Source organism: Streptomyces sp. NPDC090022, from assembly GCF_044748145.1.
GTDB lineage: Bacteria > Actinomycetota > Actinomycetes > Streptomycetales > Streptomycetaceae > Streptomyces.
Map to the genome: position 1 here is coordinate 27,014 of NZ_JBIVFN010000032.1, position 56,173 is coordinate 83,186.

Below are 56,173 nucleotides of genomic sequence, written 5' to 3' on the forward strand. Positions count from 1 at the left end.
CACGGTCACCACGGTCACGGTTGAAACCGCCACCACGGTTGTCGTCACGGCGGAAGCCACCACGGTCACCGCGGTCGTCGCGGCGCTCGAAGCCACGGTCGCGGTTGAAGCCGCCGCCACGGTTGTCGTCGCGACGCTCGAAGCCACGGTCACCACGGTCACGGTTGAAACCGCCACCACGGTTGTCGTCACGGCGCTCGAAGCCACGGTCACCACGGTCACGGTTGAAACCGCCACCACGGTTGTCGTCACGGCGGAAGCCACCACGGTCACCGCGGTCGTCGCGGCGCTCGAAGCCACGCTCGCCCCGGCGGTCGCGGCGCTCGAAGTTGCCCCGCTCGTCACGGCGCTCGTACGCCGGGCGCTCCTCGACGACCACCGCGGCGGCCGCGATCTCGGCGGCGACCTCGGCCTCGGCGGCCTCCGCGGCCTCGGCCACGGCGGTCTCCGGGTCCTCGCCACGCTCCCGGGCGGCACGGGCGACCAGGCGCTCGGCCTCCTCGCGCAGCTCGACGGCCCGGCGCTGGACGCGCTCCAGCTGCTTGGTCAGGTCGGCGACCTCACGCTCGGCCTGCTTGGCGGCGTTGTTCGCGGAGTCGGCCTGCACCTCGGTCAGGGACCGGGCGCCGGTGATCTCGGCGACCTCGGGGTCGAAGGCGCCGGCGCCGCCGACGATGTGGCGCGAGGCCTCGACGCCCGCGTCCTCCATCAGGCGGAAGATCTGGCGGCGCTGGTGCGGGAGTGCCAGCGAGACGACCACGCCGGAGCGGCCGGCACGGGCGGTGCGGCCCGAGCGGTGCAGGTAGTCCTTGTGGTCACCGGCCGGGTCCACGTTCAGGACCAGGTCGATGCCGTCGACGTGGATACCGCGGGCGGCGACGTCGGTGGCGACCAGGACGTTGACGTAGCCCTCCTTGAAGTCGGCCAGGGTCCGGGTACGGGCGCCCTGGGTCATGCCGCCGTGCAGCGCGTCCGCCTTCACACCGGACTCGCGCAGCTGCTCGGCCACGCGGTCGGCGCCCAGCTGGGTGCGGACGAAGATGATGGTGCGGCCCTTGCGGGCGGCGATGGCGGAGGTGACCGGAGCCTTGTCCTTCGGCTTCACGACCAGCACGTGGTGGGTCATGGTGGTGACCGCGCCGGCCGACGGGTCGACCTCGTGCGTGACCGGGTTCACCAGGTAGCGCTTGACCAGGCTGTCGATCTCGTTCTCCAGGGTGGCGGAGAACAGCAGGCGCTGGCCGCCGGCCGGAACCTGGTCGAGCAGCTCGGTGACCTCGGGCAGGAAGCCCAGGTCGGCCATCTGGTCAGCCTCGTCGAGGACGGCGACCTGGACCTGCTCCAGGGAGCAGGCGCCACGGTTGATGATGTCGCGCAGGCGGCCCGGGGTGGCGACGAGGATGTCGACGCCGCGCTCCAGGGCGTAGATCTGGTTGCCCATCGACGTACCGCCGCAGACGACCTTCATCTTCAGGCCGAGCACGTCGCCGTACGGCTGGAGGGCGTCCGCGACCTGCATCGCGAGCTCACGGGTCGGGGTGAGGATGACGCCGCGGGGCTTCTTCTTCTCGGTGTGGCCGCCGGCCAGGGTGGCGAGCAGCGGCAGGCCGAAGGAGAGGGTCTTGCCGGAGCCGGTGCGGCCGCGGCCCAGGATGTCCTTGCCGGCCAGGGCGTCCGGGATGGTCGCGGCCTGGATCGGGAAGGGGGTGGTGACGCCGTTCTGGGCGAGCTTGCGCACGACGCCCTCGGGCAGACCGAGGTCGCCGAAGGTGATGGTGGGCTCGGCGTCGGTCTCGACGTCGTCGGTCTGGTCGGCCGTCACGTCGGCCACATCAGCCTCGAAGGCCTCGAGAGTCTCGTCGACCACAAGGGTGTCGACGGCCTCGATCGAGTCGTTCTCGGGCATGACGGCACGGTCAGAACTGGAAATGGACATGCGAATGCGAAAACCTTCCGGAGTCTCGGCACGCGCCCAAACTCCGTGAATCGCAAATTCGACCGCCTCAATGCGGTCAGCCACGGCAAGGGAGAGTACGCGCCACGCGGCGCTCTTCGGGTTCGGCGCCGGGCAATGGGATCAAACGATCTATAACCATACGCACCCTTCCCCACCCATGGCAAGTCGACCCCCCTCACACTCCTCTGACCTGCGGCGATAGCGGAGAGGCGGGCCGGGGGTGCGGATGCCGGGGTGCGGATTCCGGCGCGCGGCGCGGCCCCGCTACGGCTGGGGGTCGGGCGCCGTCGTCGGCTGCGGCTCGCTCGGCGGGGTCGGCGTGGGCTCCGTCACGGGCGGCGGCGGTGTCGGCGACTGCACGGGCGGCGTCGGGACGGAACCACCGCCCCCGGAGCCGGACCCGCCACCTCCGGGCGCCGGCGGCTGCGGCCCCTGACCGCCGCCGGACCCGCCCCCTCCCGGACCGCCCGCGCCGCCGGAACCGCCGGGTCCGCCCGGCGCGGGCGAGGGCGGGCCGGCCGGGGCGCCGGCGCTCGGGCTCGCGCCCGGCTGCGTCCTGCCGTCCGACGCCTTGACGTCCTTGCCCTCGGCGCCGGCCTTCTTGCCGTGCCCGCCCCCCTGGCCGTGCGCGCCCCGGACGGAACCGCCGGCGCCGCCCCCCGCGGCGGCCGCGCCGTGCGGGCCCGCCGATGCGGAGGGGCCGGGCTTGGCGGAGTCGTCGCTGACGCTCATGCAGCCCGCGGTCGCCGCGACCGCGAGCGCGGTGACGGCCAGTCTGACGGGGGCGGGAATCTGGCGCACGGGAGGCCTCCGGGCGTGAGCAACGGTCCGCATGAGCGGGTCAATGTGCCCAACTCCCTTTACCCCGTAAGGGACACGCCTCTTGAAGAGACCTCTGCCCGCTCACCCCGCACAGCCCCGTACCCAGGAGCAGCCCCAGCCGGGCCGGGACCGCCCCGGCGAGCAGCGCCCCGGTCAGCGCGCCCAGCAGCACGCAGCCCACCGTGTTCACGGCGAACGTCCCCCACGGGAACAGCGAATCGTGGCGCAGCTGCACCGCACGGTCCGTCAGATACCGCAGCGGCGCGCCCAGGGCCCCGCCGACGATCACCAGCAGCCAGTTCACCCGCGCCCCCGTACGGCCCGCCGGGTCACCGCGGCCCCCAGCCACACCGCCGCCGACGCCCCGGCGAGCGTGAGGACGGCGTACCCGACGGCGCTTCGTCACCGCAGTGGCCCTCCTGACCGCCGAATCCCGACCGAACGCTCATCGCGTTCAAGGCCCGGGACGAGCGGCCCCTCTGAGGGGGAGAGCAGCCCGGAAGTTCCCGTGTGTGCCCGCCGGCGATCCCGGCCCCAGCTCGTAGGGCGTGCCCCGGGTGTGGCTCCGCTTTTTGGGCCCCGGGTGCTGTCCGACCTGGGAAAACCTCTCCCGCACCTGCTGAGAAAGTGGTCGTATGGTGTGGTTTGAAACCCCCTCAGCTTCACCAAAGCCCCCGATGGCCACCCGTACGGGGGCATCTGGGGCTTTCGAGTTTGCCAACTCTCCCTGCGGCCTCGAATCAGCAGGGTCCCCATGCGCTGACTTCCTACAGGCGGTGGGATCACATCCACGGAGACGTCCACGTATCCGTGCTCCATCGGGCCCCCGTGGGATGCAGGACGCCTGACAGCCGTAGCAACCCTCCACGGCGGGCCGCTGGGACATGGCGAACACTCCGCCGGGCTTCGATGTCGGGCCAGCGCTCACGGGCCTTGGCCAACTGCGCCGGCGACAGGTCGATGCCCACGGCTTCCATGCCGAGAGTGGCGAGATGAGCGACGTTGCCACCGGAACCGCACCCCAGGTCCAGCACCCTGCCTCCGGACGGCAGGGACAGCACTTCGGCCCCCGGTCCGTGGTCGGGGTGTTGGGTCCAGTTGAACCAGGTGGTCTCACCCTTGGCGTTGGTCTGCCGGCGCTGGGGCTTGCTCTGCGAGTAGGTGTCCCAGGCAGCGCTACGAATGTCGGTCACGGCGTCCGTCCCATGTCATGGCGACAGCCGCCCGGCGTGGGGACCGGGCGGCCGACGCGCTGAGGCGTGCTGCTTGTTGGCCGGGAAGTGGGTCGGCTTCGGCAAAGACTTCGCCGTGAACACCGGGCCGTGGGAGCTGCGGCTGGTGGACCGGTCCACCAGCAAGGCCGCTCTGGAGCGGTACGGCCAAGCGCCGGAGTGACCGTCCGGAGGCATCTCGCGCCTCTCCTCCGTGGAAGTGATGTCGCTCACGGAGAATGGCCGTGTGCTGGAGATGACGCGAGAAGCCTTCGAAGAGCTGGTGTCCGACGCCCTGGACACGATCCCGCCTGAGCTGACACGGATCATGGACAACGTCGCCGTGTTCGTGGAGGACGAGCCGCCGGCGGACGATCCGGAGCTTCTGGGGCTCTACGAGGGGACCCCACTGACCGATCGCGGCGAGTGGTACGCCGGGGTGCTGCCGGACCGCATCTCGATCTACATGGGGCCGACGCTGCGGATGTGCGAGACCCCGGCAGACGTGGTGGACGAAGTTGCCGTGACCGTCGTCCATGAGATCGCCCACCACTTCGGCATCGACGACGAGCGGCTTCACGAACTGGGCTGGGGTTGATCCAGGGCGGTCCGGTCAGGCCGCGATCAAGCCGCGAGACTCACCTGAACAGGGGATTCCTCACCCGAAGAGGTGTACGACGGGATATCGTGCACGACGGTGATCTCGGTCTCCTCGATCACGTCCTCGCGGGACTCGCAGATGCGAAGGGGGGGTTCCGGTAGATCGTGATCCGGTCGGGGAGCACCCCGGCGTACCCCTCGCCGCGATCGGTCAGCGGGGTCCCCTCGTAGAGGCGACGTTGTCCATCAGCCGCGTGAGCTCCGGCGGAATCCGGTCGAGGGACTCTGCGACGAGCTCCGAACTCCTCGCGCGTCATCTCCAGCACCCGGCCATTCTCCCTCCGGAGCAAACCGTTTTGGCGATAGCTCCCCGCATCCCATATGCTTCTCACGTCCCCGACGCGCTGCGAAGCGCCCAGGCGGGCCCTTAGCCCTCATCGTCTAGTGGCCCAGGACGCCGCCCTTTCAAGGCGGTAGCACGGGTTCGAATCCCGTTGGGGGCACGCACAACCCTGTGCGAGACTTGTCTCGCACACACATGGTCCTGTGGAGCAGTTGGTTAGCTCGCCACCCTGTCAAGGTGGAGGTCGCGGGTTCAAGTCCCGTCAGGATCGCTGAGGCTCGAAAGAGCTTCGTGGCTGGGTAGCTCAGTTGGTACGAGCGATCGCCTGAAAAGCGATAGGTCGCCGGTTCGACCCCGGCCCCAGCCACAACGGAAGGCCCCGTCCCTCGGACGGGGCCTTCGTCGTTCCCTCGTTACTCCTCCACGGTGTCCTGGCCGCGGGCGGCCCTGCGCCGCCACTGGACGGCGCCCACCGCGAGCGCGCCGACGGCGACCGCCCCCAGCAGTGCCCAGTCCGGCACCCCGTCGGCCGCCGACCGCACCCACTGCTCCACGGCGAACGAGTCGTCCACGTCCAGCAGCCCGGGCAGGGCGCTCGCCCCGTCGTACGCGAGGAAGAGCGCGCCCAGCGCGATGAAGAAGCCGCCCGACAGCAGCGAGGTGGTGTGCAGCCGGAGGCGGCCGAGCGTGAGGGCCCGCCCGCGCAGCCAGCGCCGCCGGCCCAGCTCGAACCGCTCCCACAGCAGGGCCAGGACGAAGAGCGGTACGGCCATGCCCAGCGCGTACACCGCCAGCAGCAGCCCGCCGTAGACCGGGTTGCCGCTCAGCCCGGCCACCGTCAGCACGCTGCCCAGGATCGGGCCCGCGCAGAAGCCGGCCAGCCCGTAGACGGCGCCCAGCGCGTACACCGACAGCGCGGTCGTCGGCCGGATCCGGCCCGACAGCTCCGCCAGCCGCTTCGAGGCGAAGCCCAGGCCGAGGATCTGTACGACGCCCAGCGCGATGATCAGCCAGCCGCCGGCCAGGACGAGCTCCTCGCGGTGGCCGTGGAAGAACCGCCCTGCGGTGGAGGAGGCCGCCCCCAGCGGCACCAGGGTGGTGGCCAGGCCGGCGTAGAAGATGCCGGTCCGCGCCAGCAGCCGGGAGGCGGAGTCGATCGAGTACGCGAAGAACGCCGGGAGCAGCAGGGCGCTGCACGGACTGAGCAGCGCGAGGAGGCCGCCCAGCAGGGCGGCCAGGTATCCGATCTCCATCACTTCGCCGCCTTCGCCCGCTCCACGGCCGCGGTGAAGGCGGACAGCGGCTGGGCGCCGGCGATCGGCTGCCCGTTGACCAGGAAGGACGGGGTGGAGCTGACGCCGATGCGGTAGCCCTCCTCCTGGTCCCTGCGGACGGCGGCGGCGGCCTGCTCGCCGGCCATGTCGGCCTTGAAGCGCTCCAGGTCGGGCACGCCGGCCTGCCCGGCCAGCTCCAGCAGCCGGTCGGCGCCGAAGCCCTTCTCCTTGGCGCCCTGGGCGTACGCGGCGGCGTGGAACTGCGCGAAGCGGTCCTGCTGGCCGGCGGCCCAGGCGGCCTTGGCGGCGGCCTCGGACCCGGCGCCGAAGATCGGGAAGTTGCGCCATTCGATGCGCAGGGTGCCGTCCTCGACGTACTTCTTGATCAGGGCGGGCTCGGTGTCCCGGGCGAACTTGCCGCAGTACCCGCACGTGAAGTCGGAGTACTCGATCAGGACGACGGGCGCGTCCGCGCGCCCGGTGGCCAGCTTGTCGCCGGCGTCGCGGCGGGCGAGCGCGAGCAGCTCGGCCATGGCGCCGGAATCGGCTCCGGTGGTCCCGGGGGCGGTCTTCGGGGCGGTCGGGGCGCCCGCCGGGCGCGCGCCGCGCTCCTCGGGGGCGGTGGCCTGCCAGGAGACGAGGCCGAGGGTGACGGCGGCGAGCGCGACGCCGGCCGAGATGAGCAGGGGCTTCTTCGCGGAGGACTTCGCGGGCGTCTTCGAGGAGGACGAGGGGGACATGGTGCTCCAGTGCTACGGGTGACGGGTGGACCTGCGCGGACGCGGGCCCTCCTAGACCCGCATCACGGACAGCTCCACCGGCCCGGGCGCCGGCTCGTCCGGTCCCCGTACGAGGGCCCGCGCCGGCGCGGTCCACGGCTCCCGGGCCCGCTCGGCCGCCGCCCGGCCCGCCGGGAGCGGGGCGTGGGCGTGCTCGCCCGCGCCGCGCGGCGGTACGGCGGGCGGCTGCCCGAGGTCGGCGGTGCCGGGGGCGCAGGAGGGTCCGGGCACGCCCGCGCCCGCGAAGGCGGCCGGCGCGGACGGCCCCGCCACCACGGACGGCACGGCCACCCCGGACGGCACGGACGCCACCCGCGGGGCGGACGCGGAACCGGAAGGCGGGGCAGAGGCCGCGCCGGGCCCCGGCGCCGCCGCGGCCGGGACCGCCGTCCCCAGGAGCACGGCCAGCACGGCGGCCAGCAGGCACCACACGGCGCGGCGCGGGCCGATGCGCATACGTGGGGCCTCTCACTGGTGGCGGACGGGGGACTCGTCCCGAAATGGTACGGCCCGCGCTCCGAAATGGGTTCGCCACCCGGAGGGCCCAGGTGAGATCCTCAATCAGGTATGTCTACTTCCTTCGCCGCCCTGCAGACGCTGCTCGGTGAGATCTCGCTCCGCGACGCTCACCGCCTCGGCCGACGCCTCGAAGGCGCCCGCCGCATCCGCAAGCCCGAGGCCAAGCAGGCCGTGCTCGACGAGATCGCCGCGGAGGCCGCGAAGGCCGCCGAGCGGCTGGCCGGGCGTGCCGCGCGCCGGCCCGAGGTCACGTATCCGGAATCCCTGCCGGTCAGCCAGAAGAAGGACGAGATCGCCGAGGCGATACGCGACCACCAGGTCGTGATCGTCGCGGGCGAGACCGGCTCCGGCAAGACCACCCAGATCCCCAAGATCTGCATGGAGCTGGGCCGCGGGGTCCGGGGCATGATCGGGCACACCCAGCCCCGCCGGATCGCCGCCCGGACCGTCGCCGAGCGGATCGCGGAGGAGCTGAAGTCCGAGATCGGGCAGACGGTCGGCTGGAAGGTCCGCTTCACCGACCAGGTGGACCAGGACGCGACCTTCGTGAAGCTGATGACGGACGGCATCCTGCTCGCCGAGATCCAGACGGACCGCGAGCTGCGCGCGTACGACACGATCATCATCGACGAGGCCCACGAGCGGAGCCTCAACATCGACTTCCTGCTCGGCTACCTGGCCCAGCTGCTGCCCAAGCGCCCCGACCTCAAGGTCGTCATCACCTCGGCGACCATCGACCCCGAACGCTTCTCCCGCCACTTCGGCGACGCGCCGATCGTCGAGGTCAGCGGCCGGACGTATCCGGTGGAAGTCCGGTACCGCCCCCTCCTGGAAGAGGATTCCGAGGACGCGGACCGGGACCAGATCACGGCCATCTGCGAGGCCGTCGACGAGCTCCAGTCCGAGGGCCCCGGCGACATCCTGGTCTTCCTCTCCGGCGAGCGCGAGATCCGCGACACCGCGGACGCCCTCAACAAGCGCAACCTGCGCTTCACCGAGGTCCTGCCCCTGTACGCGCGCCTGTCGCACGCCGAGCAGCACCGGGTCTTCCAGCAGCACACCGGGCGCCGGATCGTGCTGGCGACCAACGTCGCCGAGACCTCCCTGACCGTCCCGGGCATCAAGTACGTGATCGACCCGGGCACCGCCCGGATCTCCCGCTACAGCCACCGCACCAAGGTGCAGCGGCTGCCCATCGAGCGGATCAGCCAGGCCAGCGCCAACCAGCGCAAGGGCCGCTGCGGCCGTACCAGCGACGGCATCTGCATCCGGCTGTACTCCGAGGACGACTTCCTCACCCGGCCGGAGTTCACCGACGCCGAGATCCTCCGGACGAACCTGGCCTCCGTCATCCTCCAGATGACCGCCGCCGGCCTCGGCGAGATCGAGAAGTTCCCCTTCATCGACCCGCCGGACCACCGCAACATCCGCGACGGCGTCCAGCTCCTCCAGGAGCTCGGCGCGCTGGACCCGGCCGAGAAGGATCCCCGCAAGCGGCTGACGCCGATGGGACGACAGCTCTCCCAGCTGCCCGTCGACCCGCGCCTGGCCCGCATGGTCGTGGAGGCGGACAAGAACAACTGTGTCCGCGAGGTCATGGTCATCGCGGCGGCCCTGTCGATCCAGGACCCGCGCGAGCGGCCCTCGGACAAGCAGACCCAGGCCGACCAGCAGCACGCCCGCTTCAAGGACGAGACCTCCGACTTCCTCGCGTACCTGAACCTGTGGCGGTACGTGCGCGAGCAGCAGCGCGAGCGCGGCTCGTCCTCCTTCCGCCGGATGTGCAAGCAGGAGTACCTGAACTTCCTGCGGATCCGGGAGTGGCAGGACATCTACTCCCAGCTGCGCACGGTCGCCAAGACCATGGGCATCCACCTCAGCGACGCGGACGCGCCCGAGCAGCACATCCACGTCTCGCTGCTGGCGGGCCTGCTCTCGCACATCGGGCTGAAGGACACCGACAAGAACGAGTACCTCGGCGCCCGGTCCGCCAAGTTCGCGGTCTTCCCCGGCTCGGCGCTGTTCAAGAAGCAGCCGAGGTTCGTGATGTCGGCGGAGCTGGTGGAGACCTCGCGGCTGTGGGCCCGGGTCAACGCCAAGGTGGAGCCGGAGTGGGTCGAGCCGCTGGCCCAGCACCTGATCAAGCGCACGTACAGCGAGCCGCACTGGGAGAAGGACCAGGCGGCCGTGATGGCGTACGAGAAGGTCACGCTGTACGGCGTCCCGATCGTCGCCCAGCGGAAGATCAACTACGGCCGGATCGACCCCGAGGTCTCGCGCGAGCTGTTCATCCGCAACGCGCTGGTGGAGGGCGACTGGCGCACGCACCACAAGTTCTACGCCGACAACCGCAAGCTGCTCACCGAGGTCGAGGAGCTGGAGCACCGGGCCCGGCGCCGGGACATCGTCGTCGACGACGAGACCCTCTTCGACTTCTACGACCAGCGGATCCCCGAGCACGTCGTCTCCGGGGCGCACTTCGACTCGTGGTGGAAGCACAAGCGCCGCGACGAGCCGGAACTGCTCGACTTCGAGCGCGAGATGCTGCTCACCGAGAAGGCCAAGGGCGTCACGAAGGACGACTACCCGGACTCCTGGCGGCAGGGTCCGCTGAAGTTCCGGGTGACCTACCAGTTCGAGCCGGGTGCGGACGCGGACGGCGTGACCGTCCACATCCCGCTCCAGGTGCTCAACCAGGTCACCGACGAGGGCTTCGACTGGCAGATCCCGGGCCTGCGCGAGGAGGTCGTCACCGAGCTGATCCGGTCGCTGCCCAAGCCGATCCGCCGGCACTACGTGCCCGCGCCGAACTTCGCGGGCCGTTTCCTGGACACGGCCGTGCCCCGCCAGGAGGCGCTGACGGTCACCCTGGCGCGCGAGCTCCAGCGGATGGTCGGGGTCCCGGTGGCGGCCGAGGACTTCGACCTGACGCGGATCCCGGACCACCTCAAGATCACCTTCCGGATCGTCGACGAGCGCCGCAAGAAGATCGCGGAGGACAAGGACCTGGAGGCCCTGCGCCTGAAGCTCAGGCCCAAGGCCCGCCAGGCGCTGTCCAAGGCCGCCGCGGCCACCGCCGAGCGCGCGGGCGGGGAGTCCCTGGAGCGCAGCGGTCTGACCGACTGGACGATCGGCACGCTGACGAAGGTGTTCGAGACCCGGCGGGCCGGCCAGCCGGTCAAGGCGTACCCGGCGCTGGTGGACGCCGGTGAGAGCGTGTCCGTACGGCTCTTCGACAGCGAGGCCGAGCAGCAGCGGGCCATGTGGCTGGGCACCCGGAAGCTGATCATGCTGAACATCCCGGTGAACCCGGCGAAGTTCGCCTCGGACAAGCTGACCAACCAGCAGAAGCTCGCCCTGTCCGGCAATCCGCACGGCTCCGTCCAGGCGCTGTTCGAGGACTGCGCCACCGCCGCGGCCGACCGGCTGATCGCCGAGCACGGCGGGCCGGCCTGGGACGAGGCGGGGTTCCGCAAGCTGTACGACGCCGTGCGCGCCGATCTGGTGGACACCACCGTCCGCACGGTCGGCCAGGTCCAGCAGATCCTGGCCGCCTGGCAGGCCTGTGAGCGCCGTCTGAAGGCCACGAACAGCCTGGCGCTGCTGAACAACATCCAGGACGTCAGGAAGCAGCTGGCGGCCCTGATGCCGGCCGGCTTCGTGACGCTGACCGGGCTGAAGCGGCTGCCGGACCTGATGCGCTACCTGGTGGCCGTCGACCGCCGGCTCCAGCAGATGCCGACGGCCGTCCAGCGCGACACCACGCGCATGGAGAAGGTCCACGAGATGCAGGACGAGTACGCCTGGCTGCTGGAGCAGTTGCCCAAGGGGCGGCCGGTGCCCGAGGCGGTCACCGAGATCCGCTGGATGATCGAGGAGCTGCGGGTCAGCTACTTCGCGCACGCGCTCGGGACGGCGTACCCGATCTCGGACAAGCGCATCGTGAAGGCGGTCGACGCGCTCGCTCCGTAGCCTCCCCGCGGCCGGTTCGACCGCACCCCCTGACCTGCTGTACAGTCTGACTCGCAACCAAGGTCCTGTGGAGCAGTTGGTTAGCTCGCCACCCTGTCAAGGTGGAGGTCGCGGGTTCAAGTCCCGTCAGGATCGCCTCGATAACAGGCCCCGCATCCCCCGGATGCGGGGCCTGTTGCGTTCCCCGGTACGTACACCCCGGCCTGGCCTGCGCCGCGCCCGGCGGGACCAAAGTCCCTCGTCCGCGTGAAGGGCTTCTCCCCACCCGTCCCCTTTACGGGTGCATTGCCGGATGTACAAGAGTTGTCAGCTGTGACGGGAGTCACCGCACGAGTTTCCGAACCCTGCACTTTTATCGCACCCCTACGTGGGTTCGATTTAATATGTGCAATTGCACCCCTCTGGCACACCTCTGCGAAGGACATGCGTGCGGGCACAAAAAAGGTCGCGCTGGACCCGGCGGAGTCCAGCGCGACCGACGACGGAGGTACCTGTTGGGGCAGGTCCTGTCGTATGAAGCTATGTGGGTTTCATCGGATTGGGGGACCCGATATGCACCCGGTAATGCGGGGTGTTTGCGCGACCTCAGGCCTCGCTGCGCTGCTGCGGAATTCCCGCCAGCAGGGCGCGAACCTCGGCCTCGCGGTAACGACGGTGCCCACCCAGGGTGCGGATGGACGTGAGCTTGCCAGCCTTGGCCCAGCGGGTGACCGTCTTCGGGTCCACGCGGAACATCGTGGCAACCTCAGCCGGCGTCAGCAGCGGCTCGGCATCAGGGGTGCGAGCGGTCATGAGCGGCCTCCTCGGGAGAACCGAACCATCTCGGTTCTTTCCTCTAAATTCTGCACCTTGGCCCGCGTTGCCCGAAATGGACATACGCGGGCCGAGTCGGTTATAGGACGAACGGCTTGTCCTCGGCACTACAACTACACCATCTGTCCAGCCTCGTCGGCCAAACCGATGGAATTGCCCTCCGAGGTGTTCATCAGCGGCGGAAGCCGATGGACCGGCCCATAACGGACAGTCACCCCACTGTGACGATCAGTCACAGAGCGATCAGGAGTCACGAGGCCCCCCCATGGAGCGCAATGCCGAGCATTCCGCCCGTAGTTGGACGGAAGGAACCCTCCCCGGACTCCTTGTCCTATTTTGGCACGAGGGTAGGGGAAGGGCGCAAGGGTGTGGTTAGTGCGTTCCGTCACGCTTGGGCCAATGGCCCGTATCGGGACGTAGGTCCTGGCACTAAGACCCAAATGCTCGGATCAGCCCGTTGATCAGCAACTTATGCCCGTTCGGCCGATACCACCAGGCTCTGACGGGTTCGTGACCGGTTCGCGACCCTCCGGGCCCGCCGCGCCCGCGGCCCGCCGCGTTCAGTTCGCGAACAGACGCTCGCGCACCGCACGCCACCGCTCGGCGAGCCGGCCGTACGTCTCCGAGGCTGCGTCCGCGTCCCCGGCCCGCAGCGCCGCGAGCCCCGTCGCCAGGTCCCCGGCCGACCGGTCCGCCGCCAGCCGCTCCGGAGCCAGCGCGTGCACCAGCCCGCCGTAGTCCAGTTCCACCAGCGAGCGCGGGTGGAACTCCTCCAGCCAGCTGCCGACCTCCACCAGCCCCTCGGCCAGGGCACCGTACCCCTCGGCCTCGCGCAGGGTCCGCAGACCCCGCGCGAGCCGCCGCCTGGCCTGGAGCATGGGCGTGCGGTAGCGCAGCCGCTCCCCGGGCACATGGTCCCGCTCCTCGTCGGCCACCAGCACGAACCAGCGCAGTGGCACCTGCCACACCGCCGTGCGGATCCACGGGCGGGAGTGCGGGTTCCGCTCCCGCCAGCGCTCGTAGTCCGCGGCCGCCTGCCGGCGGACCACCGGGGGCAGCGCCGCGTCCAGCACCGGCCCCGGGAACTCGGCCACCAGCTCCTCCAGCGCCAGCCAGCCGCGCAGCCGGGTCCGCCAGGGGCAGACGAGCACCACCCCGTCCAGCTCCGCCGTGAACGCGTCCGCGCTCTCGTGGACCGGCACCCCGACCGGCGGGACCGCCACCAAATCCGCCAGTGACCTGCGCAGTTCGTCCTGCGCGGTCGGCGCCTCGCCGCGCCGGGCGTAGTCCGCCCAGTGCGTGCGCTCCGGCTCCGCGAACGCCGCCAGGGGCTCGTAGACTCGCAGGTAGGAGGCGTACGGCACGACCGGCGCGGAGCGCGCGGACGGCAACCGGGGATGCTCGGAGGATTCGCTCACCCTCCGGTCCTCCCCAGCGGGCCCACCCGGTACTCCGCGGGGCCCCTCAGGTCTTACTCTGCTCCCAACACGCCCTCCCCACCCGCAGGGGGGCGCCTTCCGCCGCATCTCTTCCATGGGAGTCACCACCGTGACCGAAATGACCGACGGCGTCCTGCACACCCTGTTCCGTACGGAGCAGGGCGGCCACGAGCAAGTCGTGCTGTGCCAGGACCGGGCCACGGGCCTCAAGGCCGTCATCGCCATCCACTCCACCGCGCTGGGCCCCGCCCTCGGCGGTACGCGCTTCCACGCGTACGCCTCCGACGAGGAGGCCGTCCTCGACGCCCTCAACCTCGCCCGCGGCATGTCGTACAAGAACGCCCTCGCCGGGCTCGACCACGGCGGCGGCAAGGCCGTGATCATCGGCGACCCCGACGTGCTGAAGAGCGAGGAACTGCTGCTCGCCTACGGCCGGTTCGTGGAGTCCCTCGGCGGCCGCTACGTGACCGCCTGCGACGTCGGCACGTACGTCGCGGACATGGACGTCGTGGCCCGCGAGACCCGCTGGGCGACCGGCCGCTCCCCCGAGAACGGCGGCGCCGGCGACTCCTCGGTGCTCACCGCGTACGGCGTCTTCCAGGGCATGCGGGCGAGCGCGCAGGCGCTGTGGGGCGACCCGACGCTGCGCGGGCGCAAGGTCGGCGTCGTGGGCGTCGGCAAGGTCGGCCACTACCTGGTCGAGCACCTGCTGGAGGACGGCGCGGAGGTCGTGATCACGGACGTCCGCCAGGAGTCCGTCCAGCGCGTCCTGGACAAGCACCCGGGCAAGGTCACGGCGGTCGCCGACACCGACGCCCTCATCCGCGTCGAGGGCCTGGACATCTACGCCCCCTGCGCGCTGGGCGGTGCCCTCAACGACGACACCGTGCCGGTGCTCACCGCCAAGGTCGTCTGCGGTGCGGCCAACAACCAGCTCGCGCACCCGGGCGTCGAGAAGGACCTCGCGGACCGCGGGATCCTCTACGCGCCCGACTACGTGGTCAACGCGGGCGGGGTCATCCAGGTCGCCGACGAGCTGCACGGCTTCGACTTCGACCGGTGCAAGGTCAAGGCGACGAAGATCTTCGACACCACCCTGGAGATCTTCGCACGTGCGAAGGCGGACGGTATTCCGCCGGCCGCGGCCGCCGACCGGATCGCCGAGCAGCGGATGGCCGACGCGCGGGCCGCGCGGCACGCCTAGGGCCGTGGAACGGGCCCGCCGGGGTCGCGGGGAGACAAGACTCACTGCACTTCGGCGGGTCGCCCGCCAATAACGGGTTAAAATCGCAGCTGACCAGCGAGTACGGGGCGTCTCATGGTCACTGCGCCGGGGCGCGTCATGCGGGCGGCGTACCGTATGGCCGCGGAAGCAGGTACCGTTAAAGCCCTACGGACGGTCTCTCCAAGGAGAGCCCGCTCCGAACCATGAACGCGTGTCAAGACTCTGGGGCCGTCGAGCCCCGTCACCGAGGGGGTCGAGCCATGGGGCGCGGCCGGGCAAAGGCCAAGCAGACGAAGGTCGCCCGCCAGCTGAAGTACAGCAGCGGCGGGACTGACCTGACGCGTCTGGCCAGCGAGCTGGGCGCATCGACTTCGCAACCGATCTCACAGCAGCCGCCGAATGGCGAGCCGTTCGAGGACGACGACGAAGAAGACGACCCGTACGCCCGCTACGCGGATCTGTACAACGACGACGACGAGGACGAGGACGACGAGTCCGGTCCGTCGTCGCAACAGCGTCGCGGCGCTTGACGCTCTCCATGTCGTAGCCGGACACCGGCTTCGTGCACGGAGCCGGACACGTCCGAACACACAAACCCGGTCCAGGGCATCGCCCCGGACCGGGTTTTGGTGCTGCTCAGCCCGCGTAGGAACCAGTGAGGGCCGCGCCCTGGGTGTGCGCGCCACGCTCGACGATCTCGCCGGCGACCCAGGCGTCGACGCCCCGGTCGGCCAGCGTGGTCAGGGCCACGTCCACCGACTCCTGGGGGACGACGGCCATCATGCCGACGCCCATGTTCAGGGTCTTCTCCAGCTCCAGCTGCTCCACCCGGCCGGTCCTGCCGACCAGGTCGAACACCGCGCCCGGGGTCCAGGTGGTCCGGTCGACCGTGGCGTGCAGGTGGTCGGGGATGACCCGGGCCAGGTTGGCCGCGAGGCCGCCGCCGGTGATGTGCGAGAAGGCGTGGACCTCGGTGGTGCGGGTGAGGGCCATGCAGTCCAGCGAGTAGATCTTGGTGGGCTCCAGGAGCTCCTCGCCGAGGGTGCGGCCGAACTCCGCGACCTCCCGGTCCAGGGCGAGCCCGGCCCGGTCGAAGAGCACGTGCCGGACGAGTGAGTACCCGTTCGAGTGAAGGCCGGACGACGCCATCGCGATGACGGCGTCACCCGTACGGATGCGATCCGCGCCGAGCAGTCGGTCGTACTCGACGACGCCCGTGCCCGCGCCCGCCACGTCGAAGTCGTCCGGGCCCAGCAGGCCCGGGTGCTCGGCGGTCTCGCCGCCGACCAGGGCACAGCCGGCCAGGACGCAGCCCTCCGCGATGCCCTTGACGATGGCGGCGACGCGCTCGGGGTGGACCTTGCCGACGCAGATGTAGTCGGTCATGAAGAGCGGCTCGGCACCGCACACCACGATGTCGTCCATGACCATGGCGACCAGGTCGTGGCCGATGGTGTCGTACACGCCCATCTGGCGGGCGATGTCCACCTTGGTGCCGACCCCGTCGGTGGCGGAGGCCAGCAGCGGGCGCTCGTAGCGCTTGAGGGCGGAGGCGTCGAAGAGGCCGGCGAAACCGCCGAGGCCGCCGAGGACCTCGGGGCGCTGCGTCTTCTTCACCCACTCCTTCATGAGCTCGACGGCGCGGTCGCCCGCTTCGATGTCCACACCCGCGGCCGCGTAGCTGGCACCGGTGGTCTTCTCTGTCATGACAGGAGAGAGCTTTCGTGTCGTTACTGCAGGGTGGTGCGAGGCGTCGCGGGAGGTCACGGGCGGCGGAGCGCGTCGGCCGCGTCCGTACCGCCTGCCAGCTCGGTCTCCAGCAGCTGCTTGCCGAGGAGCTCCGGGTCCGGCAGCTCCATCGGGTACTCGCCGTCGAAGCAGGCACGGCAGAGGTTCGGCTTCTGGATGGTGGTCGCCTCGATCATGGAATCGAGCGAGATGTACGCCAGGGAGTCCGCGCCGAGCGACTTGCCGATCTCCTCGACCGTCATGCCGTTGGCGATCAGCTCGGCCCGGGTGGCGAAGTCGATGCCGAAGAAGCACGGCCACTTCACCGGCGGCGAGGAGATCCGGATGTGGACCTCGGCCGCGCCGGCCTCGCGGAGCATGCGCACCAGCGCGCGCTGGGTGTTGCCGCGGACGATCGAGTCGTCGACGACCACCAGGCGCTTGCCGCGGATGACTTCCTTGAGGGGGTTGAGCTTCAGGCGGATGCCCAGCTGGCGGATCGTCTGCGAGGGCTGGATGAAGGTCCGGCCGACGTAGGCGTTCTTGACCAGGCCGGAGCCGTACGGGATACCGCTGGCCTCGGCGTACCCGACGGCGGCGGGGGTGCCGGACTCCGGGGTCGCTATCACCAGGTCGGCGTCGGCCGGGGCTTCCTTGGCCAGCCGCCGGCCCATCTCCACGCGGGAGAGGTAGACGTTCCGGCCGGCGATGTCGGTGTCCGGGCGCGCCAGGTAGACGTACTCGAAGACACAGCCCTTCGGCTTTGCTTCCGCGAAACGAGAGGTGCGCAGACCGTTCTCGTCGATCGCGATGAGCTCGCCCGGCTCGACCTCGCGGACGAAGCTGGCGCCGCAGATGTCCAGGGCGGCGGTCTCACTCGCGACCACCCAGCCGCGCTCCAGGCGGCCGAGGACCAGCGGGCGGATGCCCTGCGGGTCACGGGCGGTGTAGAGGGTTCCCTCGTCCATGAACACGAGCGAGAAGGCGCCCTTGACCTGCGGGAGGACCTTGGCGGCCGACTCCTCGATGGTCAGGGGCCTGCCGTCGTCGTCGGTCTGGCCGGCCAGCAGGGCCGTGACGAGGTCGGTGTCGTTGGTGGCGGCCACCTGGGTGGCTCGGCCGTCCTGCCGAGGAAGGTCGGCGACCATTTCCGCGAGTTCGGCGGTGTTCACCAGGTTGCCGTTGTGTCCCAGGGCGATCGAGCCGTGGGCGGTCGCGCGGAAGGTGGGCTGCGCGTTCTCCCACACCGAGGCACCGGTGGTGGAGTAACGGGCGTGACCGACCGCGATGTGGCCCTGGAGAGAGCCGAGGGAGGTTTCGTCGAAGACCTGGGAAACGAGGCCCATGTCCTTGAAGACGAGGATCTGGGAACCGTTGCTCACAGCGATTCCCGCGGACTCCTGTCCACGGTGCTGCAGTGCATACAGTCCGAAGTAGGTGAGCTTGGCGACCTCTTCACCCGGAGCCCAGACACCGAAGACGCCGCAAGCGTCCTGGGGGCCCTTCTCGCCGGGGAGCAGGTCGTGGTTGAGTCGTCCATCACCACGAGGCACGCCACCGAGTGTAGGCGAGATCGACCACTGGTCCGAATTGGGGACGCCCGGGAAATGTCACAGCACGGAGGGTGACGGGACCCTTGCGTCTCGCCATCCGGTGCGTTGTCGATACGTACGAGGAAATGCGTGGCGGCTCCCGCCCCGCGCACTGATCGATTTCACCCTTTCCGCCTGCCCGTTCACGGACCGGCGCGGGCGGCTATTCCACCGCGACCGTGCCCTGGGCGGTCACGCCCGTGCCGGCGGGGGTCGTCAGGGTCATCGTCTGGCCGGTGACCGCGTACGTGAGGGGACCGGCGGCCAGGAGGGTGCTCAGGGCGCGCTCGACCTCGCCCGTCGGGCCGCCGCACGCCATGCGGGTCGCGGAGACGGGGCCGAATGTGACCGTACCGGCGTCGGTGGTGACGCGGCCGGTGAAGCGGTTGCAGCCCAGGCTGCCGCGGACCGAGCCGTCCGCGTCGATGGTGAAGTGGGCCCGCGCGGCCGCCTCGGCCGGTACGTCGGTGGCCCCGGCGGCGTCGACCAGGGCGGTCACCGTCCACCGGGTGCCGACGAGGGGCGCCGCGGGGGCCGGGGTCGGTTCGGTCACGGAGACCGTGTCGCCGCCGGGCACCGATGCTGCGGGGCCGGGCCCGCTCTGGCCGCAGGCGCCCGCCGCCAGGGCGAGGACGGCGGCCAGGGCCGCGGCCGGGACGGTCGTACGCGTGTGCCTGCCGTGGGTTCGCATACCGGTCCGACGTACGCCCCGCCGGTCCGGTTCCGCGCCCGTCCCCCGCTCAGCCCATCCGCCGCTCAGCCCATGAGCCGCTCAGCCCATCAGCGGCAGCAGCGCGGACAGGTCCGCCCGCTCCCCGCTGGCCCGCACCCGGGCGTCCTCGACCTCCTGCGCCCATCCGGTACGGCCGGTGGCCAGCCGGATCCAGGTCAGCGGGTCGGTCTCCACGACGTTGGGCGGGGTCCCCCGGGTGTGCCGGGGCCCCTCGACGCACTGGACCACGGCGAACGGGGGCACGCGTACCTCCACCGAGCCGCCGGGCGCCTTGTACGCGAGGGCGTCGGCGAGCAGCCGGGTGCAGGCGGCGAGGGCCTGCCGTTCGAGGGGGATCGCCAACCCCGCCGCCCGGTTGAGGTCGTCGGTGTGGACCACCAGTTCCACGGTGCGCGTGACCAGGAAGTCCCCCAGCGTCATGGCACCGATCCACAGGTCCAGCACCCGGCCGTCGCGGTGCTCGGCCAGCGCCCGCGCCATCCGGTCCCCGGCCCGTTCGTACAGCTCGGGCAGCGGGCCGCCGCGCAGGGTCTCACCGGCGGCGTCCGCGATCCGGCCGGCCATCGGGGCGGTGGCGAAGGGCCACTCGACCGCGCTCAGCGTGGCCTTCTCCACCGGTGGCCGCTCCAGGCCGCCGGCGAGGGAGTCGGCGATCCACGCGATGTGCGCGGCCAGTTCGCCGACCGTCCACACGCCCAGCCCGGCGGGCCGCGCCAGCTGTTCGGGGGTCAGCTCCCCCACCGCGTCGGTGACATGGCCGAACTGGGTGGTGACGGCGGCACGGATGCGCTGCGCGTCGTAGGCGCGCGGCTTCTTCCTGGCGGGCGGCATGGCCCGACCCTACCCACTCCTCCCGGCGGGCCCGGGAAGCTTCAGCCCGGTGCAGCCCCGCCGCTGCGCGGTCTCGGTGGCGTACGCGGTGAACAGCTCCGACAGCCGGGCCTCGCCGAGCACCGCGCCGTAGCCGGGCGGCACGTGCAGGGTGAGGGCGGCGGGCCGGCCGGCGCAGGTCGCGGAGCCGAAGAGGACCTCTCCGTCCTGCGAGCGCCCCGCACCCAGCACGGGTATCGGGCGGACCTGGAAGTCGGTCATCACCAGGGCCCCGTCGGCGTCGTCGCCGAAGGCGGAGTACGTCCTGATCCACCACGGCCGGTCGTCCAGGACCCGCTCGACGTCCTGGCCCTGGCGTTCCTCGGGGGTGAGCCCCGACAGCACCCGGCGCGCCCCGTCCGGGCTCACCGCCAGGACACAGGACTCCACCCGGCTGTGTGCGCCGGCGGGCGCACCGGCCGCCCGGTCGGGCAACCGGTCCCGCCCGGCACCTTCGGCGGCGGCGGCACCGGCACCGGCACCGGCACCGGCCGGACCGCCGGACCGTATGGCCGCGAACCAGGCACAGGTGCCGCGGCCGGATTCCGCCGGTCCCAGATCGGGGGCGGGCAGCGGCAGCCGGGCCGGAAGCGCGGGGAGTTCTGCCTCGCAGCCCAGCCGCCGCGCGGCCGAGACCGCCGCGTCCCGGGCGAGCCGGCCCACCGACCCCAGGTCCGCCTCGGTGGCCCCGACGGCCTCCCCGGAGGACGCGGTGACCAGGATCGAGGTGGTCCCGGCGGCGGTGGGCGTACGGCACGGGGCGACGACGGAGACGCTGCGCCGCCCGTGGTCCCCCAGCGTGCCGTCACCCAGCGGGACGCGGTCGGGCAGGTCGAGCCGGGCGGTGGCGTCGTCCCGCTCGCGTATCCCGTCGGACGTGAACGGCTTCGTGTCCCCCACCTGTTCCGCCCCGGGCCCGTCCGTGCGGGGCGCACGGGAACGGACATCGACCGTGAGCGTGAAGTGCCGCGTCGTACGGGAGCGCTCGGCCACGTCACGGACCGTGTCCAGCAGGCAGCTGCTCGACCGACGGGTGAGGTCCACCCCCGGCCGGTGAGGTCTGCCGGGCTCCACCCGGTCCACCCCGCCGCTCAGCCGCAGCACGGCGGAGGCGTCGACCAGGCCCGCACAGGACTCCTCGATGGCGGCACGGCTCTCCTGGCGGACCTGCCGGCGCCCGTACGAGTCGTACAACGACCAGCCGCCCACGAGCACCCCGAGCACGGCCAGCGTGCACAGCAGCGCGTTGACCCTGTTCCACGACCGCCCCCGGTCGGGCAGGACGCGCTGCTCCCCGCCCGGCCGGTCCCGGTCGCCGCCGCTCGCCGGTGGTCGCGGCTCCGGCATGCCCAACGTCGGATCGAACACGACCCCACCCCCGTTCGCCCGTGCTTCCCCCGATGTCCCCAGCACCGTAGCAACGGAGAACGACAGGGGCCGGGGCCTGTCCACACCCTGTGGACAGGCCCCGGCCCCTGTTCCGTACCGGTTCCGGCCGACCCTGACCCGTGTCAGGCCAGCAGCGCCGGGATCGTGGCCTCGTGGGCCTCGCGGAGCTCGGCCAGCGGGATGCCGAACTCGCCCTGGATCTCGATCTCGTCGCCGTCGACCACGCCGATGCGGGTGGCCGGCAGGCCGCGCGCGCCGCACATGTCGGTGAAGCGGAGCTCCTCGCTGCGCGGGACGGCCACGATCGCGCGGCCCGCGGACTCCGAGAAGAGGAACGTGAACGCGTCCAGCGTCTCCGGTACCACGATCCGCGCGCCGTTGCCGCCGCGCAGGCAGGACTCGGTGAGCGCCTGGATCACGCCGCCGTCCGACAGGTCGTGCGCCGCGTCGATCATGCCGTCGCGGGACGCCGAGATGAGGATCTCGCCCAGCAGCTTCTCGCGTCCCAGGTCCACCTTCGGCGGCAGGCCGCCCAGGTGGCCGTGGACGACCTCGGACCACGCCGAACCGCCGAACTCCTCGGCGGTGTCGCCGAGCAGGTAGAGCAGCTGGCCCGGCTCCGCGAACGCCATCGGCGTACGGCGGTTGACGTCGTCGATCACACCGAGGACCGCCACGACCGGGGTCGGGTGGATCGCGATGTCACCGGTCTGGTTGTACAGCGAGACGTTGCCGCCGGTCACCGGGGTGCCCAGCTCCAGGCAGCCGTCCGCGAGACCACGGGTGGCCTCGGCGAACTGCCACATGACGCCCGGGTCCTCGGGCGAGCCGAAGTTCAGGCAGTCGGAGATCGCCAGCGGCTTGGCGCCGGTCGCGGCGACGTTGCGGTAGGCCTCCGCCAGGGCCAGCTGCGCACCCGCGTACGGGTCGAGCTTGGCGTACCGGCCGTTGCCGTCGGTCGCCATGGCCACGCCGAGGTTGGTGTCCGCGTCGATGCGGACCATGCCGGCGTCCTCGGGCTGCGCGAGGACGGTGTTGCCCTGCACGAAGCGGTCGTACTGGTCGGTGACCCAGGACTTCGAGGCCTGGTTCGGGGACGAGACCAGGGCCAGGACCTGCGCGCGCAGCTCCTCGGAGGTCTGCGGCCGCGCCAGCCTGCCCGCGTCGTCGGCCTGGAGGGCGTCCTGCCACTCGGGGCGGGCGTACGGGCGGTGGTAGACCGGGCCCTCGTGGGCGACGGTGCCCGGGGGCACGTCCACGATCTGCTCGCCGTGCCAGAAGATCTCCAGGCGCTCGCCGTCGGTCACCTCACCGATGACGGTGGCGATGACGTCCCACTTCTCGCAGATCTCCATGAAGCGGTCGACGTGCTGCGGCTCGACGATCGCGCACATGCGCTCCTGCGACTCGCTCATGAGGATCTCCTCGGGCGAGAGCGTCGCGTCGCGCAGCGGGACGGTGTCCAGCTCGACGCGCATGCCGCCGGAGCCGGCCGAGGCCAGCTCGCTGGTGGCGCAGGAGAGCCCGGCGCCGCCGAGGTCCTGGATGCCGGCGACCAGCTTCTCCTTGAAGATCTCCAGGGTGCACTCGATGAGGAGCTTCTCCTGGAACGGGTCGCCGACCTGGACGGCGGGGCGCTTGGTGGGCTTGCTGTCGTCGAAGGTCTCCGAGGCCAGCACGGACACGCCGCCGATGCCGTCGCCGCCGGTACGGGCGCCGTAGAGGATGACCTTGTTGCCGGGGCCGGAGGCCTTGGCCAGGTGGATGTCCTCGTGCTTCATCACGCCGATGCAGCCGGCGTTGACCAGCGGGTTGCCCTGGTAGCAGGAGTCGAAGACGACCTCGCCGCCGATGTTGGGCAGGCCCAGGCAGTTGCCGTAGCCGCCGATGCCCGCGACGACGCCCGGCAGGACGCGCTTGGTGTCGGGGTGGTCGGCCGCGCCGAAGCGCAGCGGGTCGACGACGGCGACCGGGCGGGCGCCCATGGCGAGGATGTCGCGGACGATGCCGCCGACGCCGGTCGCCGCGCCCTGGTAGGGCTCGATGTACGAGGGGTGGTTGTGCGACTCGACCTTGAAGGTGACCGCGTAGCCCTGGCCGACGTCGACGACGCCGGCGTTCTCACCGATGCCGACGAGCAGGGCGGTGTTCTCGGGGGCCTTCTCGCCGAACTGCTTCAGGTGCACCTTGCTGCTCTTGTAGGAGCAGTGCTCGGACCACATGACGGAGTACATGGCGAGCTCGGCGCCGGTGGGGCGGCGGCCGAGGATCTCGCGGATGCGGGCGTACTCGTCCGCCTTGAGGCCGAGTTCCTTCCAGGGCTGGGAGGCGTCCGGGGTTTCGGTGGCGTTCTTGACGGTGTCGAGGCTCATGCGCTGACCAGCTTCTTCAGGACCGAGGTGAAGAACGGGAGACCGTCGGTGCGGCCCGTCCCGATCAGCGGCTCGACCGCGTGCTCGGGGTGCGGCATGAGGCCGACGACGTTGCCCGCGGCGTTGGTGATGCCGGCGATGTCGCGCAGCGAACCGTTCGGGTTCATGTCCACGTACCGGAAGGCCACGCGGCCCTCGGCCTCCAGCTCGTCGAGCGTGCGCTCGTCGGCGACGTACCGGCCGTCCATGTTCTTGAGCGGGACCGAGATCTCCTGGCCCTGCTCGTAGTCGCCGGTCCAGGCGGTGCCGGCGTTCTCGACGCGCAGCTTCTGGTCGCGGCAGATGAAGTGCAGGTGGTTGTTGCGGAGCATCGCACCCGGCAGCAGGTGGGCCTCGGTGAGGATCTGGAAGCCGTTGCAGATGCCGAGGACGGGCATGCCCGCCCGCGCCTGGTCGATGATCGTCTCCATCACCGGCGAGAAGCGGGAGATGGCGCCGGCGCGCAGGTAGTCGCCGTACGAGAAGCCGCCCGCGAGGACGACCGCGTCGACCTGGTGCAGGTCCTTGTCGCGGTGCCACAGCGAGACCGGCTCGGCGCCCGCGATGCGCACGGCGCGCAGCGAGTCCTGGTCGTCGAGCGTCCCGGGGAACGTCACGACTCCGATGCGAGTGGTCACCGTCAGTCCTCGACCTTCACGGTGAAGTCCTCGATGACGGTGTTGGCGAGGAACGTTTCGGCCATCTTGTGGATGCGGTCGAGGGCGGCCTGGTCGACCGGGCCCTCCACTTCCAGTTCGAAGCGCTTCCCCTGGCGGACGTCGGCGATGCCCTCGAAGCCCAGGCGCGGCAGTGCACGCTGCACCGCCTGGCCCTGGGGGTCGAGGATCTCCGGCTTGAGCATGACGTCGACTACGACGCGTGCCACTGGCACTCCCGAGTGGTGGTTGGTGCGAAGGCGGTTCCCTCAGCGTACCCGTCCAAAATTTCTACGCGGGTAGATATCGGACAGCCCCGATCGGCGGCCGGTTTCGGCTTCACCAACGCTTCGCAAAATCCACCGGAAAACCACGCGCTCGGGATTGCGGCGGGACACGCGGAGACAATTAACTGGACTTCACCATGCGCGGGAAATCGCGGTACAAAGGAATCCACCAGGATTCCTGGTGAAACAAGCATTGCCCCGAAACATCCACACAGGCGACATCACCGCACGTCACGCGGGCGGAGATGTCCCCGCGAAGGGACCGATATCCGTGGCGCAGCGCGTAGTAGTCACGATCTCCGACGACCTCGAAGGCGGGGAAGCGGCGGAAACGGTCGCCTTCGGGCTGGACGGTAAGTCGTACGAGATCGACCTCAATCTCGCCAACGCAAAGAAACTGCGGAAGAGCCTGGAGCCGTACGTGGCCGCCGGCCGCCGCCAGGCGCGCTCGGGGAAGGCCTACAAGCACACGGCGCTGGCACCCGACCCGGCGGTCGTACGGGCCTGGGCCCGCTCGCACGACTTCGACGTGCCGCCCCGGGGCCGGATCCCGAAGCGGGTCTACGAGGCCTACAACGCGGCCCACTGACCCCCGATCTGATCCCGATTTGCCAACCACCCCCCGGCATCCGCTAGTGTGTGGATCACGCCGAGGGGCCAAGACCGCAGGTCAGAACCCCGAAGGTCGTGCGGGTGTAGTTCAGTAGCAGAACATCCCCCTTCCAGGGGGAAGGCGCAGTGTGCGATTCCTGTCACCCGCTCTGCATAAAGCTTTACCGACCACTGCTGTGGATCAGGTAGAGTGGTGCACGCACCGATCAGTGAAAGCTGATCGGCAGCATGCGGACGTGGCTCAGTTGGTAGAGCATCACCTTGCCAAGGTGAGGGTCGCGAGTTCGAATCTCGTCGTCCGCTCGTGAAGGAAAGGCCCCGGTCATCAGACCGGGGCCTTTCTCGTGTACCGACTGCCCGATGACATTTGTCATCGGGGGTGATGACAGCCCGCACTGCTGCCGTCACCGGTCCGCGGCGAGTCTGGAGTCATGACTGACACCGACCAGACAGTGATCGAAGTCGAGGGACTGCGCCGCGGCTACTCCGGAGGATTCGAGGCCGTCCGCGGGATCTCCTTCTCCGTCGCCCGCGGCGAGATCTTCGCCCTCCTCGGCACCAACGGGGCCGGCAAGACCTCCACCGTCGAGCTGCTGGAAGGGCTGGCCGCGCCCGGCGGCGGCCGGGTCAGGGTCTTCGGGCTCGACCCGTACAAGCAGCGTGCCGCGGTACGGCCGCGTACCGGGGTCATGCTCCAGGAGGGCGGCTTCCCCTCCGACCTGTCCGTCACCGAGACCGTGCGGATGTGGGCCGGGGTCACCACCGGGGCCCGGCCGGGGGCCGAGGTGCTGGAGCTGGTCGGGCTGGCCGCGCGCGGCGACGTACGGGTCAAGCAGCTGTCCGGCGGCGAGCGGCGGCGCCTGGACCTGGCGCTGGCCCTGCTGGGGCGGCCCGAGGTGCTGTTCCTGGACGAGCCCACCACCGGGATGGACCCCGAGGGCCGCCGGGACACCTGGGCGCTGGTGTGGGCGCTGCGGGACGAGGGCACCACGGTCGTGCTGACCACGCACTACCTGGAGGAGGCCGAGGAGCTCGCGGACCGCCTCGCGATCCTGCACGAGGGCGAGATCGTGCTCTCCGGCACCCCGGCCGAGGTCACCGCGACCCGCCCGTCCCGGATCCGCTTCACCCTGCCCGAGGGCGTCGCCCCGGCCCGGCTGCCGCTGTCGCTGCGGGCCGCGGCCGAGGGCCGGCGGGTGGAGATCCGTACCGATCAGCTCCAGGCCGCGCTGGGCGAACTGCTGCGCTGGGCCGACGAGGCCGACGTGCAGCTCGCCGGGCTGGACGCCCGGTCCGCCTCGCTGGAGGAGGCGTTCCTGGAGATCGCGCAGAGCCGCCGGGCCGGCGCCGCGGACGGCCCGCGGACCACCGACCGGAGCACGGACCGGAGCACGGACCGGAGCACGGACCGGACGACGGCGCAGGCCACCGCGCAGACCACCGACCGTACCGAGAAGATGGCAGGCACCCGATGAACACGCTGACCCTCGACCCCGGGCGGCTCTTCGCGCTCGGCCGCTCCGAACTCACCCTGCTGGTGCGCAACCGCGCCACGCTGTCGGTGGCGCTGCTGATGCCGCTGGTGATGGTCTACGTGCTGCACTCCTCGCTCGGCGAGTTCGACCTGGAGGGCGGCACGGCGGCGATCGGCGAGGCCACCCTGACCGGCGGCATCGGCATGGTGCTGATCCTCGTCGTCTACATGAACCTCGTCTCCGCGTACGTCGCCCGGCGCGAGGAGCTGGTCCTCAAGCGGCTGCGCACGGGCGAGGCCGGCGACCTCGAGATCCTGGCGGGCACCGCGCTGCCCTCCGCCGTCCTGGCGCTCCTCCAGGTCGTGGTGCTGGCGGTGGCCGGGGCGGCCGCCCTGGACGCGACGGCCCCCGACAACCCGCTGCTGGTGGCGGCCGCTGTGCTGGCGGGCATCGTGATGCTGGCCGGGATGTCGGCCGTGACCAGCTCCTTCACCCGCAACGTGGAGAGCGCCGGTATCACCACGCTGCCGCTGTTCCTGGTGACCACGGTGGGCTCGGGGCTGTTCGTCCCGACGGACACGATGCCCGAGAAGCTGGCCTCGGTGTGCGAACTGCTGCCGCTGAGCGGTGTGATGACCCTGGTGCGCGCGGGCTGGACCGGGACGGAAGCGGGTACCGACCTGGCGCGCGCCGCCCTGGTCACGCTGGCCTGGATCGTGATCACGGTGTTTGCTGTCCAGAAGTGGTTCCGCTGGGAGCCGCGCCGCTGATCAGCGGAAACGAGGGGGGACGGGGAACGTGTCGAAACTGACCGGGTGGTGGAAGAACCGCAGTCAGGCCGCGAAGGTCGAGGTGTACACCCGCTGGTCCTTCCACTTCTTCGTCCTGATCGAGATCGTCTCGATCTCCCTGACGCCCCTGCCCAACGCGGGGAAGGGACCGGGCCCGTTGGAGTGGGCCCTGTGCCTGATGGTGTGCGCGCACGCGGTGTTGTGCGGAATGCTCTCCTCCAAGGCCCTGGACTGGGTGGTGGAACGGCGGGACCGGCCGGTGCGGATGCTGGGCGTCCTGCTCGGCGCCACGGGCGGCGCGGTGCTGTGCGTCCTCGTCCTGGAGAGTTCCGGGCGGCTGCCGACCGGGGTCGGCGCGACGCTCGTGGTGGGGATGACCTGCTGGTCGAGCGGCTCGGTGGTGCTGTGCCTGAAGAAGGTCCGGCACATGCGGTACGTCGCGCCGGCCGTCGCCCTCGCCACGGGCCTGGCGGCCCTGGCCCTCGGTCTGCCCGGCGCCGACGTCCTCGGCTACACGATCGGCGTCCTGATCGCCGCCGTGTTCCTCTCCTTCACCTGCGGGTTCTCGTCCTGGCTGCTGACGACCGTGTGGGAGCTGGACCGATCGCGCGAGCTGGAGGCCCAGCTGGCGGTGGCCGAGGAACGGCTGCGGTTCGGCCGCGACCTGCACGACGTGATGGGCCGCAACCTCGCGGTGATCGCCCTCAAGAGCGAGCTGGCGGTGCAGCTGGCGCGGCGCGAACGCCCCGAGGCGGTGGAGCAGATGATCGAGGTCCAGCGGATCGCGCGGGAGTCGCAGCGCGAGGTGCGCGACGTGGTGCGCGGCTACCGCCAGGCCGATCTCACGGTGGAGCTCGAAGGCGCCCGCGGGGTGCTGAGCGCCGCCGGGATCGACTGCCGCGTGGAGCGGCGGGAGCGGCGTACGCTGCCGCCGGCGGTGCAGTCGGCGCTGGGCTGGGTGGTGCGCGAGGCCACCACCAACGTGCTGCGGCATGGGGACGCCCACCGCTGCGTGATCCGGCTCACGGCGGGAACGGGGGACTCGCTGGAGCTGGTGGTGGAGAACGACGGCGTCCCGGCGGAGCCCGCCGGGCGCCCCGGCTCCGGACTCGCCGGGCTGCGCGAGCGGCTCGCCTCGGTGGACGGGACGCTGGAGGCGGGACGGATCGCAGGCGGCCGGTTCCGGCTGACCGCGCGGATCCCGGAGCACGAGCTGCGGGTGGAGAGCCCCGAGGTTGCCGAGATCTCTGAACAGGAGGTGCGGGCGTGAGCCCCGTACGTGTACTGCTGGCCGACGACGAACACCTGATCCGGGCCGCGGTCGCCGCGCTCCTGGCGCTGGAGGACGACCTGCTGGTCGTGGCCGAGGCGGCGTCGGGGCCGGAGGCGCTGGCGATGGCGCGGGCGCACCGGCCGGACGTGGCCGTGCTCGACATGCAGATGCCGGGGGCGGACGGTGTGAGTGTCGCCACATCGCTGCGGGCCGAACTCCCGGACTGCAAGACCATGATCGTGACCAGTCACGGCCGTCCCGGGCACCTGAAGCGGGCGCTGGCGGCGGGGGTGCGGGCCTTCGCGCCCAAGACCGTCTCGGCGCAGAAGCTCGCCGAGATCATCCGGACCGTGCACGGCGGAGGCCGCTACGTGGACCCGGAGTTGGCGGCCGACGCGATCAGCGCCGGGGACTCGCCGCTGACCGCGCGGGAGGCCGAGGTGCTGGAACTCGCGGCGGACGGGGCGCCGATCGCGGAGATCGCGGAGCGGGCCGTGCTGTCGCAGGGGACGGTACGGAACTACCTCTCGTCGGCGGCCTCGAAGCTGGGTGCGGAGAACCGGCACACGGCGGTACGTCTCGCACGCGAGCGAGGTTGGGTATAGTGGGTCTCGCGCTACGGCGCATGCGGACGTGGCTCAGTTGGTAGAGCATCACCTTGCCAAGGTGAGGGTCGCGAGTTCGAATCTCGTCGTCCGCTCGTGAAGCGAAGGCCCCGGTCATCAGACCGGGGCCTTCGTCGTGTCCGGAGCCCCGCCCGGGAGCCCGTTTCCGGGCCCCGGGGCCGGGGGCTGCCGTACGCGGTTACGACCAGGCCTGGCCGGTGATCCGCTCGTACGCCTCGATGTACTTGGCGCGGGTCGCCTCGACGATCTCCTGCGGCAGGGCCGGCGGGGGCGTCTCGCCGTGCCGGTCCCAGCCGGAAGCGGGCGAGGTCAGCCAGTCGCGCACGAACTGCTTGTCGTAGCTCGGCTGGGCGTGGCCCGGCTCCCACGCGTCGGCCGGCCAGAAGCGGGACGAGTCCGGGGTCAGCACCTCGTCGGCGATCACCAGTTCCCCGTCGGCGAAGCCGAACTCGAACTTGGTGTCCGCGAGGATCACGCCGCGCTCGCGGGCGATGTCGCGGGCCCGGCCGTAGACGGCGAGGGTGGTCTGGCGGAGTACGGCGGCGGTCTCGGCGCCGACCTGGCGGGCGACCTCCTCGTACGAGACGTTCTCGTCGTGCTCGCCGACGGCGGCCTTGGCGGCCGGGGTGAAGATCGGCGCGGGCAGCTCGGAGCCGTCCACCAGGCCCTCGGGGAGGGCGAGTCCGCAGACGGTGCGGGTCTGCTCGTACTCGGCGAGGCCGGAGCCGGTGAGGTAGCCGCGGGCCACGCACTCCACCGGGATCATCTCCAGGTTCCTGCACACGAGGGTGCGGCCGGCCCAGTCGGCGGGGGCGCCGGCGGGCAGGTCGGTGCCCAGGACGTGGTTCGGGACGAGGTCGGCGAGCTGGTCGAACCACCACAGGGACAGCTGGGTCAGGACGCGGCCCTTGTCCGGGATCTCGGTGGGGAGCACCCAGTCGTACGCGGACATGCGGTCGCTGGCGACCATGACGAGATCGCCGGCCTCGTTCCGGTAGAGGTCGCGCACCTTGCCGGTGTGGAGGTGGACGAGGCCGGGCACCTGCACCGGCTCGGGCTTTTCGACGAATCCGGACACGGGGTCTCCCTGTGGTTCTGTACGAGCGCGGTCCCATTCTCCCGTACGGGTGCGCGCCCGCGGGCACGGGGCCCCTCGTCCGCCCGTCAGTCGCGCTTGCAGATCCGGTCGAGGAGGTTGGCCGTGGCCCGCTGGATCCGCTCGTCGACATGGCCCGGGCGGTCGAGGGCCGGGGACCAGGCGAAGGTGCCGGAGGCGAAGACGAGGGCGCCGCTGGGGGCGCGGTACAGCGAGGTCTCCTGGTGCCGGCGGTGGCCGTCGCCGTCCTCGTACGGGGAGTGGGCGAGCAGGATCCGGTCCCGGTGCTCGGGGAGCTGGGTGCGGGGGAAGTAGCGGTCGGCCTCGCCCGCGACCAGGCCGTCGAGCTCGTCGCCGTCGGCGGCGCCGGTGGAGTCCCACAGCCAGTGCGTGGCGTTGCGGACGATCAGCGGGGCCGGTTCGGGGACGCGGCCGGCGTACTGGATGCCCAGGAGCTGCTGTTCGGGTCGGTCGACCTCGCGCCAGAGGGTGGGGCGGCCCGGCCCGCGGCGTTTTCGGCACGTGAGCAGGCGGTCGGGGACCCCGGAGGGGGAGGGGCTCAACTCGACCTGCCAGTACATGGTGTTGGCGGAGAGGAAGACCAGCGAGGTGCCGTGTTCGCGGGCGGCCTCGGCGGTCCGGCGCATGGGCGCCGACCAGTACTCGTCGTGGCCGGGGAAGACCAGGCCCCGGTAGCGGGCCGGGTCGACGCGGCCGGAGTGCAGGTCGCGGGTGTCGGCGTAGGCGAGGTCGTAGCCGTAGCGCTCGGCCCAGCGGATGAAGTCGTAGGCGTGCCCGACGTGCAGGGGGAGGCCGGCGCCGGCGTAGGGGCGGTCGAAGGACACGGTGATGGCCGCGTCCTTCTCGCCGAGGAGCCGGCCGTCCTCGTCCCAGGCGTGGTACAGGCTGGCGCCGGTGCGGCCGTCCTCGGGATAGAGGTTGTACGCCTGCCAGGTGATGTCGGGCAGGAGGAGCAGGAGGTCGGCGGGGTGGTCGTCGCGGACCGTGAAGGGGATGTGCGAGCGGTAGCCGTCGGCGGTGGTGAGGACGGCGACGTAGGCGCCGAGGTTCCAGTACGAGGGGACCTGGAGCCGCCAGGACAGCCACCAGTGGTGGCAGGAGACGGTCCGGTCGGCGGTGAGGGGGGCGGGCTGGACGATGCCGCTGAGCCGGGGACTGGAGTGGATCTTGCTGGCGCCGTCGCCGCCGTAGTGGCCGATGCGGTAGACGTCGACGGAGAACTGCTGGGGCGGGTCGACGGTGACGTGGAAGTCGATGGCCTCGCCGGGGGCCACGGCGCCGGTGGAGGCGAAGCCCTTGATCTGGCGGTGCACGTCGTCGGCGGTCCGCGGGCCGCCGGAGCTGCGGTCGGCGCGGGGGCCGGGGATGTCGACGTACCAGGGCACGACCTGGCCGGTGTCGTCGAAGTACAGCTCGCTGCCCCGGAACCACGGCAGGGGGCCCTGCCCGAAGGGATCGCTCACCGCGTGGGCGAGCGCGCCCGACTCCCACCGCCGGATCTGGTCGGCACCCATACCGCTCTCCCCTCCCTGTCCCGGGCTCCCCCGAACGCGGCCCGTCCGCGACCGGTCCCAGCACATCACATAACGCACGCAGTCCGTCACCGTTCGTCGCGAATTGACGCGACCGGCTCTGCGGGGGCGGGGGCACGGGGCACGTCCCGCGGGGCGTGGGGCGGGCGGCGGCCCGGGACGGGGCCGGCCGGCTGGACGGCTCGCCCGGGCGCCGCGGGGGCACGGGCTCCCGCCCCGCGGTGGCCGCGCGGGGCGGGGGGGGGCAGGTGGCCGGGCGGGCGCGTATCGGTGGGGAGGGGGAGGGCCCGGGCGGGGGCGGTCAGACCAGGCGGACCGGTTTTTCCGGGCGGACGCCGATTTCGGTCAGCCAGTCGCGCAGGGGGCCCGCGTCGCCGTCCTCGACCAGGGACAGGACGCGCGGGGCGAGGTCGGCGCGGCGTTCGCCGGCGACCAGGAGGACCGGGCCGTCCAGCCAGTCAAGGCCCGGCGCGGCGCCCGCCGAGTCGACCGCGGCACAGCACACCATCGCCGTGACGTGGTCGGCCAGCAGGTCCCGGCCGCTCCTGGGCGGCTGGAGGGGGAACAGCGGCACCGCGTCCGCCCCGCGCGCGTGCGCCTGCCCGGCACCGCCGGACCGCTCCTCACGCGCCAGGTCACCGCTCAGCAGGCCGGCGAGCGCGTCGCACTCCCCGCTCGTGGCCAGGTAGTCCAGCACCCGCTCCAGCGTCGGCCCCGCGAACCCGTCCGCCGACGGCGGCGGCGCCGGCACCGGCGCGGCACCCGCCGGCACGGCCATTGCGTCCAGCGCGTGGTGCAGCCGCGCCGCCTCCGTGCGCCACTTGCGGTCCACGACCTCCTCCGGGTACGCCGACCAGGCCACCGGCGACCAGCCCGGCCCCGGCTGGGCCGGGCCGCCGTGGAAGAGCCGGGCCGCCAGCAGCGACGCCGCCTCGTCCACCACGCCCGGTTCCTCCAGCAGGTCGCACGCCGGCCGCTCGCCGAGCCGGGAGGTGAACCCCTCGGCCAGGCGGTCCCGCCGGGACAGCTCGGTCAGCGCCGAGACCACGCCCGCGTCCAGGTGGGCCGGCCAGCGGCCCATCCGCCACGCGGGCAGCGCGACCCGGGTCAGCAGCCGGTCCCAGCCCGCGTAGGCCAGGCCCACCTGCTCCTGGGCGACGATGCGCAGCCCGTAGTCCACGCTCTGCGCCCGCTCCGAGGCGGCCGCGGCCACACCGCGCTCCATCTCGGCGGCGTCCGCGCGGCACAGCCGCAGCAGCAGCCGGGCCGGCCGGGCGATCCAGCCCAGCCCCCGCCCGTTGCCCACGTCCACCGCGGCGTCGAGCCCGCGGACGAAGCGCCGCGCATCGGCTATGTCGGGGTGCGCGGAAGGACCCGTACCGGCGACGACCGGGGCGAGGACCGCCCGCAGCTCGCCGACCCGCATCCACCACAGGAACGGGGAGCCGATGACCAGCACCGGCGCGGCTCCCGGGTCCGCGGCATCCGATATGCCCCGGCGCCGGTGCGCGGCGTGCGTACGGTCCTCCAGCCAGCTGTCGCAGTCGGGCGTCAGCGCTATCGCGGACGGCGCCGGGACCTCCAGCCGCTCGGCCAGGTCCCGCACCAGGCGGTAGAGGTCGGGGGCGGCGGCCTCGGACAGCGGCACCGTGGGTGTCACGGCCGGGCTCGCCCGCAGCACCACCGCGGCGAAGATCCCGCCGGTCAGCAGCACCACGGCGGCGACGGCGCAGACCACCAGGGTCACGACCGGCCAGGGATCCCCGGTCAGCCGTCCCGTCATACGCGCGGTGACCAGCACCACCGCGACGGCGGCCGGCAGCAGCACGACGGCCAGCGCCGTACTGCGCACCCGCAGCACGGCGAGGGCCCGCGAGCGCGCGGACCACGCGCCCGCCTCCATGAACGAACCGGTTCCGGACACGACCGGACCTCACCCCCTCTGCCCTGCGGCGGCTTTGCTCACTCCCCCACTGTGACACCCGCCACCGACATCGCAATGCCGGTGGGCCAAGTGCCGGAATGCTTGCGCCGCACCCTAGTTGGGGTGTGCCCGGCCGTCAGGCGGACCGTGCATCGATCACCCGATGGAATGGCTTTGGGTAAAGCTGACCGCGGCCGGGCGTACTCGCCCGAGTGCTCGCCCGAGCACTCGCCCGAGCACGCACGCGCGCGGGCCCGGGCGCGCTGTCGGCGCTCCGGGCCCGCGGGGCTCGATCCTGCTCGTTCGTCCGGACCGGCCGCTCGCACGGCCGGTCCCGCGGCCGCTCACACGGCCGCCGCTCAGCGGCCGCCGGCCGCCCGCGCCGCCTGGGCGGCGATGTCGGTGCGGTGCTGCGAGCCGGCCAGCCGGATCCGCGCGACCGCCTTATACGCCCTCTCCCGCGCCTGTGCCAGGTCCGGACCGGTCGCCGTCACCGACAGCACCCGTCCGCCCGCACTGACGACGGCGTCACCCTCGCGCCGGGTCCCGGCGTGCAGGACGTACGCGTCGGGGGCGTCCTGCGCCGCGATCGCGTCCAGGCCCTCGATCGGGTCGCCGGTGCGCGGCGTACCGGGGTAGTTGTGGCTGGCCACGACCACCGTGACGGCCGCGTCGTCGCGCCAGTTCAGCGGCGGCTCGGCGTCCAGCGTGCCGTTGGCGGCGTTCAGCAGGACGCTGGCCAGCGGGGTGCGCAGCCGGGCGAGGACGACCTGGGTCTCGGGGTCGCCGAAGCGCGCGTTGAACTCGATCACGCGCACGCCGCGCGAGGTGATCGCCAGCCCGGCGTAGAGCAGGCCGGAGAACGGCGTGCCGCGGCGGCGCAGCTCGTCGACGGTGGGCTGCAGGACGGTGGCCATGACCTCGTCGACCAGCTTCGGGTCCGCCCACGGCAGCGGCGAGTACGCGCCCATGCCGCCGGTGTTGGGGCCCTGGTCCCCGTCGAGCGCGCGCTTGAAGTCCTGGGCGGGCTGGAGGGGCAGGACGGTGACGCCGTCGGTGATGGCGAAGAGGGAGACCTCGGGGCCGTCGAGGTACTCCTCGATGACGACGCGGTCGCAGGCCAGCGCGTGCGCACGGGCCGCCTCGCGGTCCTCGGTCACCACGACGCCCTTGCCCGCGGCCAGGCCGTCGTCCTTGACGACGAACGGGGCGCCGAAGGCGTCGAGGGCCTCGTCGACCTCCTCGGGGGTGGTGCAGACGTACGAGCGGGCCGTCGGGACGCCGGCCGCCGCCATGACGTCCTTGGCGAAGGCCTTGGAGCCCTCCAGCCGGGCCGCCTCGGCGGACGGGCCGAAGACGGGTACGCCGGCCGCACGGACGGCGTCGGCGACCCCGGCGACCAGCGGCGCCTCCGGGCCGACGACGACCAGGCCGGCGCCGAGCCCGGTGGCCAGGCGCGCGACGGCGTCGCCGTCGAGCTGGTCGACCTCCCGCAGCTCGGCCACGTCCGCGATCCCGGCGTTACCGGGGGCGCAGTACAGCGCGGTGACGTCGGGATCGAGGGACAGAGAGCGGCACAGGGCGTGTTCGCGGGCGCCGCCGCCGATGACGAGGACCTTCACGCCGCTCAGCCTAGCCCGCGCCGCAGGGTTCCCTTCGTGCGGGCACCCAACTCGGCACCGCTACTCGTTCGTATATTCCTCCACCACCGTGGCTCCGAGCTCGCGCACGATCAGGTCGTGACCGCTGAGCGCGCTCTCGACCAGGTCCGGGTCGTCGTCCTCCGGTACGTCGTCCTCGGGGGCGACGGGCGGCGGGGCCGCGGCCTGCGGCGGCGGGGTCCGGTCGGGGGCGGGGGCCGCCTGCGGGGCCGGGGGCGCCGGCGTGTGCGCCGGGGTGGCCGGCGCGGGGGCGGGGGCCGGCGGGGGCGTGTGGGCGGGGGCCGCGGGGGCGCCGTACGCGGGCGCCCCGCCGTACGCGGACGGGGCGGCGGGCGCGGGGCCGCCACCGCCCACGACGGCGTCGATCTTCCAGTTGACCTGGAACTGCTCGGCCAGGACCGCCTTCAGCACGTCCTCGCTGCCGCTGCTGGAGAAGTTGTCCCGGGCGCCGGGGTTGGGGAAGCCCAGCTGGAGGGTCGTGCCGTCGAAGCCGGTGACCTGGGCGTTCTGGCTGAGCAGGATCCAGGTGAAACGGCGGCGGTTCTTGACGGCCTCCAGGATCCCGGGCCACATGGCCTGCACCTGGCCGGCCCCGGCGGCCATGCCGGGGGACGCGGCCGCGGCGGGCCGGTCGGGCGCGGGAGCCGCCGGCTGCGGCGCCGGGGCAGGGGCGGCGGGGGCGGGGGCGGACCCGGGCGCGGCGGCGCTCGGCCACGCACCGGCCGCGGCGGGAGCGGCGGGAGCGGCGGCCCCGGGCTTCGCCGCCCCCGGCCAGGCGCCAGGGGCAGGCGCGGGTGCGGCCCCGGGCTGAGCGGCACCGGGCCAGGAGCCAGGGGCGGGCGCAGCCGGGGCGGCGGGCGCGGCGGCGACCGGCTCGTCCCGGACGGGGACGGGCGCGGGCGCGGGCGCGGGCGCCGGAGCGGGCGGGGCGACGGGCGCACCGGGGGCCCCGGCCCCCCGTACGGCGGCACGCGCCCCGGCCGGACCCTCAGCGGCCGGAACAGACGCAACGGACGGAACGGACGGAACGGGACCGGCGGGCGCGACGGGAGCCATGCCGTGGGCCTCCGGCCCCGGGACGTACCCCATGACGGGCGCGCCCTGCGCAGCCATCACCACACCGCTGCGCTCCAGCCGGTCGAGGCGGGCCTGGAAGGACCGCTCGTCGTCGAAGGCGGCCGGCAGCAGCACCCGCGCACAGATCAGTTCGAGCTGGAGCCGGGGCGAGGTCGCCCCGCGCATCTCCGTGAGACCGGCGTTGACGAGGTCGGCCGCCCGCGACAGCTCGGCGGCGCCGAACACCGAGGCCTGCGCCTGCATCCGTTCGACCACGTCGGCCGGGGCGTCGATCAGGCCCTTCTCCCCGGCATCGGGCACGGCGGCCAGGATCACCAGGTCGCGCAGCCGCTCCAGCAGGTCGGCGACGAAGCGGCGCGGGTCGTTGCCGCCCTCGACGACGCGGTCCACGACCTCGAAGGCGGCCGCGCCGTCCCCGGCGGCGAACGCGTCCACGACGGAGTCGAGCAGCGAGCCGTCCGTGTACCCGAGGAGGGAGGTGGCCATGGCATACGTCACACCGTCGTCGGCCGCGCCCGCCAGCAGCTGGTCCATGACGGACATCGAGTCACGCACGGACCCGGCGCCGGCCCGCACGACCAGCGGCAGCACCCCGTCCTCGACGGGGATGCCCTCGCGGCCGCAGACCTCACCGAGGTACTCGCGCAGCGTGCCGGGGGGCACCAGCCGGAACGGGTAGTGGTGCGTGCGGGACCGGATGGTCCCGATGACCTTCTCCGGCTCGGTCGTGGCGAAGATGAACTTGAGGTGCTCCGGCGGCTCCTCGACGACCTTCAGCAGGGCGTTGAACCCCGCCGAGGTGACCATGTGGGCCTCGTCGATGATGTAGATCTTGTACCGGCTGCTCGCCGGGCCGAAGAACGCCTTCTCGCGCAGGTCACGGGCATCGTCCACGCCACCGTGCGACGCGGCGTCGATCTCGATGACGTCGATGGAACCCGGCCCGTTGCGCGCGAGGTCCCGGCAGGACTGGCACTCCCCGCAGGGCGTGGGGGTGGGACCTTGCTCACAGTTCAGGCAGCGGGCGAGGATGCGCGCACTCGTGGTCTTGCCGCATCCGCGCGGGCCACTGAACAGGTACGCGTGATTGACCCGGTTGTTACGCAGGGCCTGCATGAGCGGAGCGGTGACATGCTCCTGCCCGATGACCTCGGCGAACGACTCAGGGCGGTAGCGGCGGTACAGCGCAAGGGACGACACGCTTACGAGCGTATCCGGGCCCACCGACAACGACGGCCACCGAACGCAAAGCGCCCCCCACGCACCCGCCAGAGCCCACTTACCCTTGCTGCCTTCCGGCCCTGGGGGAGTTGGGTGAGATAGCGCCACGTGAGGGGCTGGCCCCAGCGTAGCCGATGGACGCCCCCGGAATCGACCCGCTCCCCCACCCTGCGGATCACGTTCGCGAGCACCCCTCAGCGTCTTGTATTGTTTGCGGCGGAGGATTCGCCTAGAGGCCTAGGGCGCACGCTTGGAAAGCGTGTTGGGGGCAACCCCTCACGAGTTCGAATCTCGTATCCTCCGCCATCAGACCCCTGATCTGCGACTTCGCGGATCAGGGGTCTTGTGTTTGGTGCTGCGACTCATCGTCCACCGCCTGTTAGGCAAGACGCTTCGGCGATCAGAACTTGTCTAGCGGCAGACCACGAGAGGTCTCCACCGTGGCAGCACGCAATCCACTGCGAGCACAGCAGCGCGTCTCGGCGCCTGTGAGCACGACGACGACACAGAGCACGCACACGCTCTCACCGGCGCCAGTACACGCGCTCAGGAGCGCCGAGGACGTACGCACAGCGCTGATCGTAGAGCTTGAGTTGCACCTGAGCACCACGACGAACAAGAAGGGTCGCCCCTTCCAGCGCCGGACGGTCAACGCCTACAAGTACGCGGCGACCCAGCTTCACCACTGGCTCACCGCCTCTCCGCAGATCAACGCGGTGGGTGTGGGAGTCGAGTCGTTCACCGACGTGGACACCGCCGTCCTGAACCGGTACTTCCGCTGGTACTACGAGGCGCACGACGTGCCCAAGAGCCAGGACGGCAAGGGCGGGTACACCGGCGGGACGAACACGACCCAGCGCAACCTGCGGGCGATGTTCGCCTACCTCGCCGAGGAGTACGAGCACCCCGACCCGTACGCGGACCCCAAGCTCCAGCGCTACGCCACGCCGCCCATGGGCAAGCCCAAGACGCTCTCCGAGGAGTTCGTGAACGACACCCTCGCCGTCACCGCCTGGGGTCCTGAGCCACGGCGCAAGGAGTTCCACTGCGTCCGTGATCACGCACTCCTCCGCGTACTGACCGAGGGCCTTCGGTCGGACGAGCTGCTGAACCTGCGGGTCCAGGACCTCGACCTGCGCGCCGGCACTCTGGTCGTGCTCCCGATCAAGATGGACCGCAACAGCCTGGACGGCCGAGTGATCCCTCTCCAGCCGAAGACAGTGAAGGCACTGACCCGGTACCTCCGCCTCCGCGCCCTCCACAAGCGAGCGGCCGATGCCTGGCTCTGGCTCGGGACACGGAACCGCTCGCGGCTCCTGTACGCCGGGCTGCACCGCATGGTGAAGAGGAGGGCCGAGGAGGCGGGCTACGACCCGTCGGTCGTCTCTCCCCACTCCTTCTGTCACACGTGGGCCGACGACCTGAAAGCGCGGGGAGTCAGCGGCGAGCACATCATGGCTGTGCGCGGCTGGAAGTCTCCCGCGATGCTCCGGCGGTACGGAGCGGACATGGCGAGCACCCGAGCAGTGAACGCGGTCCAGGCCCTGGGCGACAGGTACTAACCACGGCCCGGGACACAGCACTCCCCGTGCTGATCACTCGGCACTGATCCACGGCTGAGCCCAGACACACGAGCGGTGGGTGTGGAACGTCCCATGTCCCACACCCACCGTGATCACTGACCGAGGTACTGGCGGAGGGCCTTGAGCCTGATTTGTCGCTCGCCAGGCTTATCGGCTTGGTGGAACTGGAAGCAGGCCGCGCCGTCGCAGCAGACCACGGACGCCTTCAAGCCTCGCGTCCGGGCATGCGCCCTCACCGCCTTGGCGAAGGCTTCGGGCTCGACGGAGAAGTCTCGGCCTTGCTCGACCCTCCACATCTTCCCGTCGGTCCACTCGCTCCAGGGGTAGCTCGACCCGGGTTCTGACACGGCACCTTCTGTCATGGGATCCACTTCACTAGGTGGCCACCTGCGCACTCGGGGCAGGGGACCTTGAATCTGTAGCGGCAGGCCACTCAGCCAGTGGCCTTGTCGGCCCTGGTGACCCTCGCGTGGTCGGTGAAGACCCGACGGAAGATGTCGTGCCCCGTTCGACCCGTGTGCTCCAGCGCCCAGTCCTGGGCGGCGGTCTGCTCCTCGTAGGTGGTGGAGTGCTCGCCACATCCGGGGGCGACACAGAACGTCTCGTAGGTAACACCGCCATCAGCGATATGGCGGATCGTGTGCTCCACGAAGCGGTACGTGGCCCGGGTGCTCATGAGTGACCGACCGGGTGACGGCGGATGATCACGTTGCAGTCCGTGACCGTGGTCAGGTCGCCGCCCGCGTACGCACGGGTCCGGACGTTGGCGACCTCGTTGCAACCCGCGCACCCTTCGACGGGCGTCGGGTCGTTGCAGACGCCCCACTCGCGGAGCGGCAGCTCCTCGTCCTTCGCCTGGTAGGTCCTGGGTTCCGTCCTCGACTCGGCCATGCCAGCTCCTCGCGTCGTCTGCGTGGTGACAACGCTAGGAATTGATCATGATTGGGCCCAACCAAGTTCTACAGAGTTCTACGCCAGTTTTTAGCCCAGCGCGTCGAGGGCGTTGGTGATCAGAGCACGAGCCCCAGCCCCGTAGACAGCCATCTTGTGCAGCTCCGTGAACGCCTTGAGGTAGAGGGCGATCTCACTGGGCGCGGTGACTGTGATCTTGGCCGACAGGAGTTCCACCAAGACTTGCCGGTCGTCGTACAGGTTGAAGGACTCCAAGGTCCACATGCCGGTCCTGGGGCGCCCGAAGGGGATGATCCCGAGAGAGACGGACGGCAGCGACATGACCGAGAGCAGGTGCCCGAGCTGTCCGGCCATGCATTCGGCATCTCCCACCTGGTACCGAAGGACAGACTCCTCCAGAAGCATGGTGAAGCGGTGGTCTCCCTCGTAGAGGACGCGGGCGCGCTTCATGCGGCTGTCCACGGCCGCTTCAAGGTCGTCGGGGATCTCGTGGAACTGACCGACGGTACGCAACAGAGCGGAGGCGTATGCCGGCGTCTGGAACAGGCCGGGTACCAGGAAGGACGCGTACGCACGTCGGCGTCTGGTGCGGTCGTTCAGCTTGCGGGAGGCTTCCTGCATGGGCAGGAGACCCCCGCGCTGGAGTCGCTTCCACTCCACGTACGCGGCCTCAGCAGTCCGCGAGCGTGCGATGAGATCGGGGGCCTGACCTTCGGCGCCGCACGCCTCGCACCATGCCCGGATGTCCTGGTCCGAGGGCGCGGTGACGCCGTTCTCCAGCCGAGACACCTTGGACTTGTGCCAGCCACACCGAACAGCCAATTCGTGGCCGTGGAGGCTGGCATCCTTCCGAAGCTCCTTAAGCCGCTCAGCCACGGCGGTACGTGCCTGAGCGGCGCTGGAGGACTGGGGCATAGGCATGGGCTACGTCGCCGTGGTCAGATCACGAACTCCTCGTGGGGTGTGGCACGTTCCCAGACGGCTGCGAAGGCGTTGGAGCAGAGCCGCACAGTGGCCGGGTCGTCGTTCATCTCGTGCCCGATCACAGCTCCGTCCCCGGCGAAGTGCCCGAAGCGGATCAGCCGGTCATCGAACAGCCAGAAGTCCGTTCCTGGAAGGGCCAGGTCGGTAGCCAGCCGACGAGGGAGCCAGCGCACCTCTTCGCCAGCCGCCAGGTTCACGAAGGTGCTGGCGTGCTCGAACCGGATGTACTCGGAGGCCGGGAGCGAGACGATTCGGGCCCGCTGAACCCGGACACCACGCCGAACTGCTCCCTGGATCATCTCCACCCAAGGACGCGCGGTCTCCAGGGCATCGGGCGCGATAGTGCGGTGCTTCCGCCACTCAGCGAATTCCGCGGCTTCCGACTCCACCCCGTAGTGATCCCGCATCTCCACGCGGACCACGGAGTGACGGGCCTCCGCCAAGAGGTCAGAGAACGCGGGCGCGCTCCTCAGCGACATCGAGGGCCTTCCTGATCTGATCCACCATGCTCGCCGGGATGCGGAACACGCCCTCGTGGTCGGGGATGCTGCCGACCTTGAGACATTCCGCTTCCGTGGCCTTGTCGGCTTTCCAGCCCTGGAAGACGAGATCGGCCGTCGCGTCGTCCACCCATACGCTCGGGCAGTCTTCCAGCTTGCTGTTCGGGTCCTTGCCGAAGAAGGTTAGGTCCATGACGTGCACTCCTGACTAGTCAGTTGCGTCTGGTTGCACGAGCGTCGCCCTCTCAGCTGAGCGTCGTCAAGAGCGCGTCAGAGCACACCGGCCGACACCAACACGGCTTCATTACCTGCTCGTTCGCTCCGGGAACCTAGTCCGACATCTGCAAGTTGCGGCGTGCGTTGGCAGCCCAGTCCTTGATGCCTGCCGTCAAGGCGCTCCGAGATGCCTCGGCCCGATCTTGGGGCGGACCCACGTTGCGGTCGGTGAAGATCGCGTTCACAACGTCGCCGATGTCAGCCATAGCCTGCCAAGCCAGCTTCATCAGGGCCTCGGCTGCATCCGCTTCCGCAGGATCCGCAGCCAGACGGAGAGCCGACTCCCGGAACCACAAGCTCTTGAAGCTCTCGGTCAGTTCCGTCCTGGCTCCGTCCAGATCGGGCTGCTCACCATTCGCTCCGCCAAGATTGTCGATGGCGACAGCGCAGAGGGCAGCCAGGTGCATGATCTGCATATGCACCGCGTCAACCTGCCCCAGGAACGCGGCATACGCTTCACGCCGAACCTGCCAGACCGATTCTTGACGCTGCCCCGATAGCTGCGCTCGTACGCCAGCCAGGGCCGCATCAACCTGCGCAGCTGCCTGCTCACGGGCTCCTGCGATCTGCGCAGCCGCCGTCTCTTTGGCCCCTGCGATCTGAGCAGTCGCCGTCTTGTGCGCCGCCCACAGAGCACCGCCAGCAGTTGCCACCACGCCGACTACCCCGATACTCGCAGCCCATATGGCTGCTACCCCTTGATCCATGCTGCGCGATTATGCCGACGGCCAGGGGTGTACGGCACGGAGTTCGAGCACTCGTCTCGCACTGCGCACTGACGCTCTCGCGTGCGCTTGCCCGTTAGGAGCGCAGAACGACGCCTCTCGGGAGCTGTGAGCGCTCGCGCGTCTCTCACTGCGTCTGCGCGCGCCGATCTCTCCAGACGAGCGCACAGCGTTTCGGCAGGTCAGCGCGTGCCGGCGAGTCCACCGAGATGCCCCCGACTCAGTGAGCCGAGGGCATCTCTGCTGGGTGTGGGACGTCAGACGGTGACGCGCTCAACCGTGCTGGCGGGGATGCGCTGGCGCTTGCCCTCGGCGTCGGTGAACTGGAGGAACTTGATGGAGTAGCCGGTGATGCACTGGGCCTCGAAGGGCTCTTCCACACCCGCCACGTAGATGCTCGCGGGCTTGTCCTTGTGGTCGCGCCACGTCTCGGGGGTGATCTCGACGGCAGCGCCGGACAGGGCGGCGACGCAGGGGTCGCAGAGCGGGTCAACGTCGATGCTCTCGGCGGCAGTCGTCACGTACGCCTCACCGCACTTGCCGCACGTCTCCTCGCGGGCAACGGCGACGGGAGCCGGAGCGGTCTCGGCAGCAGCCGCTACGACGGCAACGGGCGACTTCTCGGCCTTCGCCTTGCTCGCGGTGTCGGCCGGTGCAGCGGCGGCGCGCAGAGCTGCCCGGCACTTCGCACGGGCGACCTTCGTGGACGGGTGGGGGCACTGGGCGTGAGAGAAGCGGGCCTTCGTCATCGTCTGCTCCTTGGGTCGTCGTGTCGTGGTGACACGGCTGACGCTCCCAAGCGAGAGACGGCCGTCCGTAGGGGTACAGCGGCTCTCCGTGGCAAAGCGTTATGAAGGCATGGCCTCGGGCTCACTCAGCGGCTGGTGTGGCACGACGCCGCTTATGAGCAACCCGCCTGCTGGCTCGGCGTTCAGCAGCGCGCCGACGGATGCACGGGCGGCACTTGGCGAACCCCTTCGGGCTCACGTAGGCGTTCGTCTCGTTGAGCTCGTGCCCGCTAGGGCAGTGGGTTCGTCCACCCATCCGACGGAGCAGGATGGTGACGATCGGGTGCATGGGTTCGGGGTCCCAGGATCTCGCCGCTGCCCGACACTTCTCGCGCTCATTCTTGCTCGTCGGGTGGTCGCAGTTCGCGTGCGCTCGTAGAGCCATCGCTACCTCGGCGCTACGTTCGCGAGGCTCGTGGCGATGCTGGCCAGCGAGATGAAGACGGAGCCGCCCACGGCGTACCGCCACTTCTCCAGGGAGCCGAGCCGCTTCTCCGTCATGGCATTAGTGCCGGCGTGCTGCTGGAGATCGGCAGTCTGGGCGAGCAGGGTGTCCAGCTTGGCTTCGATGCGAGCCATGTGCTCCAAGTGCTCGCGGGGTATCTCGCTCACAGGTTCGGCTCCTGCCATGACAGCCAGTTGATCTCGGTGTCCACATCGTTGGTGCGGTAGATGTAGATGGTCACGCCGGTCGTGCTGGAGAAGCGGGTGCCGAGTTCCTTGATCTTGGTCCACGGGTCCTGGCTCACCGCGGTCAGCATGACGTTCGGGACGGGCTGGGTCAGGGGGGGACCGCATCCCACGGGGACCGCTGTACGTGGTTGAACTTCACATCCACGGAGGCCGGGGTGTTCGCCTCGGGGCTCATCACGACGGAGCCCATCAGGATGTTCCCGGCCGTTACGGCTCCAGTGACGATCAGGTCGTCATTGATGACGGTGGTCATGATCAGCTCCCTTCGGTGTGGGGGGCGGCACGTATGCCCAGCCCGGACGGGATCGAGCCAACAGACCCTCGTATTGCAGCCGACCGATGTACAGGGCGGCCGTCGCGTGGTCACCCTCGAAGAACTCGTGAGCGGCGGTGTGAAGGCTGACTGGCCCACCGTCTCCGGGACCAGTTCCCCACGGCTTCGAGCACTCGGCCTCGATGAAGTCGAGGAGCCAGCCCTTCAACTCTGGGTCAATCTCGGTCGTCATGGTCAGCTCCCTTCGGTGGGGGGTGTGGGCGATCCCGCGTACATCTCCCACACCCCCGGTCTGAGTGCCGCTACGAACCGACCAGGTAGACCCGACGCATGGTCTTCTCCCGGCCCACGAGCTTCACGCGGCCTTGCTCGTGCAGGCGGTCTAGGGCGGCTTCGATCTCCCGCCCGTCGATGCCGAGGAACCCCCCGACGACGCGGGTCCAGTAGATCCCGCCGTCTTCCTTACGGGTTCGCTCGATGTAGCGGACGACCCTGTCTTCCAGATCCGCGGGGCTCATGCGTTCAGGTCGGCCTGGATGCCGGCGAGCGCCGGACCAGTGACGGCGGGCTGGTGGTTCGTGCAGTACGAGCGGTCCGGGAACGCAGCCTTGCCGTTCTCCACGCGGAGCATGTTCAGGAGCTTGAACGCGACGGCGCGGTCACGGATGCCCGCTTCGATCACGGTCTCCAGCTCGGTCGTCTCTAGTGCGATGGCAGCCATTTGCTTTGCCTCCTTGGGCGGTTTGGTTTGCTGGCTGGCGGGTGTGGAACAGGCGTCAGTCGAGGGTCCGGCGGGCCCGGAGCATGAGCTTGGCTAGGACGCGGTCCTGGGTGATCGGGACGCTGTTCGGGTCCACGTACGGGTCGCCGGGCTTGGGCTCGCGGCGCTCGGCCGTGGCCGCCTGCTCCAGCCGCTTCCGCTCCCGCTCGGCTCCCGCAGCGTTCAGCCGGGGCATGTCCTCATGCAGGGCACGGCGGCGCTCCTGGTCCTGGAGGTGCTCGATCTCGCGGAGGATCTGGGCTCGGGCTGCTGCCTGGCTGATCCCACGCTCCTCGGCCCGCCTCGTAACCTCGGAGTTGAGGGCCAGGACGTACTTCTGCGGCGGCTGGCCGGGCAAAGCCGAGCCGGAACCGTACGCCCGGATGCGCTCCGCGATCTCCGCAGAGGCACCAGTGAGCTTGGCACTCTCAGGCTTGCCGGGACGCTGTACCGGCTCGGGCTCCTCGGGACTCTCTCCCCGAAGGATGGCCAGAATGTCGTAAGCACGCTTGTCGGGCATGGCTATGCCTCCTCGTAGTCGGGGACGGCATCGCCGTAGCCCTCTCGAACGTCTTGGGTGTGGTGCTGCTGGCGCCACGCGTCGAACTCACGAACCCATTGGGCGTGGCGGGCATCGTGACGCTGTTGCCTGTCCAGGCGTTCCGTCTCGTCCAGTCCGTCAGGAAGCCAGCTCGACGGTCGGCGGGGCGGGAACATAACCGCCAGTTCCGCATCACGCGGGTCGGGTCGGGTGATGAGCCCGTTCCGTCGTGCGTACTCCTGCCGGGCCTGCTCCTTGGCCAAGGACGCCGTCCGGCGCTTCACCTCGGCTTCGGGGATCTCCACGACCTCGCACGGGAGAGAGGCCCGGTAACGGGAGATCTCCTCCATGTTCATTGCGCCGCCTCCGCCCGGGACTTCCCGGATACAGCGGGCGAGCGCTTCGGTGGGCAGCTCGGTTCGGGCCGCCCAGATCATGTCGCCGAGGTCAGACCAGATCGTCTTGGGGCGGTAGCGGCATCCACCGTCATGAGCGGCGCACGTGACCACGCGGCCTTGCTCATCTACCACACCACCGACAGCTAGCAACTTCTGCCGGCGTTCGAACTGGCCCACCGCTGCGAGAGGCATTACGGCTCACTCCAGACCGGGTCAGCCTGGTCGTGGATGAGGTTCAGCGACTCCATCTCCACCGTCAGCTTCGACGGCATCTCCAGACCGAGGAGCTTGGACTTCTTCATCACCAGGTCGGCGATCGTGCGGTGAACGCTGTTCTTCTCCGCGACCGTCTCAGCGCCCTTGAGGGCCTGGTACGAGCGACGGATCATCTCGTTCAGGCTCGACTCCACGTCGGTCCTCATGTCGTTGAGGGAGTCCTCACCGAGGATGCGGCGGGCCCGAGCGAGACGACGGTTCACGACCTCGCCGGTCACTCCGAAGTGGCGGGCCAGGGCGGCCTTGGTGTTGCCCTCCAGAAACAGCCGGTAGACCTTCTCGGCCTCGCGGTCCAGTTCCTCATTGGAGAGATGCCCCGCACCCATTGCCTTTCCACTCACGATTACCCCCTCCCAACCAACCGAATTCCAAGCGATATCCGAGCGATTCGCTTTCTCGATATTCGCACAGCACTTGAATTCTGGCAATAGCTCTGATATTGGACCGGCGGGTAAAGCGAGCGCACCATTTTGGAGCATGGGAAATCGGCGCGCTAAGCTGAAAGGGTCTGCCCCGATCAACTAACGAACTGGCCGGCGGCGGAGAAGTAAGGAAACCCTCGGCCCACTCATCCGAGGGCTTTCCTTTGGAGCGTGGGAATTCAGCGCGCTACGCTTCTCGCGTCTCCACTGTCATGGGACGTTCTCCTCAAGTAACGCCAGAAGCCTCGGGTGTCGGACCGAGGCTTCCGGGTGGTGTGGCGCATATCACGTGGAGCAGGAATGCGCAGGTCCGCGCGTTACATGCACCTGCCATGTATCAGGCGTGACACTTGCGAAATTACCCAGCGTGATCAACGCGGATTGCGCGGTCAAGCCCACTCGTGGGATCTTCCACACCAGCCGAGGCGTTCTCGGCACCGCGAAGGAGGACCCATCACCCAGACCCCGAACTCCCAGCCTGCGCCCACCTATCTCGACTTCTCGGTACCCCTGCCCGTCCACGACGAGGACACGGGCGAATACCTGGGCTACTGGATGACGCCTAACGCGTGAGTGCCCGTCTGGCGCTCTCGTAGATCTCGCTCGTCTCGTTCATCACGCGCACGCTGCTGACGCCCTAGAGGCGCCTCTCTGCGCTCCGTACGCGTACGCACGACGCACACGCGCTCATCTCGACACAGCGCACTCGCCGGCAGAGACAGAAAACCCCGCATTGGATTACCGGTGCGGGGTTTCTCTATGCGTGGGCTCGTTTATAACGATTCGCCGACAGTGAAAGCCCACACCACACGTCGGCTCTTTGGGGTGCGGATTACCGCTTGCGATCATAGAGCTACGGAATACCGCACGCGAGAAAGGAATTCGAGCATGACCCCGGACAAGAAGGTTCGCCGCTTCACGAGTCACGCCGATTGCGTCCACGAGAACACCAAGGCTGCACGCCACGAGTGCAGGTCAGCCGCCCGTCACGCCGAATGTGATCACGGTGATTCGAACCACGAACGCGGCTGGTGCACCCGACTACGGACCCAGCAGGAAAGCGAATAGGGCGAGACCCAGGAATCTCGCCCTACCCGTACCGCCCGAACTCACCACAACCCTTGAACGGAGCACTTCATGAACGACGTTAGCGCACTCGAAAACGGCACGGAAAACATTGAACTCGGCGGACAGCTGTACATGTTCCCGGACGCCACCACGACGCCCGGCTGGACACTCATCACCCAACGGGAGATCGAAGAGGCTCACGAGGAGGCTCTAGAGCTGGAGGTGTGGTTCAAGACGGAGTGGAAGCGGTACCGGGAGGAGCGCATAGCTCGGCGTCGCGTCGCGGAGGCTGACCCGTTCCCGGTCTTCGCGGAGCCGTGGGTGTTCGCCTTCATCCGGGAGGGCGTTCTACAGCCGCCCTCGTTCGAGAAGCCCATCCGTGGCATGGGCGAGTACGAAACTGTCACCCCAGAGAGGTTCACCCGGGCCGAACTGCTGGAGGGTCTACGTCGGCACTTCCAACTACCAGACTCCTTCGAGATCGGGGACTGGTCAGAGTTCACCGACAAGGAGCGCGAGATGGCCGAGGTCCTACGGGAGAACGGCTTCCTCCAGCTCGTTCGTCTCCCGCACACCGGCATCGCGGACGGCATCACCCTCCCGCCGACTCGTGCGGCGTTCCGTGAAGCCCTGCGGGAGTACAACCCGAGCGTGGACCTGGGCACGGTGGAGAACCCGGTCAGGGGCGACCGGATCTTGCTCTTGGACTCGGCACACCACCTGACGTGCCCCGAGTTCGGCGAGTGCATGGAATGTGAGGAGGAGTTCGACCGTCACGAGTTTGGGCGTGGCCTGGGCACCGCCGGGAAGACTCAGACGGTCTTCGGCCCGAAGGAGGGCGGCAAGACCTGGTACGAGGTACTGGCGGCGATGGAGACCATCCAGTGGGGTCACAACGTCCTGCACTACGAGGCCGACGACTCCCGGGAAGCTCTACCCAAGCGGCTGGTCCTAGCGGGCGTCGATCCATTGGACGTGGCGCGGTACGTGAAGGTGATCACGGCTGATGAGATCCAGCTCTCGACGGACAGCAGTGGAAAGCGCCGGCCTGTGACCCCGGCTCTGTCTCCGGCCTTCACCCGGAACATCGGACTCGTGACTCTCGACGCGGTCGTCTCGATGGCTGCGGAGCTCCGCCTCGACTCCTCTTCGGCCACGCTCACCAAAACCCTTATGAGCAGCCTGATGGAGCCCTTCTACCGCCTCAGCACGTACGGAGCGCACGGCATCGTCGTGGACCACTCGGGCCACGACAACCCCGATCGCCCGATGGACTCGGCCCAGAAGCTCGCGGCGGTCCGCATCGCCTACCAGGCACGCGTCACCAAGCCGCTTGGTGTGGGACGTCTCGGGTGCGTGGAACTGATTCTCCGCAAGGACAGCCACTCGATCCACCCGGGCAAGAGGAACGGTGATGTGGTCGCCTACCTGGAGGTGGACAGCCAGGGTGACACCACGCGCGTCGGGGTCTACGGCCAGCACCCGGACAAGCGTTCTGCCACACCCGCGAAGCGCGGGAAGACGGCGGTCTCGTCCCTCGGCGAGATCAAAGCCGCGGTCCACCTGTGGCTGTCCAAGCTGGACGAGCGCACGGCAGAAAAGGAGGAGATCGTCCGTGGCCTCGTAGGCACGACCAAGCGCGACGGCTCGGCCATGGAGGCGAAGGAGGTTCGGGTGAACCTGGGACGGATCAACCCTGACAAGGAGCCGTTCGCCAAGCTCTCTGGCGACCGCTTCCGGGCGCTGTGACGGCCATATGGAACTAAGCCGCAAAGTGGAGCGTACTGTGCGAATCACAGTCACAATCGCAAGGGTTAGCGAGGAGCACTACGTGGCCGCCATCATGCAGCACCCCCTGTGGATGACGTGGGTCCAGTCCTGCCGGGAGGCAGGGATCGTTCAAACCCCACAACAGCTGATCCGCTCGTTCCGCCGCTTCCTGCGGGACGCCGAACGCGGACAACAGATCGCCGCCTGACGTACCACACCAGCCAGCGCGCACCAGAGCCTCGGCCCTCTCAACGGGCTGGGGCTTTCTGGTGGTTGCGCCACGAGGGACGCTGAACGACACAAGACGCTGTGCGCGCCTGTCGGCGCCTGTCAGAGCGTGCGCGCACAGACTGACGCGCGCGTACTGCTGGCGCCCGAGAGGAGCGTCTGAGCGCTCCGAGCGATGCTGTCTGCGCTGTGTGCTCGCGCTCGTCTCGTTCGTCGCGCTGCACTCGCCGGCACAGCCGTTGACCGCCTCGCGCGACTGGACCGGTCAAGAGGACAGTCCTTCTCGTGCGCGCGTTGCGCGCGCTACGACTACACATCTCGACAACAACCGACACGACAACACACACGAGTCTCTATAGAGACTCTGTGCTGTAGATGTCGCTGTAGTCGTGTTACCGCAGATCAGGGGATGACAACACGACGACAACAGACGCTCGCCAACATGTTGTCGCGTGTAGTCGTGTTGTCACGTTTCCGCAGCTCAGAGGCTATTTCTAGCGACAACACCAACAGACGACGATGTGTTGGAAATGATCTTGTTGGCGAAAAGGGTCGGGCTGCCTGAACGATCTTGACGCGGCGTGCGCCGATCACCCTTCTTGCACGCGCGAGTGGGCTTCGCGAACGGGGCACCGAGCCGCAGAATCGCCGACAGACTGAGCGGACACGACGCGTTGACATGATGACGCGTGATGGGCTCGGACAGTCAAAGGGTGGGTGTGGATCATGGGGAACCCTGGCGCCGCGAAGTACGGGCGGTACTACTGGCGGATCGACCTGACCAGCGGGGAGGTGGTGCACGCCAACGCCGAAGAGGTCGAGATCATGCCGAGCGGGGTCCTGATACTGCGGGGCGGGGTCGATAAGGACAACCCGAGCATCCTGCTGGCGTTCGCCTCGGGTGAGTGGAAGAACGTGAGGGCCGCGAGCGTCATGGACGGGCACACCGTCTGCGTGGACCACTGGGAGAAGCCTGGGCAGTCTGACGAGTAGCGGTGGCGGCTGTGCTCGTCTGCCCTGTGCGGCTTGGCGCTCGTGAGCCTGGAGATGCGCGGAGGATTCGCCTGGTGGTCTAGGCCGCACTCTTGCAGAACTGTGGAGCGAAGCGACACGGGGCTGATCTTGCAGGCCATGGGCCGGTACGGCCTGGGCTTGACCCGGCACGGCACACGGGGGTGTGGTACGTGGGGACAGAGTCCTGGGGGAAGGGAATGTGGGCCCGGTCGGGTGTGCGTGAGACGGAGGTGCACATCCCCCCGGAGAAGCCGCCAGGTAGGCCGTTGGAGGCCGTGGCTGCGTCTCTACACGCTCGACTTCTGGCCGTTCGAGAACGACGCCCAGACCCGTGCCTGTGGCTCGCTAAGCAAGACGATGCAATAGCCGCAAACGCCTGACAGAGTGCATAACCGCAGGTCAGACTGTACGTGTCGCAGCACTTGGACGATACGCTTGGAAAGCGTGTTGGGGGCAACCCCTCACGAGTTCGAATCTCGTATCCTCCGCCAGTGCCTCACCGGGCACTTGAAGGCCCCGACCGGGAAACCGGCCGGGGCCTTCTGCGTTCCGTGGTTGCAGTTCTGGTTGCATTCGTATCGAACATTTCACCCATTTCACCTAGATGCGCGCTGGTCTCTGGGCTGGTAGGCCACCCGACCAGACTCCCCGGCGTAGGCGCGCGGCGCCTCTCCCGCCCGCGGGAGCCATAGAGGAGAGCTGATCCTCTCCCGGGCCCCACAAGGCCCCAGCGGCGGGACAGTGGGAGCCACAAGGCCGAGCCTGGAGGCCGCCATGTGTCCTCAGTCACCGCCGCAGTGGGGCCCTTCCCGCCACGCCCGCCGAACCGTCGTAGGTGGTTCGCCCGGCATCGCTGCTGACGGTGCTGCTCGCCATCACCGCCGCTTGTGGCCTTCGGGATCGCCGGATCACTGACCGGCAGAGAGTCAGCCCGGGGTAGGCGATGTCGGGGGTCCGTACGGTCGGGATGCGCAAGGCCAGATCTTCCTCGTCCACATGACCGTGAGGAACATCGGGGACAGGGCTCAGACCTTCGACGGCGCCGACCAGAAGCTCATCGACCACAACAGCAGCAATTACAGCGCGGACACCACCGCAGCGCTCTACCTCGACAAGAGCGAGTCGTTCCTCAACCAGATCAACCCCGGCAACACGGTCGACGGCATCGTCGTCTTCGACATCCCGAGGACCACGCCCCCCGTGCGGATCGAGCTGCACGACTCGCCGTTCGGCGGCGGTACCACCATCGATCTCACCGCCCGACGCTAATGCGCGCCTTGCCTACCGGACTCGGCGGCCCTCCAGAGGCGCCGCCCAAATGACGCAGTGGCCTGTGTGGGCCAGGTGCGAACGCCGCTCGTCGCATCACGTGCCGTCTGTCCAGTACTGCTGGAGACGCGCCACGGCAGCCTCCTTGGTCAGCTCGGAGACCGCCCCTTCCGAGAGGCCGACACGGTGGATCAGCAGATAGACCAGATCCGCCGGCAGCGATTCCTTCGGCACGGGCAGTGCTCCCCGGTCGGGAAGCCTGCCGTCGATCACGCAGTCCCAGAACTCGTTTTCGGTGACAACCAACTGATCGCGAAGGATGTGGCTCCACATCGCGGCACCGTAGACGGTGCGATCGACCGGGTGTGAGATGCGGGTCCGCAGGATCCGTCCGTCGTGCAGGTTCAGCTCGTAGGTGACGTGATGCGTACCTGTACGCCCACGAGCGTCCCGCACCCGCTCCCACCCCTCGACGACACAGAACCGGTCATGACGCTCACGGTCTGGCTGCGGTCGACTCACCGCTGCGCTCCCACCAGCCAGTCAGCCAGCTGACGGTCGTCGCTCAAGGCAATCAGCTGCACCAGGCCCCAGTTGTCCTGGTGATTAGGGGCCAACCGCAACCGCTCCTGCCAGTCGTCGGCATACTCCCGCAGAGCGTCGACCATCTCGTTCACGGCTTCGTCGAGGTTGGCTCCATCGGCCGCGACAGGGAGCCCCGGGATGAAGATCGCCCACCCGCCCGCTTCCGCAACGACCTCAGCCTTGGAAGGGCATGCCGAGGACAGGTACCGGCGGAGTCGTTCAACATCCACGACCGCAGCGCACCCGGCCGCGCGACGCACGGTCGCGACCCGCCCCTCGCCTGCGGCGTCGAGGAGCTCTTTCAGGTGCGTACGCGCTTCGGTGTAGTTCTCGTAGTGCACTGCGGACATGGCGACCTCCTTCGGGGCTCCAGAGGACCAGAGTGCTCCCACGCGATAAGTACGTCAAGTACGTGAAGTACTTATTTGCCTGGCTCGCACCTATGAGCAGCGACGAAGCAGACCTCCCGCGATCAGTTCCCAGAGGTGTCCTAATCGCGGCCACGGAGACGGCGGGGATACACCGTTGCTGACCCGACCACGGTGGACACCCCCGCCGCGCTCCGTTTCACGCACATCATCGGCTCACATCGCCGTCAAGCTATGCCGAAGTGCCGGGAGATCTCGTCGATCGTGAAGCGGGCGCGGAGCTTGCAGGCGGAGTTCTGGTTGGCGAAGAAGCCGGTCCGCCACAACGCCTTCTCACGTGGCACGGCCTGCTCCCAGTCGACCGAAACAACCCATTCGCGACGGTCCTCCCCGTCGTTCTCCTCTGCCGTACCACCGTGCGGTCGGTAGCTGCCCTTGAGTGGAAGGTCAGCCATCCGTCGGCTCTCGCCGTCAACGGTGAGTACGGCGTCTTCGAAGGGCTGCGGCTCGCCGGACACTGTGCCCACACCCACGTACCCCACCTTGGGGATGTGGGTGAACACCCGCGCCCCTGAGGGCAGAGAACGGAGCGTACGGGAGAACCAATCCCCGCCTCCGGCCGACACGAAGCCGTACCGAAGCGCGTCCTCCCAGCTCCGCCCGCCGGGCTCATCACCGAAGGAGACGTACCAATCCGTGCCGTTCCACGGCTCCTGCTTCCCGCGTCCCTTCGTTCCCGCAGCCGGCGCTACTACCTCGGCTTCGTCCATCAGCCAGGTGCGCGCCAGGTAGGAGCGACCCTCGTCCTCGAAGTAGCGGAAGAACAGCACGTTGACGGGAACCTGGTAGCCGGACGCCAGGTAGGTGACGATCCGCTCGGTCGCCGCGTCGATCTCACTCGCGACCACGGTGAGGGTGTGGCTACTGTTCAGCGCCTCCGGCGGGCTGCCGCCGAACCGCAGCGCGAATGCCTCGTCCAGCTCCTCCACCAGCCCCCGGCTCCGGGCGTACGTTGTGTAGATCTCGCGCACCTGCTCGTTGGTGCACTCCTGGACCCACGAGCCGTAGTCGAGAAGCTGTGCGACTACCTCCCGGGGAGTGCGGTCCCGTTTGAGCTCCAGAACATGCAGGCCCCCCTCAACATCCATGCCGAGCAAGTCGACGAACTTGCCGTGGTCCGTCTGCACCTGCCGGCCGATCAGCAGGAGCGGCCTCCCCAGGATTTCCGGATCGGCCTCTATCAGCTGCTCCAGCCTCGACTCCAGAGGCATCGGCCGCGTAGCGACCCGCACCGGTTTGTCGTCCACCCGCCACAACCCGAACTCCAGCGGCATTACGCGCTCCCCCGCCCGATCCGACATGCCCGACCGAGTCAAGCAGATCCAGGAGACAACGAGGCCCTGCATGTCAACACGAAAGGGAGAAGACAGCGGCCAGTGGGGGGACGATGGTTGCAGTTTCGGTTGCATTCACCAGCGTTCATCCGCGTCAGGAGGCCCCTCCGCTGACCGTTTCACCGCAGGTCAGGACGTTCCTGCTCCCACCCGAACCCGCAGACGAACATGTGGAAAGCGTGTTGGGGGCAACCCCTCACGAGTTCGAATCTCGTATCCTCCGCAGCCGCCTGAACAGGCGAAACGAAGACCCCGACCGCGATGCGGCCGGGGTCTTCGGCATGTGCCCGGTCTCAGTTTTGGTCTCATTTACTTCAGACATTTGCCTACGAACCGAACAGAACCCCGTCGGTGAGACTTCAGGAGCATGTGGGTGCACGTCCGGGGGTGCCGGTCACTACGATCGCCGATCATGGACTGGCTGGAGCGGACCGCGACGTTGCGGCAGTGGACCAAGGGCGGGGCGCGCGCCCCACACAAACCGCTGCTGCTCCTGTACGCCCTCAGCCGGTTTCAGCAGGATGCCGACGGTGAGCTGCTCTACAGCGCCGTGGAGGAGGACCTGAAGCAGCTGCTGGCCGAGTACGGCCCACCCAACAAGACGACGCCCGCCTACCCCTTCCACCACCTGGTCGGCGATGGGGTGTGGGAAGTGCACACCAACCGCGGACCCGGCAGTCCCGGAAGCGCGGTGCGGGAGCTGCGGGCGGCCGGGGCAGCCGGGCGGCTTGCCTCGGAGCTGCGGGCAACCCTGCGGCGGGAGCCGTCGCTGCTGGGCCGGATGGCGCGGGTCCTGCTCGACCTGCACTTTCCGCCCTCCCTCCACGGCGAACTGTGCGAGGCGATCGGCCTGGAACTGGAGCCGGCGGAGACCGGGCGGCTTTCGTCCGCGCGTAGGCAGAGGGACCGGCGGATGCGGGAGCTGGTGCTGACGGCGTACGAGTACCAGTGCGCCTTCTGCGGTTACGACGGGCGGATCGGGGCGTCGCCTGTCGGGCTGGAGGCCGCGCACGTCCGGTGGTGGGCGTTCGGCGGCCCGGACGACGTCGACAACGGCCTTTGCCTGTGCTCGCTCCACCACAAACTCTTCGACAAAGGCGTGCTCGGCGTCGGTGACGGACACCGCATCCTCGTCTCGCAGCAGTTCGTCGGCCGCAGCCCCGTGGCCCGCGAACACGTCATAGCTCTCGCGGGCCGCCCGCTCATCGGCCCGCAGCCGGGCGTCCGCCCCGTGGCGGCGGACCACCGCTCCTGGCACACCAGCCAGGTCTTTCACGGCACCCCACGCCCCGGCGCGGATCTTCCCCGAGCCAGACCTCAAGAGGCAAGGCCGCGTAGTTAAGGGTTTTGCTGGGCGGTCAAGGGGTGGGTGGGGTCAGTTGGTAGGCGCCGTATGTCGGGGATGTGAGGGTGCCG

At 70.0% G+C, this 56,173-nt stretch carries 53 protein-coding genes, 8 tRNA genes, 1 other RNA gene and 4 pseudogenes; 24 read left to right on the top strand and 42 right to left on the bottom strand.

The window, feature by feature from the left end; all coding sequences use genetic code 11:
• The 4 genes and pseudogenes from ACIPXB_RS33450 to ACIPXB_RS33465 form a co-directional block, all read right to left on the bottom strand.
• The coding region (locus ACIPXB_RS33450; protein ID WP_401456117.1) for a DEAD/DEAH box helicase at positions 1-1,936 on the bottom strand (1,936 nt) is incomplete at its 3' end.
• 285 nt (positions 1,937-2,221) lie between these two features.
• Positions 2,222-2,758, bottom strand: coding sequence for a hypothetical protein (locus tag ACIPXB_RS33455; RefSeq protein ID WP_401456118.1), 537 nt, complete (start codon positions 2,756-2,758; stop codon positions 2,222-2,224).
• Between the two features lie 106 nt (positions 2,759-2,864).
• Positions 2,865-3,083, bottom strand: a pseudogene (locus tag ACIPXB_RS33460) (fluoride efflux transporter FluC); the annotation flags it as partial.
• A 478-nt stretch (positions 3,084-3,561) separates the two neighbouring features.
• A complete protein-coding gene (locus ACIPXB_RS33465; protein WP_401456121.1) occupies positions 3,562-3,972 on the bottom strand; it encodes a class I SAM-dependent methyltransferase in 411 nt (136 codons plus the stop codon).
• Between the two features lie 76 nt (positions 3,973-4,048).
• Here ACIPXB_RS33465 and ACIPXB_RS33470 point away from each other — a divergent pair.
• Together ACIPXB_RS33470 and ACIPXB_RS33475 are read left to right on the top strand one after the other, a co-directional pair.
• Positions 4,049-4,174 (top strand): annotated as a pseudogene (locus tag ACIPXB_RS33470) (XRE family transcriptional regulator); the annotation flags it as partial.
• Between the two features lie 63 nt (positions 4,175-4,237).
• Positions 4,238-4,588: a metallopeptidase family protein gene (locus tag ACIPXB_RS33475; protein ID WP_401456122.1), complete on the top strand. Its 351-nt coding sequence runs from the start codon at positions 4,238-4,240 to the stop codon at positions 4,586-4,588.
• 26 nt (positions 4,589-4,614) lie between these two features.
• Here the strand turns inward: ACIPXB_RS33475 and ACIPXB_RS33480 are convergent.
• Positions 4,615-4,916: pseudogene (locus tag ACIPXB_RS33480) on the bottom strand (metallopeptidase family protein).
• 104 nt (positions 4,917-5,020) lie between these two features.
• On the opposite strand from ACIPXB_RS33480, the gene ACIPXB_RS33485 reads away from it, so the two are divergent.
• The 3 genes from ACIPXB_RS33485 (at position 5,021) to ACIPXB_RS33495 (ending at position 5,300) form a co-directional block, all read left to right on the top strand.
• Positions 5,021-5,093, top strand: a tRNA-Glu gene (locus tag ACIPXB_RS33485).
• A gap of 37 nt (positions 5,094-5,130) precedes the next feature.
• Positions 5,131-5,204: transfer RNA gene (locus ACIPXB_RS33490), tRNA-Asp, on the top strand.
• A gap of 22 nt (positions 5,205-5,226) precedes the next feature.
• Positions 5,227-5,300, top strand: a tRNA-Phe gene (locus ACIPXB_RS33495).
• Positions 5,301-5,346: 46 nt separating this feature from the next.
• Here ACIPXB_RS33495 and ACIPXB_RS33500 read toward each other — a convergent pair.
• The 3 genes from ACIPXB_RS33500 to ACIPXB_RS33510 are packed head-to-tail and all read right to left on the bottom strand — an operon-like array spanning position 5,347 to position 7,442.
• Positions 5,347-6,186 carry a cytochrome c biogenesis CcdA family protein gene (locus ACIPXB_RS33500; protein ID WP_401456125.1) on the bottom strand — a complete coding sequence of 280 codons (840 nt, stop codon included), beginning with the start codon at positions 6,184-6,186 and terminating at the stop codon, positions 5,347-5,349.
• A complete protein-coding gene (locus tag ACIPXB_RS33505) occupies positions 6,186-6,947 on the bottom strand; it encodes a DsbA family protein (protein WP_401456127.1) in 762 nt (253 codons plus the stop codon). The genes ACIPXB_RS33500 and ACIPXB_RS33505 overlap by 1 nt, the downstream gene beginning before the upstream one ends.
• 51 nt (positions 6,948-6,998) lie before the next feature.
• Positions 6,999-7,442 (bottom strand): hypothetical protein, encoded by a 444-nt coding sequence (locus ACIPXB_RS33510; RefSeq protein WP_401456129.1) that lies wholly within the window; start codon positions 7,440-7,442, stop codon positions 6,999-7,001.
• Positions 7,443-7,553: 111 nt separating this feature from the next.
• Here ACIPXB_RS33510 and hrpA point away from each other — a divergent pair, with 111 nt between their 5' ends.
• Both hrpA and ACIPXB_RS33520 read left to right on the top strand, forming a co-directional pair.
• The gene (gene hrpA / locus ACIPXB_RS33515; protein WP_401456131.1) at positions 7,554-11,477 is read left to right on the top strand and encodes an ATP-dependent RNA helicase HrpA; all 3,924 of its coding nucleotides are present in this window, start codon (positions 7,554-7,556) and stop codon (positions 11,475-11,477) included.
• 61 nt (positions 11,478-11,538) lie between these two features.
• Positions 11,539-11,612 (top strand) — tRNA-Asp (locus ACIPXB_RS33520).
• Positions 11,613-12,062: 450 nt separating this feature from the next.
• Here the strand turns inward: ACIPXB_RS33520 and bldC are convergent.
• Both bldC and ACIPXB_RS33530 read right to left on the bottom strand, forming a co-directional pair.
• Positions 12,063-12,269 (bottom strand): developmental transcriptional regulator BldC, encoded by a 207-nt coding sequence (bldC, locus tag ACIPXB_RS33525; RefSeq protein WP_003949541.1) that lies wholly within the window; start codon positions 12,267-12,269, stop codon positions 12,063-12,065.
• A gap of 581 nt (positions 12,270-12,850) precedes the next feature.
• On the bottom strand, positions 12,851-13,708 hold the full coding sequence (locus tag ACIPXB_RS33530) for a hypothetical protein (protein WP_401456133.1): 858 nt from the start codon (positions 13,706-13,708) through the stop codon (positions 12,851-12,853).
• Between the two features lie 130 nt (positions 13,709-13,838).
• On the opposite strand from ACIPXB_RS33530, the gene ACIPXB_RS33535 reads away from it, so the two are divergent.
• Complete coding sequence (locus ACIPXB_RS33535; protein WP_401456135.1) at positions 13,839-14,933, top strand: Leu/Phe/Val dehydrogenase; 1,095 nt, start codon at positions 13,839-13,841, stop codon at positions 14,931-14,933.
• Positions 14,934-15,214: 281 nt separating this feature from the next.
• Entirely contained in the window at positions 15,215-15,484 is a 270-nt protein-coding gene (locus tag ACIPXB_RS33540; RefSeq protein WP_401456138.1) for a DUF3073 domain-containing protein, read from the top strand.
• Between the two features lie 106 nt (positions 15,485-15,590).
• On the opposite strand, the gene purM is transcribed toward ACIPXB_RS33540, so the two are convergent.
• The 8 genes from purM to purS form a co-directional block, all read right to left on the bottom strand.
• The gene (gene purM / locus ACIPXB_RS33545) at positions 15,591-16,661 is read right to left on the bottom strand and encodes a phosphoribosylformylglycinamidine cyclo-ligase (RefSeq protein WP_401456140.1); all 1,071 of its coding nucleotides are present in this window, start codon (positions 16,659-16,661) and stop codon (positions 15,591-15,593) included.
• A 56-nt stretch (positions 16,662-16,717) separates the two neighbouring features.
• The gene (gene purF, locus ACIPXB_RS33550) at positions 16,718-18,235 is read right to left on the bottom strand and encodes an amidophosphoribosyltransferase (protein ID WP_401456142.1); all 1,518 of its coding nucleotides are present in this window, start codon (positions 18,233-18,235) and stop codon (positions 16,718-16,720) included.
• A 202-nt stretch (positions 18,236-18,437) separates the two neighbouring features.
• Positions 18,438-18,965, bottom strand: coding sequence for an META domain-containing protein (locus ACIPXB_RS33555; protein WP_401456144.1), 528 nt, complete (start codon positions 18,963-18,965; stop codon positions 18,438-18,440).
• 81 nt (positions 18,966-19,046) lie between these two features.
• The gene (locus tag ACIPXB_RS33560; RefSeq protein WP_401456147.1) at positions 19,047-19,838 is read right to left on the bottom strand and encodes a sterol carrier family protein; all 792 of its coding nucleotides are present in this window, start codon (positions 19,836-19,838) and stop codon (positions 19,047-19,049) included.
• Positions 19,839-19,847: 9 nt separating this feature from the next.
• The gene (locus tag ACIPXB_RS33565) at positions 19,848-21,245 is read right to left on the bottom strand and encodes a hypothetical protein (RefSeq protein ID WP_401456149.1); all 1,398 of its coding nucleotides are present in this window, start codon (positions 21,243-21,245) and stop codon (positions 19,848-19,850) included.
• Between the two features lie 143 nt (positions 21,246-21,388).
• The gene (gene purL, locus ACIPXB_RS33570) at positions 21,389-23,638 is read right to left on the bottom strand and encodes a phosphoribosylformylglycinamidine synthase subunit PurL (RefSeq protein ID WP_401456152.1); all 2,250 of its coding nucleotides are present in this window, start codon (positions 23,636-23,638) and stop codon (positions 21,389-21,391) included.
• Positions 23,635-24,315: a phosphoribosylformylglycinamidine synthase subunit PurQ gene (gene purQ, locus ACIPXB_RS33575; RefSeq protein ID WP_401456154.1), complete on the bottom strand. Its 681-nt coding sequence runs from the start codon at positions 24,313-24,315 to the stop codon at positions 23,635-23,637. Before purQ ends, purL begins: the two co-directional genes overlap by 4 nt.
• A 2-nt stretch (positions 24,316-24,317) precedes the next feature.
• Positions 24,318-24,569: a phosphoribosylformylglycinamidine synthase subunit PurS gene (gene purS / locus ACIPXB_RS33580; RefSeq protein ID WP_328969684.1), complete on the bottom strand. Its 252-nt coding sequence runs from the start codon at positions 24,567-24,569 to the stop codon at positions 24,318-24,320.
• Positions 24,570-24,891: 322 nt separating this feature from the next.
• Here purS and ACIPXB_RS33585 point away from each other — a divergent pair, with 322 nt between their 5' ends.
• The 8 genes from ACIPXB_RS33585 to ACIPXB_RS33620 all read left to right on the top strand — a co-directional run bounded on the left by ACIPXB_RS33585 (position 24,892) and on the right by ACIPXB_RS33620 (position 29,471).
• Positions 24,892-25,209 carry an Lsr2 family protein gene (locus ACIPXB_RS33585; protein ID WP_401456156.1) on the top strand — a complete coding sequence of 106 codons (318 nt, stop codon included), beginning with the start codon at positions 24,892-24,894 and terminating at the stop codon, positions 25,207-25,209.
• A 100-nt stretch (positions 25,210-25,309) separates the two neighbouring features.
• Positions 25,310-25,381, top strand: a tRNA-Gly gene (locus tag ACIPXB_RS33590).
• Between the two features lie 81 nt (positions 25,382-25,462).
• Positions 25,463-25,535, top strand: a tRNA-Gly gene (locus tag ACIPXB_RS33595).
• Positions 25,536-25,663: 128 nt separating this feature from the next.
• Positions 25,664-26,707: an ABC transporter ATP-binding protein gene (locus ACIPXB_RS33600; RefSeq protein WP_401456158.1), complete on the top strand. Its 1,044-nt coding sequence runs from the start codon at positions 25,664-25,666 to the stop codon at positions 26,705-26,707.
• Positions 26,704-27,477, top strand: coding sequence for an ABC transporter permease (locus ACIPXB_RS33605; RefSeq protein WP_401456160.1), 774 nt, complete (start codon positions 26,704-26,706; stop codon positions 27,475-27,477). The genes ACIPXB_RS33600 and ACIPXB_RS33605 overlap by 4 nt, the downstream gene beginning before the upstream one ends.
• A 28-nt stretch (positions 27,478-27,505) precedes the next feature.
• Positions 27,506-28,768 (top strand): sensor histidine kinase, encoded by a 1,263-nt coding sequence (locus tag ACIPXB_RS33610; protein ID WP_401456163.1) that lies wholly within the window; start codon positions 27,506-27,508, stop codon positions 28,766-28,768.
• Positions 28,765-29,376 (top strand): response regulator, encoded by a 612-nt coding sequence (locus tag ACIPXB_RS33615; protein ID WP_401456164.1) that lies wholly within the window; start codon positions 28,765-28,767, stop codon positions 29,374-29,376. Before ACIPXB_RS33610 ends, ACIPXB_RS33615 begins: the two co-directional genes overlap by 4 nt.
• A gap of 22 nt (positions 29,377-29,398) precedes the next feature.
• Positions 29,399-29,471, top strand: a tRNA-Gly gene (locus ACIPXB_RS33620).
• A gap of 104 nt (positions 29,472-29,575) precedes the next feature.
• Here ACIPXB_RS33620 and ACIPXB_RS33625 read toward each other — a convergent pair.
• From ACIPXB_RS33625 to ffs, 6 genes are all read right to left on the bottom strand, one after another.
• A complete protein-coding gene (locus ACIPXB_RS33625) occupies positions 29,576-30,475 on the bottom strand; it encodes a phosphoribosylaminoimidazolesuccinocarboxamide synthase (protein ID WP_401456166.1) in 900 nt (299 codons plus the stop codon).
• 86 nt (positions 30,476-30,561) lie between these two features.
• Positions 30,562-32,028 carry a N,N-dimethylformamidase beta subunit family domain-containing protein gene (locus tag ACIPXB_RS33630; protein WP_401456168.1) on the bottom strand — a complete coding sequence of 489 codons (1,467 nt, stop codon included), beginning with the start codon at positions 32,026-32,028 and terminating at the stop codon, positions 30,562-30,564.
• 319 nt (positions 32,029-32,347) lie between these two features.
• Positions 32,348-33,970, bottom strand: a complete 1,623-nt coding sequence (locus ACIPXB_RS33635; RefSeq protein ID WP_401456169.1) for a hypothetical protein — start codon at positions 33,968-33,970, stop codon at positions 32,348-32,350.
• A gap of 359 nt (positions 33,971-34,329) precedes the next feature.
• Complete coding sequence (purD, locus tag ACIPXB_RS33640) at positions 34,330-35,592, bottom strand: phosphoribosylamine--glycine ligase (protein ID WP_401456171.1); 1,263 nt, start codon at positions 35,590-35,592, stop codon at positions 34,330-34,332.
• Positions 35,593-35,652: 60 nt separating this feature from the next.
• On the bottom strand, positions 35,653-37,908 hold the full coding sequence (locus tag ACIPXB_RS33645; RefSeq protein ID WP_401456173.1) for a DNA polymerase III subunit gamma and tau: 2,256 nt from the start codon (positions 37,906-37,908) through the stop codon (positions 35,653-35,655).
• A 43-nt stretch (positions 37,909-37,951) separates the two neighbouring features.
• An RNA gene (gene ffs / locus ACIPXB_RS33650) (signal recognition particle sRNA small type) lies at positions 37,952-38,050 on the bottom strand.
• 97 nt (positions 38,051-38,147) lie between these two features.
• Here ffs and ACIPXB_RS33655 point away from each other — a divergent pair.
• Positions 38,148-38,235, top strand: a tRNA-Ser gene (locus tag ACIPXB_RS33655).
• A 287-nt stretch (positions 38,236-38,522) separates the two neighbouring features.
• Complete coding sequence (locus ACIPXB_RS33660; protein WP_401456176.1) at positions 38,523-39,491, top strand: tyrosine-type recombinase/integrase; 969 nt, start codon at positions 38,523-38,525, stop codon at positions 39,489-39,491.
• Between the two features lie 454 nt (positions 39,492-39,945).
• On the opposite strand, the gene ACIPXB_RS33665 is transcribed toward ACIPXB_RS33660, so the two are convergent.
• The 15 genes from ACIPXB_RS33665 to ACIPXB_RS33735 all read right to left on the bottom strand — a co-directional run bounded on the left by ACIPXB_RS33665 (position 39,946) and on the right by ACIPXB_RS33735 (position 46,980).
• A complete protein-coding gene (locus ACIPXB_RS33665; RefSeq protein ID WP_401456178.1) occupies positions 39,946-40,188 on the bottom strand; it encodes a hypothetical protein in 243 nt (80 codons plus the stop codon).
• The gene (locus tag ACIPXB_RS33670; RefSeq protein WP_401456179.1) at positions 40,185-40,403 is read right to left on the bottom strand and encodes a hypothetical protein; all 219 of its coding nucleotides are present in this window, start codon (positions 40,401-40,403) and stop codon (positions 40,185-40,187) included. Before ACIPXB_RS33670 ends, ACIPXB_RS33665 begins: the two co-directional genes overlap by 4 nt.
• Positions 40,404-40,493: 90 nt before the next feature.
• Positions 40,494-41,300 (bottom strand): helix-turn-helix domain-containing protein, encoded by an 807-nt coding sequence (locus ACIPXB_RS33675; protein ID WP_401456180.1) that lies wholly within the window; start codon positions 41,298-41,300, stop codon positions 40,494-40,496.
• 62 nt (positions 41,301-41,362) lie between these two features.
• Positions 41,363-41,887, bottom strand: a complete 525-nt coding sequence (locus ACIPXB_RS33680; protein WP_401456183.1) for a DUF6879 family protein — start codon at positions 41,885-41,887, stop codon at positions 41,363-41,365.
• On the bottom strand, positions 41,856-42,101 hold the full coding sequence (locus ACIPXB_RS33685) for a hypothetical protein (RefSeq protein WP_401456185.1): 246 nt from the start codon (positions 42,099-42,101) through the stop codon (positions 41,856-41,858). The genes ACIPXB_RS33680 and ACIPXB_RS33685 overlap by 32 nt, the downstream gene beginning before the upstream one ends.
• Positions 42,102-42,237: 136 nt before the next feature.
• Positions 42,238-42,891, bottom strand: coding sequence for a hypothetical protein (locus ACIPXB_RS33690; RefSeq protein ID WP_401456186.1), 654 nt, complete (start codon positions 42,889-42,891; stop codon positions 42,238-42,240).
• Between the two features lie 275 nt (positions 42,892-43,166).
• The gene (locus tag ACIPXB_RS33695; protein ID WP_401456188.1) at positions 43,167-43,658 is read right to left on the bottom strand and encodes a hypothetical protein; all 492 of its coding nucleotides are present in this window, start codon (positions 43,656-43,658) and stop codon (positions 43,167-43,169) included.
• Between the two features lie 426 nt (positions 43,659-44,084).
• Positions 44,085-44,309 (bottom strand): hypothetical protein, encoded by a 225-nt coding sequence (locus ACIPXB_RS33700; protein ID WP_401456191.1) that lies wholly within the window; start codon positions 44,307-44,309, stop codon positions 44,085-44,087.
• A complete protein-coding gene (locus ACIPXB_RS33705; RefSeq protein WP_401456193.1) occupies positions 44,306-44,446 on the bottom strand; it encodes a hypothetical protein in 141 nt (46 codons plus the stop codon). The genes ACIPXB_RS33700 and ACIPXB_RS33705 overlap by 4 nt, the downstream gene beginning before the upstream one ends.
• 32 nt (positions 44,447-44,478) lie before the next feature.
• A complete protein-coding gene (locus ACIPXB_RS33710) occupies positions 44,479-44,643 on the bottom strand; it encodes a hypothetical protein (RefSeq protein ID WP_401456195.1) in 165 nt (54 codons plus the stop codon).
• 323 nt (positions 44,644-44,966) lie between these two features.
• A complete protein-coding gene (locus ACIPXB_RS33715; RefSeq protein ID WP_401456198.1) occupies positions 44,967-45,182 on the bottom strand; it encodes a hypothetical protein in 216 nt (71 codons plus the stop codon).
• Entirely contained in the window at positions 45,179-45,385 is a 207-nt protein-coding gene (locus tag ACIPXB_RS33720) for a hypothetical protein (protein ID WP_390546452.1), read from the bottom strand. Before ACIPXB_RS33720 ends, ACIPXB_RS33715 begins: the two co-directional genes overlap by 4 nt.
• Before the next feature lie 55 nt (positions 45,386-45,440).
• Positions 45,441-45,944 carry a hypothetical protein gene (locus ACIPXB_RS33725; protein WP_401456201.1) on the bottom strand — a complete coding sequence of 168 codons (504 nt, stop codon included), beginning with the start codon at positions 45,942-45,944 and terminating at the stop codon, positions 45,441-45,443.
• A gap of 2 nt (positions 45,945-45,946) precedes the next feature.
• Positions 45,947-46,402, bottom strand: coding sequence for a hypothetical protein (locus tag ACIPXB_RS33730; protein ID WP_401456202.1), 456 nt, complete (start codon positions 46,400-46,402; stop codon positions 45,947-45,949).
• Positions 46,403-46,554: 152 nt separating this feature from the next.
• The gene (locus tag ACIPXB_RS33735) at positions 46,555-46,980 is read right to left on the bottom strand and encodes a hypothetical protein (RefSeq protein ID WP_401456204.1); all 426 of its coding nucleotides are present in this window, start codon (positions 46,978-46,980) and stop codon (positions 46,555-46,557) included.
• A 1,218-nt stretch (positions 46,981-48,198) separates the two neighbouring features.
• On the opposite strand from ACIPXB_RS33735, the gene ACIPXB_RS33740 reads away from it, so the two are divergent.
• The 4 genes and pseudogenes from ACIPXB_RS33740 to ACIPXB_RS33755 all read left to right on the top strand — a co-directional run.
• Positions 48,199-49,878 (top strand): AAA family ATPase, encoded by a 1,680-nt coding sequence (locus ACIPXB_RS33740; protein ID WP_401456207.1) that lies wholly within the window; start codon positions 48,199-48,201, stop codon positions 49,876-49,878.
• An 82-nt stretch (positions 49,879-49,960) separates the two neighbouring features.
• On the top strand, positions 49,961-50,107 hold the full coding sequence (locus ACIPXB_RS33745; RefSeq protein ID WP_401456209.1) for a hypothetical protein: 147 nt from the start codon (positions 49,961-49,963) through the stop codon (positions 50,105-50,107).
• A 746-nt stretch (positions 50,108-50,853) separates the two neighbouring features.
• A complete protein-coding gene (locus tag ACIPXB_RS33750) occupies positions 50,854-51,120 on the top strand; it encodes a hypothetical protein (protein ID WP_401456210.1) in 267 nt (88 codons plus the stop codon).
• Between the two features lie 996 nt (positions 51,121-52,116).
• Positions 52,117-52,410 (top strand): annotated as a pseudogene (locus ACIPXB_RS33755) (DUF4352 domain-containing protein); the annotation flags it as partial.
• 96 nt (positions 52,411-52,506) lie between these two features.
• Here ACIPXB_RS33755 and ACIPXB_RS33760 read toward each other — a convergent pair.
• The 3 genes from ACIPXB_RS33760 to ACIPXB_RS33770 form a co-directional block, all read right to left on the bottom strand.
• Positions 52,507-52,932 carry a cytotoxic translational repressor of toxin-antitoxin stability system gene (locus ACIPXB_RS33760; protein WP_401456212.1) on the bottom strand — a complete coding sequence of 142 codons (426 nt, stop codon included), beginning with the start codon at positions 52,930-52,932 and terminating at the stop codon, positions 52,507-52,509.
• Positions 52,929-53,345, bottom strand: a complete 417-nt coding sequence (locus ACIPXB_RS33765) for a prevent-host-death protein (protein ID WP_401456213.1) — start codon at positions 53,343-53,345, stop codon at positions 52,929-52,931. The genes ACIPXB_RS33760 and ACIPXB_RS33765 overlap by 4 nt, the downstream gene beginning before the upstream one ends.
• Before the next feature lie 245 nt (positions 53,346-53,590).
• Positions 53,591-54,697, bottom strand: a complete 1,107-nt coding sequence (locus ACIPXB_RS33770) for an endonuclease NucS domain-containing protein (RefSeq protein WP_401456215.1) — start codon at positions 54,695-54,697, stop codon at positions 53,591-53,593.
• Positions 54,698-55,169: 472 nt separating this feature from the next.
• Here ACIPXB_RS33770 and ACIPXB_RS33775 point away from each other — a divergent pair, with 472 nt between their 5' ends.
• Positions 55,170-56,099, top strand: a complete 930-nt coding sequence (locus ACIPXB_RS33775; RefSeq protein ID WP_401456216.1) for a phosphorothioated DNA-binding restriction endonuclease — start codon at positions 55,170-55,172, stop codon at positions 56,097-56,099.
• Positions 56,100-56,173 lie beyond the last annotated feature (74 nt).

Bases quoted from the DNA above. Each gene is read 5' to 3' on its own strand.
- ACIPXB_RS33540 (WP_401456138.1), top strand. From the start codon at position 15,215: ATGGGGCGCGGCCGGGCAAAGGCCAAGCAGACGAAGGTCGCCCGCCAG.
- ACIPXB_RS33765 (WP_401456213.1), bottom strand. From the start codon at position 53,345: ATGTCCGCAGTGCACTACGAGAACTACACCGAAGCGCGTACGCACCTG.
- ACIPXB_RS33730 (WP_401456202.1), bottom strand. From the start codon at position 46,402: ATGATCTGGGCGGCCCGAACCGAGCTGCCCACCGAAGCGCTCGCCCGC.
- ACIPXB_RS33685 (WP_401456185.1), bottom strand. From the start codon at position 42,101: ATGGACCTAACCTTCTTCGGCAAGGACCCGAACAGCAAGCTGGAAGAC.
- ACIPXB_RS33670 (WP_401456179.1), bottom strand. From the start codon at position 40,403: ATGGCCGAGTCGAGGACGGAACCCAGGACCTACCAGGCGAAGGACGAG.
- ACIPXB_RS33680 (WP_401456183.1), bottom strand. From the start codon at position 41,887: ATGTCGCTGAGGAGCGCGCCCGCGTTCTCTGACCTCTTGGCGGAGGCC.
- bldC (WP_003949541.1), bottom strand. From the start codon at position 12,269: ATGACCGCTCGCACCCCTGATGCCGAGCCGCTGCTGACGCCGGCTGAG.
- ACIPXB_RS33775 (WP_401456216.1), top strand. From the start codon at position 55,170: ATGGACTGGCTGGAGCGGACCGCGACGTTGCGGCAGTGGACCAAGGGC.
- ACIPXB_RS33715 (WP_401456198.1), bottom strand. From the start codon at position 45,182: ATGAGCCCCGCGGATCTGGAAGACAGGGTCGTCCGCTACATCGAGCGA.
- ACIPXB_RS33720 (WP_390546452.1), bottom strand. From the start codon at position 45,385: ATGGCTGCCATCGCACTAGAGACGACCGAGCTGGAGACCGTGATCGAA.
- ACIPXB_RS33510 (WP_401456129.1), bottom strand. From the start codon at position 7,442: ATGCGCATCGGCCCGCGCCGCGCCGTGTGGTGCCTGCTGGCCGCCGTG.
- ACIPXB_RS33560 (WP_401456147.1), bottom strand. From the start codon at position 19,838: ATGCCGCCCGCCAGGAAGAAGCCGCGCGCCTACGACGCGCAGCGCATC.
- ACIPXB_RS33600 (WP_401456158.1), top strand. From the start codon at position 25,664: ATGACTGACACCGACCAGACAGTGATCGAAGTCGAGGGACTGCGCCGC.
- ACIPXB_RS33740 (WP_401456207.1), top strand. From the start codon at position 48,199: ATGAACGACGTTAGCGCACTCGAAAACGGCACGGAAAACATTGAACTC.
- ACIPXB_RS33750 (WP_401456210.1), top strand. From the start codon at position 50,854: ATGGGGAACCCTGGCGCCGCGAAGTACGGGCGGTACTACTGGCGGATC.
- ACIPXB_RS33695 (WP_401456188.1), bottom strand. From the start codon at position 43,658: ATGACGAAGGCCCGCTTCTCTCACGCCCAGTGCCCCCACCCGTCCACG.
- ACIPXB_RS33605 (WP_401456160.1), top strand. From the start codon at position 26,704: ATGAACACGCTGACCCTCGACCCCGGGCGGCTCTTCGCGCTCGGCCGC.
- ACIPXB_RS33690 (WP_401456186.1), bottom strand. From the start codon at position 42,891: ATGGATCAAGGGGTAGCAGCCATATGGGCTGCGAGTATCGGGGTAGTC.
- ACIPXB_RS33665 (WP_401456178.1), bottom strand. From the start codon at position 40,188: ATGAGCACCCGGGCCACGTACCGCTTCGTGGAGCACACGATCCGCCAT.
- ACIPXB_RS33555 (WP_401456144.1), bottom strand. From the start codon at position 18,965: ATGCGAACCCACGGCAGGCACACGCGTACGACCGTCCCGGCCGCGGCC.
- purM (WP_401456140.1), bottom strand. From the start codon at position 16,661: ATGACAGAGAAGACCACCGGTGCCAGCTACGCGGCCGCGGGTGTGGAC.
- purL (WP_401456152.1), bottom strand. From the start codon at position 23,638: ATGAGCCTCGACACCGTCAAGAACGCCACCGAAACCCCGGACGCCTCC.
- ACIPXB_RS33505 (WP_401456127.1), bottom strand. From the start codon at position 6,947: ATGTCCCCCTCGTCCTCCTCGAAGACGCCCGCGAAGTCCTCCGCGAAG.
- ACIPXB_RS33725 (WP_401456201.1), bottom strand. From the start codon at position 45,944: ATGCCCGACAAGCGTGCTTACGACATTCTGGCCATCCTTCGGGGAGAG.
- hrpA (WP_401456131.1), top strand. From the start codon at position 7,554: ATGTCTACTTCCTTCGCCGCCCTGCAGACGCTGCTCGGTGAGATCTCG.
- ACIPXB_RS33770 (WP_401456215.1), bottom strand. From the start codon at position 54,697: ATGCCGCTGGAGTTCGGGTTGTGGCGGGTGGACGACAAACCGGTGCGG.
- ACIPXB_RS33630 (WP_401456168.1), bottom strand. From the start codon at position 32,028: ATGGGTGCCGACCAGATCCGGCGGTGGGAGTCGGGCGCGCTCGCCCAC.
- ACIPXB_RS33500 (WP_401456125.1), bottom strand. From the start codon at position 6,186: ATGGAGATCGGATACCTGGCCGCCCTGCTGGGCGGCCTCCTCGCGCTG.
- ACIPXB_RS33710 (WP_401456195.1), bottom strand. From the start codon at position 44,643: ATGACCACCGTCATCAATGACGACCTGATCGTCACTGGAGCCGTAACG.